Below are 55,421 nucleotides of genomic sequence, written 5' to 3' on the forward strand. Positions count from 1 at the left end.
AAACACCGCGTGCGGGGCGCCGGGGACGGCGTGTCGGTTGGCTGAGTGAAGGCTTGCACCACCTTTTAAAACAAAGGTGCAGGCGGCCGCCGGTGGCGTCCGCCCCGGTGCCCCGCGCGCCCTTCATTGGGCGGATGGGAAATGGCGCAGAACCCCGGCCGCGAGGCGGCGCGGGGCTTTTGGTGTGGGCGTGAGGGCGGCGCTCTTGGGGCCGGGTGCGCCGGGACTCCATCCTTCGAGGCTCGCTGCGCTCGCACCTCAGGATGACGGCGCTCTTTGACATGACGACGCGTCGTCATGCTGAGGTGCCCGGCGGCAGCCGGGCCTCGAAGCACACTGGCACGCTCCATCCCCTCACGCCGTCATGGCCGGACTTGATCCGGCCATCCCCGTCTTCCCGCCCGTGCACCCGGCTTCAAGTCGTGGATCCCCGGGTCAAGCCCGGGGATGACGTGGTTCCATGAGGGAGCCGCCGCGCGGACCGGGCGCGGTGGTTCTATGAGGGAGCCGCCGCGCTGACCGGGCACCGCGTGTGGCTTTGGCTCGACGCGCGGGACGGGGCGGGTCATCGTGGCTTCACATCCGTGGCTCAAGGGAACCGGATGGAATCTCAGGGGAATGGGCATGGCTGGCGGGAATAAGGGGCGCTCGGTTCAGGACTATATCGACGAGACGCCGGTCTGGGCCGACGGTACCACGGTCGGGCGCGTGCCGATGACCGCCATGCAGTGGCGCATCTGGTGGCTGGCCGCCTTCGGCAAGTTCTTCGAGGGCATGGTCGTGTTCATGACCGGCGTGGCGCTGCCGCTGATCTCCGCCGAGTTCGGGCTGGGGGCCACCGAGCATGGCGTCATCGGCGCGGCGAGCCTGGCCGGCATTCTGGTCGGCGCATTGGCGCTGGGCGGGTTGTCCGACACGTTCGGGCGCAAATTCATGTTCGTGGTCGAGATGGTCATCTTCATGATCTTTCTCGTCCTGCTCTCGGTCAGCCCGACCTATCTCTGGCTCGCCGTGTTCCTGTTCGGTGTCGGCGTGGCGCTGGGCTGCGATTACCCGACCGCCCATTTGATCATCTCGGAGAGCATTCCCAGCGCCAATCGCGGCCGGCTGGTTCTGGCCGCCTTCGGCTTTCAGGCGCTCGGCGCGCTGGCCGGGACCGCCGTGGGTTACGTGGTGCTGGTCAATGATCCGAGCGTCACCGCGTGGCGGCTGATGTATGCGGCGGTGATCCTGCCGGCGGCGCTGGTCACGGTGGCGCGGTTCTACGTCACGGAATCGGCGCCCTGGCTGTTCGCCCGCGGGCGGGCGAGCGACGCGGCGCGCGAGACAGCGCGGCTGCTGCATCGCCACCCGACCTATCCGCACCATGTGGCGCTGAAGCCCTGTCCCACCGGGGAGGGCGCGCAGGGCCGTGCCGGCTCGCGCTGGCGCGACCTGTTCGGCAAGCGCAACCGGCGCGCTACCATCCTCGCCTCGGTGCCCTGGTTCATGCAGGATCTGAGCACCTATGGCATCGGTCTGTTCACCCCGACCATTCTCGCCGCAGCCTTTGGTCACGGCGCGGCGGTGAGCCACGACGTCACCGATATTGTTGCCGGGCAGGTTCTGGCGGCGGAAGGCGCGGCGCTGATCGACACGCTGCTGATCGCCGGCGTCGTGGCGGCGGTGATGCTGGCCGATCGGGTCGGGCGCATCCCCTTGCAGATACTCGGCTTTGTCGGCTGCGCGGCTGGGCTGATGCTGGCGGCGCTGTCGAGCTATTACGCGGATCCGACTCGCACGCTGCTGATCTTTGCCGGCTTCATGCTGTTCAATTTCATGACCAATATGGGCCCGAACGCGCAGACCTACCTGCTCGCCGGCGAGGTCTTCCCCACCGCCGTGCGCGGCAAGGGCGCGGGATTTGCCGCCGCGGTCGGCAAGATCGGCGCGGTGCTGACCGCTTTCCTGTTTCCGATCCTGCTCGCCGATCTCGGCACCACGGCGCTGCTGATCGGGCTGGCCGGCACCGCCCTCATCGGCGCCACCGTGACCTGGATGTTCCGGGTGGAGACGACCGGCGTCGATCTGGAGCGTATGCACCAGCACGATCTCGACACCGTGCTCGACAGCGCCGCCGGGGAGGGCCGCGAGGCGGCATGAGCCCTCGCGCCCTGATGCGCAACAAAAAGGCGCGGCTTTCGCCGCGCCTTTGAAGCTTGAGAGGTCCGAAGGACGTTCTCAGAAATCCATGCCGCCCATGCCGCCGCCCGAGAAGTCGGCCTTGGCCGACTTCGTTCTTGCGTCTTGCCGGGCGGCCTCGGGGACTGTCCTCAGAAGTCCATGCCGCCCATGCCGCCGCCCGGCATGGCCGGGGCCGCGGCGCCGCCCTTCTTGGGCAGGTCGGCGATCATGGCTTCGGTGGTGATCAGCAGCGAGGCCACGGAGGCCGCGTTCTGGATCGCCGAGCGCAGCACCTTGGCCGGGTCGATGACGCCCGCCTTGTACATGTCGACATACTCGCCGGTCTGGGCATTGAAGCCGTAGGCGTAGCTGTCCTTCTCCAGGATGCGGCCGACGATCAGCGAGCCGTCCTCGCCGGCATTGCTGGCGATCTGACGGGCCGGGGCCTGGATCGCCTTGCGGACGATGTCGACGCCGGTCTTCTGGTCGGGATTTGCGGTCACGACGGCATCGAGCGACTTGATCGCGCGCAGCAGGGCGACGCCGCCGCCCGGCAGGATGCCTTCTTCAACGGCCGCGCGGGTGGCGTGCAGCGCGTCGTCCACGCGGTCCTTCTTCTCCTTGACCTCGACCTCGGTCGCGCCGCCGACGCGGATCACCGCGACGCCGCCGGCGAGCTTGGCCAGACGCTCCTGGAGCTTCTCGCGGTCATAGTCCGAGGAGGTCTCCTCGATCTGCGCCTTGATCTGCGCGATGCGGCCCTCGATGTCGCCCTTGGCACCATAGCCGTCGACGATCGTGGTGTTCTCCTTCTCGATCACGACCTTCTTGGCGCGGCCGAGCATGGCGAGCGTCACGGTGTCGAGCTTGATGCCGAGATCGTCGGAGATGGCGGTGCCGCCGGTCAGGACGGCGATGTCCTGCAGCATGGCCTTGCGGCGATCACCGAAGCCGGGAGCCTTGACGGCCGCGACCTTGAGGCCGCCGCGCAGCTTGTTGACGACGAGCGTGGCCAGAGCCTCGCCTTCGATGTCCTCGGCGATGATCAGCAGCGGCTTGGAGGTCTGCACCACGGCTTCGAGAACCGGGAGCAGCTCCTGCAGGCCCGAGAGCTTCTTCTCGTGGATGAGGATGTAGGGATCCTCGAATTCCACGCGCATCTTCTCGGCGTTGGTGATGAAGTAGGGGGAGAGATAGCCACGGTCGAACTGCATGCCTTCGACCACGTCGAGCTCGGTCTCGGCGGTCTTGGCTTCCTCGACGGTGATCACGCCCTCATTGCCGACCTTCTGCATGGCTTCGGCGAGGAACTTGCCGATGTCCGAATCGCCATTGGCGGAAATGGTGCCGACTTGGGCGATCTCCTCGTTCGAGGTGACCTTCTTGGCGTTCTTCTTGAGGTCGGCGACGATTGCCTCGACGGCGAGGTCGATGCCGCGCTTGAGGTCCATCGGGTTCATGCCGGCGGCGACGGACTTGGCGCCCTCGCGGACGATGGCCTGGGCCAGAACGGTGGCGGTGGTGGTGCCGTCGCCGGCGAGGTCGTTCGACTTCGAGGCCACTTCGCGCACCATCTGCGCGCCCATGTTCTCGAAACGATCCTCGAGCTCGATCTCCTTGGCGACGGTGACGCCGTCCTTGGTGATGCGCGGCGCGCCGAAGGACTTTTCGATCACCACATTGCGGCCCTTGGGGCCGAGGGTGACCTTGACGGCATTGGCGAGGATGTCGACGCCGCGCAGCATCTTATCGCGCGCGTCGCCCGCAAACTTAACTTCCTTGGCAGACATGTCTTTTAACTCCGGTGAGGCGTTGCGACTTGCGTCGGGCGAGAAGGCGTCACGCCGCCTTCTTGGCGGAGGCGCTGTCGTCGATCACGCCGAGGACGTCGGATTCCTTCATGATCAGGTAGTCGACGCCGTCGATCTTGACCTCGGTGCCGGACCACTTGCCGAACAGCACGCGGTCACCGGCCTTGACGTCGAGCGGGACGAGCTTGCCGGCTTCGTCGCGGGCACCCGGACCCACCGCGACCACTTCGCCCTGCGAGGGCTTTTCCTTGGCGGTGTCGGGAATGATGATGCCGCCCGCGGTCTTGGTTTCCGCATCGACGCGCTTGACCACGACACGGTCATGCAGGGGACGGAACTTCATCGGTTCTCTCCAGAAAAGCTTGAACGATCATCTGGTGTCACGGCAGCGCGCCGGCCGATGACGGCTCCGATCACGCTGCCGCGAGGACATCTAGGGGGCGGGGGGGAGGGGCGCAAGGGTTCGAGGCGAAAAAACTAGCAGTCGAGCGAAGTGAGTGCCAGGGGCGCCGCCGCGCGCGTGTCAGCACTCCGACATATATGCTGCCAACGCCTTGATATTGAACATCAAATGTCTTTTTTGGACTTGTTCACGCAAGCGTCATGCGCTCACAATGGAGTCGTCAGCGAAAGGAGGTCCCGCATGGTCCATCATGAAGCGGCGTCGCCCGGCAGGCGTGAAGCATCCGCGGATTTCGTCCGGCAGATCGCCGGTTACGGGCTCACCACGGCCGAGATACTCTACCGCATGCCGGACCATCCGGCGCTGCTGCAGAGCTATCTCTGGCAGCATTACGACCTCTATCCCCATTTTCCCGAGCTGAACCGCTTCCTCGATTTCTGGAAGCGCGAGCTTGAGGGGCCGCTGCACTCGGTGACGGTGGCGCATTCGCGGCTCATCAAGCCGGCGGAGCTGCGCAGTGTCAGCGGGATGTTCCAGTTGCACTGAGACACCCCGCCCGCCGGGGCCGCCGCCGCTTACCGGGCGAGGAAGTTGAACGGTTTGCTGGGGCGAGGCGGGCCGACGTCTGCCGGACAGGATGGGGTGGTCTTGAGGTTCAGGCGGGCGGGCGTGGCCCGGGAGCGCGGCCGGGCTCGGCCATATCCATGCGGCAAAATCGAAGTCTTTCGGTCGGCTGATATAGATGCGCCGGGTCGGTCGCGAGAGCGCGGCGAGCGGCACGGCCGGGGGATTTGGCACGGGTGCCCTCTCCTTGCCGCTTTCGCCGTGCTATGAGGACGGCGCAAACGGGTGCCGTGGTGGTGTCCCAAGGCATGAATGAAGGCACCGGGCCGCCCGCCGTGGATCACCGCTCGCCCCGCACCTCGGAGTTGCTCTCCGCCCTCGTGACCGCCCATTCGGCGGAACGGATCGGCGTGGGCGAGATCGTTCACGCGCTGCGCAACCGCGCCTTCGGCCTGTCCATCCTGCTGCTCGGCCTGCCCAACTGCCTGCCCATGCCGCCTGGCATTCCGGTGATCTGTGGCGTGCTGCTGTGCCTCGTCGGGGCACAGATGCTGGTCGGGCGCGACGAGCTGTGGCTGCCGCGCTGGCTCGCCGCCCGCACCTTATCGCGCACGCTGCTGGAGAAGATCGTCCACGGCGCGCTGAAATGGATCCGCCGCTTCGAGGGCTATTCGCGCCCGCGGCTGGCCTATTTCTCCAGCGCCGCCGCGCGTCTTGTGCTGGGCGGGGTGGTGGTTGTGCTCGGCCTGCTGCTGATGCTGCCGATCCCGATCTTCGGCAATCTGCCGCCGGGCATCGCCCTGTGCATTCTCGGCCTCGGCCTCGTCGAGCGGGACGGGGCCTTCATCGCCGCCGGCCTCGTCGCCAGCCTCATCAGCCTCGGCGTGATGGGTCTGTTAAGCTGGCTGCTCTTTCAGGGCGCGCTGGCCGTCATCTGACCACCAGCGCGCAGAGCGGCTCGACCCGGCGCGCCGTCCGGGGTGTGCGGCGGGCGTCAGGCTTCTGCTGTTTCCGCCTCCTGATCAGACGTCGCCGAGACATTGGAGTCGATGTAGAGCGTCACCGCCGCCCAACTCGGCTTGACGTCGATCTTGCCGTCCGTGCCCCAGCCGCCATTGTCCTGACTGACCGTGAGCGACAGCGACTTGTCGAGACTGACCAACTGGAAGGCGTTGCTGCCGGTCTGGGTCGCCGTTGCCGTGAAGCTCTGCGATTGCGCCGCGAAGGTGCCGGTGAGCTGGAAGGAGGCGAGGAAGTTCGCGCCAGACGGGGTAACCGAAATGTTGAACGTTCCCGACCCGACCCAGGCATTGTAGTTGCCCTTCGCCATGAGAACGGAGGGGGTGAAGGTGACCACCGTGCCATTTCCGATGGTGGGGTTGAACGGCGCGATGATGCCGATGATGCAGGGCTGGTTGATGTTGGTGCCGGTCTTGAACGGATTCTTGGTCGGGTTGACGATGGTGAAGTCGACCATGGATGCCTCCCATATCGATTGACCCAGGGCGGTCGGGCTGCCGGCCCCGATCCGCCACGGCACGGCGGCGGGCGCCCGCCGCGTAGGTCGGCAGGGTCCTGTCGCATCGTCAAAGTGGCATCGAGACGCCGTCTATACAACCATAGCGAGCATGCAAGTCAATGCGAAACCCGCTCCGTCCTTACACGGCGCGGGTTTCGACGGGCGGTGTCAGCCTCGACCGACGAAGGGGGCGTTGGTGGCCATGATGGTCATGGTCAGCACATTCGCGTCGAGCGGCAGGCTGGCCATGTAGGCGACGGCGCGGCCGGCGTGGACGGGGTCGAAGGTCGGCTCGACCATGATCTGGCCGTTGGCCTGCAGGATGCCGGTCTTCATCTTCACCGCCATGTCGGTATCGGCATTGCCGATGTCGATCTGCCCGCAGGCGATGTTATGGGCCCGCCCTTCCAGCGCCACCTGCTTGGTCAGGCCGGTGACGGCATGCTTGGTCGCCGTATAGGGGCCGGTGAACGGGCGCGGGGCATGCGCCGAGATCGAGCCATTATTGATGATGCGCCCACCCTTGGGGCTTTGCGTCTTCATCAGCCTTATGGCGGCCTGCGTGCACAGGAACACGCCGGTGAGGTTCACATTCACCACGCGCTGCCAATCTTCCAGAGGGATGTCCTCGATCGGCATCCCCGGCGACCAGCCGCCGGCATTGTTGAACAGCACGTCCAGCCGACCGAAGCGGCGTGCGATCTCGTCGAACAGTGCGGCGACCGAGGCGGCGTCCGCCACATCCGATGTCACCACGTGAGCCCTGGCGCCGATCTCTTCGGCCACCGCCTGGAGCGGTTCGGCGCGGCGGCCGGTGAGCACGACGTCGAAGCCATCCGCCGCGAGGGCGAGGGCGGCGGCCTTGCCGATACCGGTGCCTGCGCCGGTGACGAGAGCGATGCGCGATGGTGTCATGTTGTTTTTCCTCCCCAGACGGTGACGATGAACCAGCGGCTCACTGGCGGCAAGATGACGATGCTACCTTCCGGGAACTCCTGTCAGCCCATGGCGTTATCAGGGCGACAGACAGTCGAGCGCGGTGAAAAGACAAGCGCCGCAAGAAATCACTGAGAGAGGAGAACGGTCATGCCCGCCATTCTGATGTGGCTCATCGGTATTCCGATTCCGCTTATCATCCTGCTTTATTTTCTCTTCTGACAAGAAGAGACGAACTCTGCGTCTGACAAGTCAGGCGCGAAGCGAGGGTCGCACATCTCAGATGCGCGGCCCTTCGCGCTTGTCATGGCGTGGGGAAAGTCTTCTGATCGATATGACCAGAAAAGGTGATTAAGCTCTTTTGCTGCCATCCAGCGCAGCGAAGGGCTCAATCCTATCGTTTGAACACAATCTCCATGCGAACGAGACTGCGCTGTACTCCAATATAACCTAGCGCGTGCGTCCATAGGGCGGGCGGGGGATCGACGTGTGGGCGGCCCGCAGCGCCGCCGACCACCGCTCGCGCAGATCATGGAAATAGGGCTCGCCCGGCTCGATGCGATAATTCAGCTCGGACTCACCGCCATCGCGACGCGCGACGAGAATGTCGATCGGCATACCGACGCCGAGGTTTGACCGCATGGTCGAATCCATTGAGATCAGGCCGGATTTCAGCGCGTCGTAGAGATCGGTGTCGAAGGTAATGGAACGGTCCAGCACCGGCTTGCCATATTTGTGCTCGCCGATCTGCAGGAAGGGCGTGTCGCTGCTGCATTCGATGAAATTGCCGGCGGCGTAGATCATGAACAGCCGCAGTCGGCCGCCATTCACCTGACCGCCAAACAGGAACGAGACATCGAAGCGGATGTCCGACTGCTTCAGCCCCTCGCCATAGAGGCGATGGACATGGCGGATGGCGCGGCCGACCAGTTGGGTCGCGCGGAACATGCTGCTGGCCCCGGTCAGCGTGTCCTTCTTGCCGGTCTCGGGGTTGTCCAGCCCCTCCATCAGCGTGCTGATGACCGCCTGCGAGATCGAGAGGTTGCCGGCCGTGGCGAGCGCCATGACATGGCGGCCCGGCTCCTCGAAAACGTGGAGTTTGCGGAAGGTCGAGATGTTGTCGAGCCCGGCATTGGTCCGGGTATCGGCGATCATGACGAGCCCGTCACGCACCAGAAGACCGCAGCAATAGGTCATGGAAGGCACTTCCCCCTGGTCGCATCCCCGCGGGACGCGGCTATCCACCCGCGCCCTTATAGCGGGGCGCTTTCGCGGCCGGCAACCTCAGCCCTGAATTTGCCGGCTCGACTGGTCGACATTGAGGGCGACGGAGAGGTTCTCCTCGCCGCCGCCATAACGGTTGCCGCGGACCGGCGCGGCGCCGAGGTAATCAAGACCGACGGCGAGGCGCACATAGGCTTCCGTCGGGCACTGGCGGTTGGTGGGGTCGAAGCCGACCCAGCCAAGGCCCTCGATATGGGCTTCCGCCCAGCCATGGCCGGCTTGCAGGCTGGCGCCCTGCAGGGGCTTTTGGCTCTGGCTCTGGCTTTGTCCCTGTCCCTGGCCTTGCGACGGGGCCTGCCCGTCGCTGACGATGTAGCCACTGGCATAGCGCGCGGGTATGCCGAGATGGCGCGCCCCGGCAATGAAGATGTGGGCATAGTCCTGGCAGACGCCGCGCTTCAGCGCGAAGGACTGCTTGGCGGTGGTCGTCACCTGCGTCGGCTCGGGATCGAAGGTCATCACCCCGGCGATCGCCTCCATCAGCGCGTGCAGCTTCTCGATGCGGTCGCCGACCCCGATCACCGCCTCCTCGCAGAAGCCGCGAAGCGTCGGGTCCGGGGCGGTGAGATCGGTCTCGCGCATGAACAGGGAGGGCGGGAACCGCTCCTTGACGCCGCGCACCACGCCGGCCGTGTCCTGCGTCTCCACCTCGCCGTCCACAATGACGCGGAGCTGCGCGATCGGCCCTTCGACGGCGAAGGTGTGGGTCAGGTTGCCGAAGGCGTCCTCATGGGCGCGCAGCCGGCAGCTCTCGGACACGTCGATCCGCCAGGACACGACATATTGCCCGTCATGGTTGCGGGGCGTGAGGCGCAGCGTCTGGATCGCGCCATTGGCTGGCGGATCATAGGTGTAGAGGGTGGTGTGGTTCACATGGATACGCATGACGCAGGCGCGGCCTCAAGGGTCCGATCAGTTCGGGTTCAGAGCAGATATTGTTCGGCAACGGTGCTGCCGAGACGGTTATTCTCGACGACGAAATCGTCGATGTACTCGTGTAGTCCGGTCTGGAAGACGTCGTCGATCCGGCTATTGCCCAGCCGGGTGAGGGTGGAGCGGGCAAGGCGCTGGGCCGAGCCCTGCCGGCCATAATAGGCGGCAATATCGTCGAGATAGCGCGTGATGTTCTGATAGCAACTGGTCAGCGAGCGTGGCATCTGCGCGTTGAGGATCAAGAGATCCGCCACCAGCCAGGGCTTCACGCTCTCGCGATAGACCCAGTGGAAGGAGGTCAGCGCCGACACCGAACGCAGGATCGAGGTCCACTGGAAATAGTCGAGCGGCCCGCCGACATGCTCGGAGTCCGGCAGCAGCACGTGATATTTGACGTCGAGGATGCGGGCCGTGTTGTCGGCGCGCTCGACATACATGCCGACACGCGAGAACCAGAAGGCGTCGTTGCGCAGCATGGTGCGGTAGGCCGCGCCGTCGAAGCGCAGTGAGGTTTCCTTGACGAAGGACAGGAAGCGGGCGAGTTCCTCGCGCGTCATGCTCTTGGTCGAGTAACGCTTCAGCTCCAGCCAGGCCGAGTTGATCGTCTCCCACATCTCGATGGTGAGCGCGGTACGCACCGAACGCGCATTGGTGCGGGCGATCTCGAAGCAGTTGCGGATGGAGGAGGGGTTCTCCGGCGCGAAGGCGAGAAAGGAGATGACGTTCTGCTCGGTCGCGTCGTCGCCATGGACCTGCTTGAACAGCTCGGCGCAGCCGGCGGTGAGCAGCGCGGAGCGCCACTCATTGGTCGAGCCGCCATAGGCCGCCGGAAGCTGGGCCAGGCGCTGCGTCACGTCGAGGATGCGGGCGAGGCAATCCGCGCGCTCCATGTAGCGGGCGAGCCAGTAGAGATTGTCTGCAGTGCGAGAGAGCATGGGAACCCGCGTTCTATTTCGCGTTACGCCAGGCGAGCGTCGCAACGCCCGCCCCGATCAGGAGAGTGCCGCCGATCCGATTGATGGCGGCGACGATGCGCGGCGTGCCGATGGCGCCGCGCAGCCGGCCCGCGATCAGCGCGTAGCCGAAGGCATTGGTGGCGGCGAGCACGAGGAAGGTGGTCTCGAAGATCGCCATCTGGGTGAGGAAGTCCCCGGCGGGATCGAGGAACTGCGGCAGGAAGGCAACGAAGAAGGTGATGCTCTTGGGGTTGAGCGCGGTGACGATCCAGGCGTGCAGCAGCATACCGGTAGGCGATCCCGCACTTGTTGCTTCGCTCACCAGCGGGGTGGAGCCGGCGCGCCAGAGCTTGATGCCGAGCCAGATGAGGTAGAGCGCGCCGACCCATTTCAGCACGGTGAACAGCGCCGCAGAGGTGGCAAGCAGCGCGCCGAGGCCGAGCATGGACAGCGTCATGGCGGTGAAGTCGCCGAGCGCGACGCCGGTGGCCACGGGAAGCGCCACCTTGCGGCCCTGACCAAGCGCATAGGACACGACAAGCAGGATGGTCGGGCCGGGAATGACCAGAAGGACGGCGGAGGCGGCGACAAAGGCCAGCCAGGTTTCGATCGACATCTGTCTCTGCGCTCCCACCCTGCATCATCCCGGTCGCACCGAAGCGAAGAGCCGGGATCGTTCACCAATTCTGCAGACGATCCCGGATCGGCCTGCGGCTTTCCGGGATGACGATCCGACCGCAGCCCCTCAACTCTCCTCCAGCACCCAGGTATCCTTGGTTCCACCGCCCTGGCTCGAATTCACCACCAGCGAGCCCTCTTGCAGCGCCACGCGGGTGAGGCCGCCCGGCACGATGCGGGTGCGGTCCGAGCCGGTGAGCACGAAGGGTCGCAGATCGACATGGCGCGGGGCGATGCCTTCCTCCACGAAGGTCGGGCAGGTGGACAGCGCCAGCGTCGGCTGGGCGATGAAATTGGTCGGGTCCTGCTTCAGCTTGGCGCGGAACAGCTCGATCTGCGCCTTGTCCGCGCGCGGGCCGATGAGCATCCCATACCCGCCGGAGCCGTGGACTTCCTTCACCACCAGCTCGTTCAGATGGTCGAGCACATAGCTGAGATGATCGGCCTCGCGGCAGCGCCAGGTTGGCACGTTCTTCAGCAGCGGCTCCTCGCCGAGATAGAAGCGGATGATCTCCGGCATGTAGCTGTAGACCGCCTTGTCGTCGGCGACGCCGGTGCCAACCGCGTTGGTCAGCGTGACATTGCCGGCGTTGTAGGCGCTCATCAGGCCGGGCACGCCGAGCGAGCTGTCCGGCCGGAAGGCGAGGGGATCGAGAAAATCGTCGTCAAGGCGACGATAGATCACGTCCACCCGGCGCGGGCCCTCGGTGGTGCGCATATAGACCACGTCGTTGCGCACGAAGAGATCGCGCCCTTCCACCAGTTCCACGCCCAGCTTGTCGGCGAGGAAGGAGTGCTCGTAATAGGCCGAATTGAAGATGCCGGGCGTCAGCACCACGACCACGGGATCGCTGGTTGCCGTGGTCGGGGCGAGCGATTTGAGCGTGGCGAGCAGTTCGTCCGTGTAGTTCTCGACCGGGGCGACGCGGTTCTCCGCGAACAGCTCCGGGAACAGCCGCATCATGATCTCGCGGTTCTCCAGCATATAGGAGACGCCCGAGGGGGTGCGCGCATTGTCTTCCAGCACGTAGAAGGTCTCGGAGTCCACGCGCACCACGTCGATGCCGGCAATGTGGACATAGAGGTCGTGCGGGACCTTCTGACCGTTCATTTCCGGGCGGAAGACGGGGTTCTGATAGACGAGATCCTCCGGCACGATGCCGGCCCGCAGGATGTCCCGCTTGGAATAGACATCCTTGATGTAGAGGTTCAGCGCCTTGGTGCGCTGTTCCAGCCCCTTGGAGAGCCGGCCCCATTCACCATTGGTGAGGATGCGCGGGATGATGTCGAACGGGATCAGCCTTTCCTGCGCATCGCTGTCGCCATAGACGGCGAACGTGATGCCGATGCGCCGGAAGATGAACTCGGCCTCCTTGCGTCGGTAATCGAGCACGTCAGGCGGAACATCCTTCAGCCAGCGTGCGAGGGTGGTGTAGGCGGCACGGATCGAGCCGTCCGCATTTGTCATCTCGTCGAAAGCGACGCTCATAGGTGCAAATTCACTCCCCAACTTCTGGAAGTTAGCTACAAACGTCGTGCCAGCGAAAGAGGCGGAACAAACCGGACGGCGAATATCGCCGTAGAATGTGCTGAATGCCTAAATTGCGGGCGGTGCGCCGCCTTTCGGGGCGGGTGCTGCGTTCATTTGCGGCGTTTCTAGGCGCCTTTGCGGAAAGCGGGAGTAGAATCGAATGGTCGGGCAAGCTGAAGCGGTGACGGCGGGGCTGCTGGTGATCGGCGACGAGATCCTCTCGGGGCGCACCAAGGACCGCAACATCGGCTATATCGCCGAGTATCTCACCGCTGTCGGTATCGACCTCGCCGAGGTGCGTGTCGTTCCCGATATCGAGGACGAGATCGTCGCCGCGCTCAACGCCCTGCGGACCCGCTACACCTATGTCTTCACCACCGGCGGCATCGGGCCGACGCATGACGACATCACCGCCGACGCTGTGGCCAAGGCCTTCGATGTCTCGATCGATGTCGATCCGCGAGCGCGGGCGATGCTGCTGGAGCGCATAGCCGAGGCCGATCTCAACGAGGCGCGGCTGCGCATGGCGCGCATTCCCGCCGGCGCCGAACTGGTGGCGAACCCGGTCTCCAAGGCGCCGGGCTTCTGGATCGGCAATGTCATCGTCATGGCCGGCGTGCCGACCATCATGCAAGCCATGCTCGACGAGGTGGCGCCCAAGCTCAGGACCGGCGTGCGCATGCTCTCCGAGACGGTGACCGCCAATGCCAAGGAAGGCGATATTGGCGGGCCGCTCAAGGCCGTGGCCGAGATCCATACGGATGTGAGCATCGGCAGCTATCCCTTCATGGGCGAGGATGGTCGGCCCAACACCAACCTCGTGCTGCGCTCGCGCGACCCGGCACGCCTTGCCGCCGCCGTCGCCGCCGTGCGGATGATGGTCGCCGAAGTCCACGCGGCGCGCGGCACTGTGGGAGCCTAAGCCGGGGAATTCTGCCCGGTGCTACTGGAGAAGCCGCGACGCTCCAGCTAATGCTCTGCCAATTGCACACGCAGCCGGGATCAATGCCTCGATGTCCGACGACCGCCAGAACAAGGCCTTTCCCGTTTCCTGGGACCAGTTCCATCGCGATGCGCGCGCGCTCGCCTGGCGTCTGGCCGGGGCGGGGCCGTTCGTCGGCATCGTCTGCATCACGCGCGGCGGGCTGGTGCCGGCTGCCATCGTGGCGCGCGAACTGGGGATCCGGCTGATCGAGACGGTCTGCATCGCCAGCTACCACGACTACAAGAACCAGGGCGAAACCGAGGTCATCAAGCCCATCGCCGACATCGTCACCGCCGCGGCAGGGCCGGGCGGGCAGGGGCTCCTCGTCATCGACGATCTGGTTGATACCGGCTCCACCGCCAAGGTGGTGCGCGAGATGCTGCCCAGGGCGCATTTTGCCACCGTCTATGCAAAGCCGGCGGGACGGCCGATCATCGACACCTTCATCACGGAAGTGAGCCAGGACACCTGGATTTATTTTCCGTGGGATATGGGTCTCAGCTTCCAGCCGCCGATCCGCGACGGCGTTGCCTGAGACCGCAAGGAGACGCGCATGGCCGGGCCAGACGAGATCAACCAGGGCGACGAGAGCGACGAGGCCTATGACGCGGCGTTCGAGACGCATCGCGCCGCGCTCTATGAGCAGCTTCTGACCTATGCCGACGAGCACGATCTGAGCGACGGCTTCATCGCCGACCTCGTCTCCGATCTTGGGCTGTCGCTGCGCATGGTGGCCTACGCCGCCGAGACCGAGAAGCCCTCGGTCGGCGGGCTGCGGCTCGACCTTGATCGCTATGCCCGTGAACTGGGCGAGGCCGTGCGCGACGCCAAGAAGTACGCCGCCGATTTCATCGCCGAAGCCAAGGCCACCCGCGAGCGGGAAGAGGCGGACGGCGACGAGGAGGGCGACAGTGCCGAGGGCGAAGGCGAGAGCCGGCAGTGACGGCATCGCGGTAAGGATCGCCAGAGTGCCGCGCTTGGGCTATGCCGATCAGCGCGGCACTCCCCTTAAGGAAAGCTACCGATGACTCCGGCGATCATTTCCACCATCCTGCGGGCTTCCGTCACCGCTTTCATCGCTCGTCTCCTGCTGGTGTTCATGTTTCTCGGCAGCGCCGTCTCCAAGCTTGCCGATTTCACCGGCGCCCAGGCCGAGATGGCCCATTTCGGCCTGAATCCGCCCTGGCTGTTTGCGGCGCTCACCATCATCACCCAGCTCGGCGGCGGCCTGCTCATCCTTGCCAACCGTGCGACCTGGCTTGGCGCCGGGGCGCTGGCCGTCTTCACCGCCCTCACCATTCCGATCGCGCATCATTTCTGGACCATGGAAGGTCCGATGGCGCAGATCGAATTCTATTTCGTCATGGAGCATCTGTCGGTCCTCGGCGGCATGCTGCTCGTCGCCATTCTGGCGGAGCGCACACGCGCCACCTGACCGCCTCTTCTCAACGGGAACCACGATGAACACCGCCGTGCGCACGATCGACCCCAACAGCGATGCCGCCATTGCCGCCGGCATCGAGCCGCGCCCGATCGAGGAGATCAGCGGCCGGCTCGGCGTGCCACTCGAGGCGCTCTACCGCTACGGGCCGTACAAGGCGAAGATCGACCTCGGCTTTGCCGGGCAGGCCGCGGCGAAGGCGGATGGCCGGCTGATCCTGGTGACGGCGATCAACCCGACCCCGGCTGGCGAGGGCAAGACCACCACCACGATCGGCCTCGGCGATGCCCTTTCCCGCATCGGCAAGAGCGTCGCCATTGCGCTGCGCGAGCCGAGTCTGGGCCCTGTGTTCGGTTCCAAGGGAGGCGCGACCGGCGGCGGTCACGCCCAGATCGTGCCGATGCAGGACATCAACCTGCATTTCACCGGTGACTTCCACGCCATCACCGCCGCGCATAACCTGCTGGCGGCGGCGATCGACAATCACATCTATTGGGGCAATGCCCTCGACATCGACGCCCGCCGCATCAACTGGCGGCGCGTGGTCGATCTCAACGACCGGGCGCTGCGCAGCGTCATCGTCGGTCTTGGCGGGCCGGGCAATGGCTTTCCCCGCGAGGATGGCTTCGATATCACCGTCGCCTCCGAGGTGATGGCGATCTTCTGCCTCGCCCGCTCGCTAGAGGATCTTGAGGAGCGGCTTGGGCGCATGGTGGTGGCGCAGAACCGCGCCCGCCAGCCGATCACGGCCGCCCACCTCAAGGTGACCGGTGCGATGACCGCGCTGCTGCGCGACGCCTTCCAGCCCAATCTCGTGCAGACGCTGGAGGGCACGCCCGCCCTCGTTCATGGCGGGCCCTTCGCCAACATCGCCCATGGCTGCAATTCGGTGATAGCCACCCGTGCCGCGCTGGGCCTTGCCGATTATGTGGTGACGGAGGCCGGCTTCGGTGCCGACCTCGGTGCCGAGAAGTTCCTCGACATCAAGTGCCGCCAGGCCGGGCTTACCCCGCGCGCGGTGGTGATCGTCGCGACCGTGCGTGCGTTGAAGATGCATGGCGGCGTCGCCCAGAAGGATCTCGGGCCGGAGAATGTGGAAGCCGTCGCGCGCGGCACCGGCAATCTCGTGCGCCATATCGAGAACATGAAGGCGTTCGGCTTGCCGGCAGTGGTTGCCATCAACCGCTTCACCAGCGACACGTCCGCTGAGATCGCCGCCATTGAGGCCGCCTGCGCGGCGGTCGGCGCGAGCGTGCATCTGTGCGCGCACTGGGCCGAGGGGTCGGCCGGCGCCGTCGCGCTGGCCGAGGAGGTTGTTCGCCTCGCGGACGGCACCTCTCATTTCCAGACGCTCTATGACAACGATCTTTCGCTTGCCGGAAAGATCGAGACCATCGCCACGCGCATCTACCGCGCCGGCTCGGTCGCCATCGAACCGGGCGCGTTGAAAAAGCTCGGCGAGTTCGAGGCCATGGGCTATGGCGGCCTGCCGGTGTGCATGGCCAAGACGCCGTACAGCTTCTCCGCCGATCCCAGCCGGCGCGGCACGCCGGAGGGCTTCGTCCTGCCGATCCGCGAGGTCCGCCTTTCCGCCGGCGCCGGCTTCGTGGTGGCGCTGGCCGGCGAGGTAATGACCATGCCCGGCTTGCCCTCACATCCGGCGGCGGAAAACATCTTCGTCGACGACACGGGCTTCATCGGCGGGGTGTTTTAGGCTTGCAGGGGCACGTGCCCTTGCGGCGCACGGCACGGCATGGAACACACGGCCCCGCCAGCGTGGGCCGGAGCGGGCGTGGCGAAACTGGTAGACGCGACGGACTTAAAATCCGTTTCTTCACAGAGTGCCGGTTCGAGCCCGGCCGCCCGCACCAGCCACCTGCGGCTGATTGGATCAAGCTTCCCGCTTGTGTTGCGCTGTGCCGGGGTAGGTGTCGGCTTTCGGCTGGGTGGGCGATGCGGTATCTTTGTCATCGCAGGCCGGGCCGCCATGAGACGAATCGGGATCGATGAGTTCAATCGACACAAGCATCTATGGTCGCGGGGTCGGTCGGCCGGTACCTGCCCGCCCACAGGGCGCGGCTCGGCGCAGATGGCCCCTGCCCTGGTGGACATCACCTTGGGGGATGCTGCTTTTCATCGTCCTGCCGATCTATCTGGCGGCCTGCTATTACAACGCGACCGTCTCTTACAATGTCGGGCAGCCGATCGACTTCGTCGATCGAGAGGCCGTTCTCATCGGTCTTTTCAGCATTGTTGTCTTCGCGCTGGGCTGCGGATTCGGAAGCTATGTCGGCTTCGCGTCCGGGCGAAGTGGCCCATTGGTGGATGGATTCACTGATACCCTGAGCGTGCGATATTTTCGGATGTTGCGCGTCTGTGGCTATCTTTCGATTTTGGCCTATGCGCTGTTCCTCGGCTCGCTGCTGACCCGCATGGACCTCATCGCGGCGATGCTTGCCGGCACCCGTGGCGCTTCGGCTCAATTGCATGAGGCTCTGGGGCGCATTCCGGGAATTACGTCTTTTATTCAGATTGGTTACGTTTTCTTCGCGCTGCTGGCGGGGCGGTCATTCTTCACCCGAAAACCGATTCCGTTCGACATTCTGGTGTTCGCCCTTGCAATTTTCCTTCTGACACTGGCGCGGTCGATTTTTGCCTCCGAGCGCCTCGCGCTGCTTGAGGTTCTCGCGGCCATTGCCGTTCTGCCGCTGAGTTTCTATTGGCGCCCCTCGCTGCTGCGTCTGCTCATTCCATTCATCGGTGTAGTTTTCGTTTTCGTATTTTTCTCTATCGCCGAATATTTTCGGAGTTGGCAGTACTATCAGAATTTTTATAATTCGTTTTACGACTTCATGATTGAGCGTTTTATCGGGTATTTTTCGACATCAGTAAATAATGGTGCTGGTGTCCATGCTCTAAATATAGAATTAACCTGGAGCCAGGCGTTTGCTTGGCTTTATAAATTTCCCATTATTGGAAATAAAATTTTTGGTGATGTTGCCGACAATTGGGGCTTGTATTTAACGCTTTACGGAACGTTGGAGTTCAATAATCCCGGCGGCATGTTCGTGGCGGTGAACGAGTTTGGGTTTTTCTTCGGTACGCTGCTCAATTTTGCCTTTGGCATGTTCGTTGGAGGCGCCTATGCGTCGTTCGCGAAGCGCAACCCCTATGGGGTCGTTCTCTATCCCTGCCTTCTGCTGGGGGTGAGCGATTTTGTCCGTATCTTCTATTTTGGCGGTGCGCGGCTTTTTCCGATTTTCATGTTCGCCGTGTTGATTGCCTATTATCTGAATCGGCCCGGGAGGCCCGCCATACATGCTTCCCCACAACGTTTCGGTGGAGGCCTCGCGGTCCAGCGCGACGCCTGATTTTTGACTTTCATGACAGGCGCGACGGGGCCATTGGTCGAGCCACGCAGCCTGTCTGGCACTTGCCTGGTCCCCATCCTGCATGTCTCCGCATAAAAGTGTGGGACCGCCGGTCCCGAGACGCGCTCTTCTCCTGCGCCTACAGGATTGTTCATGCCCAAGCTAACCATCGTATCGACCCACGTTTATTCGGGGCTCGGCAGGAAGGCGAGCATACACTTCCTGGCCGATGCCTATGCCCGGCGCGGCTACGCGGTCAGCTTTGTCTCAGTCGGTCGTGGGCCACTCCATCGCGTGCGCAACAAGGCGTACCGGACCATTCGCGCGACCGTTGGCGTCAATCAGTGGCGATCCTATGGGGGGGTGTCGGCCATCCTGACGGAACAGGCGCTGGAGATCATCAACCTGCGCAAGAAGCCGCTGAACGAGCTCTGGGGCCGGATTATCCAGATGAGCGGCTGCCGCATTGCCGCGCCGGCCCGGCAGGCTGTCATTGATGCGGATATCCTGATTATCGACAGCGGGGTCTCGCTGCTCTTTGCCGACGCGGTGCGGGCGCTCAATCCACACGCGCCCTTGGTGTTCAATGCCGCGGACATCATGGCCTGCATCGGGGCCCACCCTCTGCTGACGCAGCTCGAGCAACGCCTGGCGCTGAATGCCGATGTGACGCGCATACCAAGTCCGCTGATGCAGTCTCTGTTGCCGGCTGGAGCGCGCTGCCTCGTCGCCCCGCACGGGCTGGACAAAAGCGTCTTCGACGCGTGCCGTCAGTCGCCCTACAAGGACGGGACGATCAATATCGTTTCGGTCGGCAACACGCTTCACGATGCGGCGTCCTTCGACCTGTTCGCCGGCGCGCTTGAAGGCAACGTAATCCTGCATTGTTTCGGCGGATCGGTGTCAGCCGTCACCAGCCCGAACGTGATTTATTATGGCGAACGGCCTTTCGCCGAGATCATTCCCTATCTGAAATTCGCTGACGCCGGCCTCGCTGCTTACCGCGTGAGCGCGTCGACGGCCTACATGGCCGATTCAAGCCTGAAGATGATCCAGTACCGTTATTGCGGGTTGCCAGCCTTTGTTCCCAACACCATCCGCTGGAGTTATGAGGGCGTCATCACCTACACACCCGGCGACCGTGAGAGTATCGGCCGGGCGCTCATGCTGCTCCTTCACGAGAAGCGTGGCCGCAAGATCGAAGGCGCGCCGGTGCTCTCTTGGGACGATGTGGCTGGCATGATTCTGGCAGAACTCGATCGCTCGGCGGGACGCCGGCTCAGCGCCTGAGGGGGCAGGGCTGGCAAACCGCTAGCCTTGCGCCGCATGAATCAGGCGATGAAGGGTTGTCGTCATCTGGATATGGGATTGTGCGTTCGCGGCTCGACGTGCATCCACGTGCGGAGACGCGCTGCACAGGATTCCACTGCTGCGCGACACCTTACTAGATACCTCTTCGCCGTCCCGTCTTGTGAGATGTCCAACTGATGCTCGTGTCGATAAATGGCCGGTTCCTTGATCGACCGATCACCGGCGTTGAGCGCTATGGCTGGGAGATCATGCGCGCGCTCGATGGTCTCGTCACGTCCGGCCATCCTGATACGCGGGGCTTCGATTTCCGCATCCTACGGCCGAAAGGTGGTGCGCCCATCGATTTTCTGGAGGGCATCCGGCAGGAGTTTGGCGGGCGGGGGCATGGACATGCATGGGAGCAACTGTTTCTCCCGTTTCTGGCGCGCAAGGGGCTGCTGCTCAATCTTTGCAACTTCACCCCCCTGCTGAATGGGCGTTCCGTCACCGTGGTCCACGATGCTCATGTGTGGCTGATTCCGGACAATTTCTCCCTGCCGTTTCGGGCCTTCTACAAGGTGATGCTGCCGCTCTCGATCCGACGCAGTGCGCGCTGGATCACCATTTCACGGTTTTCGGAGAGCGAACTCCTGCGCTTTCGCGCGGCTCATCGCTCTGCCGATCGGATCGTCGGCAATAGCGGCGAGCATATATTACGCTCCGCCGATACGGCGACGGCGGCGGGCGGTGCGGAGGAGGCTCCCTTCGTGCTCGCGCTCGGCAGCCAGTCCCGCAACAAGAACTTCGCGCTGGTCCGCCGGATCGCACCGCGTCTTGCGGAGTTGGGCATTTGCGTCCGTGTGGTCGGCGGCACCAATGCCAGCGTTTTCTCCGGCGGCTCTGCCGAGCCGGAGAGCGGGACGGGCCTCGTGTGGCTTGGCCGTGTCAATGATGAGCAGCTTGCAGATCTTTACAGCAGGGCCGCCTGTTTCCTGTTCCCCTCGCTGTTCGAAGGCTTCGGCATTCCGCCTCTGGAGGCAATGATGCTCGGCTGTCCAGTGGTGGCTTCAAATCGCACGGCGCTGCCGGAAGTTCTGGGTGAATCCGCCGTGCTGCTCGATCCGCATGCCGATGACGCATGGGTAGAGGCGGTCGCTGAGATTGTCCGTGATCCGGTCAAGCGGCAAGCCTTGGTGGCGGCCGGCCACGAACAGGCGACACGCTATTCCTGGACCCAGTCCGCCCTCGGCATTCTGGCGAGTCTCAAGGAGGTGCAGAATGCTTGATATGGCGCGACAAACGACGATTAAAAACGCTGAGACGCGTCAGGGGCTGCGTGTCCTGCATGTCTGCGAGAGCCTGCCCGGCGGGCCCGCGAGCTATCTCAACGAGATCATTCCGTATCAGCGTGCCATATATGGCGCGGGCAATATCGCCGTCGTGGTTCCCGAAGGCCAGAAGCAGGCGCTCACCGAGATTGGCGGCCTTCCAGCCTATACTTACGCACGTGAGGGCCGCTCACCGCGCGATCTCACCCGCCTTTTCATCACGCTGCGAAACGCATGCCGCGACTTCCAGCCAAATCTGGTGCATCTGCATGGCACCTTTGCCGGTCTTGTCGGCCGACTGCTGAAGGTTACCGGTGGCACGCGGGCGCCGATCCTCTACTGCGCCCATGGATGGGCGGTGGACCCGGATCGTCCTTCGCGGGCACGGGTCTTTTTCGGCTGCATCGAATACATGCTGTCTTATGTAACAACCCGCATTATCAATATTTCGCCTCATGAGGAGGTGTTTCTGCGTCGTTGGGGCATTGGCGGCAGACGCTGTACGCTGATCGTCTCCGGCATCGCTGACCTTGCCGAGCCGCCCGCTCTGGTGGAACCGAGTGAGGTGGCCGGGGGGCCGCTCCAGCTTCTGTTCATCGGCCGTACGGACCCGCAGAAAGGCTTTGATCTCCTGAGTGCTGAATTCGACCGTGCCCCGGACGTCGATTTTCAACTGCGTGTCGCTGGCTCCAGTGTGGTCAGCCGCAGTCATGGCACGCCCGGACAGGACGATCCGCGCGTGAGCTTTCTTGGCTGGGTCGACCGTGACAGCCTGCCGGCCCTGCTGGATGCCAGCGATGCGCTGATTATGCCCTCGCGCTGGGAGGGGCTGCCGCTTGCCGCGCTGGAGGCACTGCGCTCCGGCAAGGCGCTGATCACCAGCCATCGCGGACCCTTCCCCTTCCTGGTGAAGGACGGCCTCAACGGTGTGATGATGAATATAGACGAGCCGGGCTTCTTCGCCCGCGCGATGCGCGGTATCGACCGCCCCGCGCTGCGCCGCATGGGCCGGCAGGCGCGGGCGGATTTCGAGGCGAAGTACCGCAGCGAGCGCATGAACAAGGAACTTGCGGCGCTGTATGATGAGGTGGTGGGCGCAGGCGTGATGGGGACGCGTCCAGCCTGATGCTTGACTGCCACCAGAGATTGCCGGGAGCGGGTCTACCTGACCATCGCTCAGATCATGAATTTTTCAGTTACGCCGGCTCATTGGAATAGAGATAATTGAATGTTCAATTCCGTCCAATATTTAAGAGCTATCGCGGCCCTTGCGGTTGTCCTGTATCACGAGGCAACCGTCATGAACACAAAGACAAACGTCGGCATATTTTTACTTGGTGAGTATGGTGTCGATCTATTCTTTGTTATCAGTGGCTTCATAATGGTTGTAACCACGCAGCGGCGCGAGGCGGAGCCGCTGAAGTTCTTTGGTAAGCGTCTGAAACGCGTCGTGCCAATGTATTGGATCGCAACCTTCTGCGTCGTGCTGGGGCTTCTGATTCTACCCAATGCCTTCAAATCGACGGTGCTCGACATCCCAACTCTCGTGATGTCGCTTCTTTTCATCCCGCATTATCACCCTGTTGTATCGCACCAGATTTGGCCGGTGCTCATCCAGGGCTGGACACTCAATTATGAGATGATCTTCTACTGCATCTTCGCACTGTCGCTGGTCATATCGCATCGCTATCGTGTTCTTTCTGTTAGCCTCATCATCCTGACACTCGTGACACTCGGTCATCTTGTTCACCCCACCAGCGCCATCGGCCGTACGGTGACCGGTAGTCTGTCACTCGAATTCATCTGGGGGGCGCTCATCGGTTATGTGATGACAGAGAAGCGCGCCTATCTTGGTCACCTCCTTCTTGGGCTGCTGGCGGTGAACGCCGTCTGCCAGGGGGTATCCATCGCGATGGGCGAGTTCAACCGCGCGATCAATGTCGGACTGCTGGCCGCCCTGGCGATGGCGACGCTGCTGTGGGTCGAGGAGCGCCATAAGATCTTCACCAACAGGGTGATGCTCTATCTCGCGGACGCCTCCTATTCGATCTATCTGTTCCACGCCTTCGGTTTGGGGGCCGTGCGCTTCGCCGCTGCCAAGCTCGGCCTTGATGTATCCCAGCCCTTGTGGGACGGCGTGACGCTTGTCCTTGGCTTTGCTGCCGGCGTGCTCCCGGGCGCGGTCATCCACTATGTGATCGAGCGGCCGATCATGAAGTTCAGGTTCTCGTCCATACTTCCCAAGCGCCGCGCGCCGCCTCTCCGCCCGGACCAGCCGCCTGTTTCCTGAACCGGGCCGCGCCTTATTTTCGGCCCCTGTGACTGGGGAGGATGGGCAAGGATTTGTCCCGTCGCCGCGACGGGGCGGTCTGGCAGGGTAGGCGAGGGGGGCAGGTATGAAGAAGCTGGTGGGCGTTGTCCTGTTGTTGCTTGCGCTCGTGCCCCAGGCCTCTGCCGCGGACATGGCGCCTTGCCCCTCGAACGACTTCGCGTGCATCCGCGGTCAACTCGCCACGGCATTCGAGCGGAGCCTTGACGCGATTCCGACGGAGATGGTCAGGCTTGACGACGTCTATGATCCCGAGGCCGGACGCGATTTCTCCGCTGCGATCAAGGCGATCCAGGAGGCGCATCCGACTGGCGCTGTGGTCGTCCTTGGCAAGCATCGGTATCTTCAAGACCGCGTGGCTCCGGTGAACAGGCCGAATATTCTGATCTATGGGCCGGAGGCGGAAATCCACGCGACTGATCCGCTCGCGCAACTCATCAATGTTTCCGGCGCCCATAGCGCCATTTACGGTGCGCAACTATCAGGCGTCAGCCGACAGCGTGGCCAAAAACTGACCATGGTGCGGCTCGTCCTCAGCGGAGAGGGCAATGGCGTCGCTGCGGCGAAGGTCGTTGATTCCGGCGCGGCGGGCATCGCCGCCGTCGGCGCCCGTCACTTTCGCATCACGGACAATCTCGTGCGCGATACCAAGGCAGATGGCATCCACGTCACGCAGGGCAGCCGGGGAGGCCTGATCGCGCGCAATGTCGTGGAGAATTCCGGTGACGACCTGATTGCGGTGGTTTCCTACGACAATGGTAAGCGCCTCGTGCAGGACGTGCTCGTCACGGACAATGTAGGCGTCGGCAATCGCTGGGGACGGGGCATCACCGTGATTGGCGGTCGTGATGTGACAATCACCGGCAATGTCATTGAGGGCGTGGCGGCCGGTGCCTCGATCCGGATTGCTCAGGAGCGGGTCTATGGCACCTACGGCGTGCGCAACATTCTCGTCGAGCGCAACACGCTGGTGAACACGCAGACCCGCACCCGGCCTCTGCATACGCCCGGCTACACGCCGCAAGGGGCCATCGATCTGTATGCCGATGAGGGTGCCGAGCGTTCGGAAACATCCGGGATCTATGGGGTAACGATCCGCGACAATCTCATTGTCGGCAGCCGCGTCGGCGGCGTGACCGTCAGCGGCGTCGATATGGGCAACGTCATTATCGAGGATAACAACTTCGTCTCCGTCGAGCCGGATTATGTGTTCGTGCTCCGCGGGGAGGATGCCTGCGCCACCGACTGCCGCGTCGCCGGCAATCGGCTCAACGGTCAGAAGCTGCCGGATGCGAAGGCAGACGGCAAGGTCTGGCCGGCATCGGGAAGCTCTCAGCCAGCGCCCTGACTGGAGTTGAGCGCCGTCAGCTCGCCCGCTTGCCGGGGTGCTGGAGTGTCTGATGCACGCGCCAGGCGTCCTCGATCATCTGGGAGAGCGTGGAGCGCGCCGGCTGCCAGCCGAGATCGCGCGCAGCGGCCACGCTGCCGGATACCAGCCGCGCGGCATCGCCGCCCCGCCGTGGCCCGATCTCCGTGCGGATCTGGCTGGCGGTTACCTCCTGCGCCTCGGCGATCACCTCGCGAACCGAGAAGCCCCGGCTGCTGCCGAGGCAGAACACGCGGTTGCCTTTGCCGGCCTCCAGCCAGTGCACCCCCGCCACATGGGCGTCGACGAGATCGCTCACATGGACATAGTCGCGGATGCAGGTGCCGTCGGGCGTGGGGTAATCGGTACCGAAAATGGTGACCTTGTCGCGCTCGCCGCTCGCCACGTCGAGCAGGATGGGGATGAGATGGGTTTCGGGGGTATGGAACTCGCCGATCTCTCCCTCTGGGTCGGCGCCGGCGACGTTGAAATAGCGGAAAATCACACTGTTCAGGCCATAGGTGGCGCCGAAATCGCTGATCATGTCCTCAATGGCGCGCTTGGACGCACCATAGGCGTTGATCGGGCGCTGTGGCGTCGCCTCATCAAGCAGCACGCCGTCCTGATCGCCATAGGTGGCACAGGTTGAGGAGAAGACGATGTCGCGGCAGCTATGGTCGGCCATGGCCTGAAGTAGGGTGACAGCCCCGCCGATATTCGCACTCCAATATTTGCCGGGATCGCGCACCGCTTCGCCGACCTGGCTGAGCGCGGCGAAATGCATAACCGCCTTTGGTTTCCACCGATCGAACACGTCATCGAGCCGGGCGCGGTCGCGCAGGTCGCCCTTTTCAAAGGGGCCGAATTTGACGACCTCGGCCCAGCCGGTCTCGAGATTGTCGAAAGTGATCGGAGTGTAGCCGGCGCGCTGAAGCGCCTTGCAAGCGTGGGAGCCGATATAGCCGGCGCCGCCGGTGACTAGGATATTGTTGTTCATTCGGCTTGTCGCTGTTCCCACCCATCACGCTTGCTGACCGCCCCGCAACGTCCGGCATCGCTCCGGCCGGGGCGCGGGGAGGATGGGCGATTCGCGCGGGTGCCGCGTTGGCACAGAATAGAGCGCGGCCCCGGCCGGCGGTAGCCGGCTGGGGCTGTACTGGATCAGCGTGGCCAGCCCGCCATCAGCGCGGTGATCACTGCCTGGCGCGGGCTGCGTTGGTCGAGCGGCAAGGCGGGGGCGCTGGTGCTGTTGTCCCAGGGATTGGCTGGATCGCGCCCCGTGCCGACCGCGACGCTGTAGAGGCCGAAGCCATCCTGATCCCAGTAGTAATTGGGGAAGCCGCAGGCGATGGGGCCACCATACCAAGTGTAGATGTTTGGCATGGCGAAGGGGCCGCCACCGTCGCTGCCCGCTGGGATATCCGGCGCCGTCGCGTCCGGGCAGCTGGCATTGGGAGCGATGGAGTAGGACGACTGGTTCCACCATTCATCGCAGAACTCAAAGTAGCAGACCCCGGCGCAGACCGCCTGCTGATAGGCCTGCGGGATCATGGTCGCGACCACGGTAGCGGTGCGCCCTTCGGTGGTGGCGTCGGAATAGATGCCGGTCGGGTCGAGCGCGTCGGGTCGGCTGGTCGCGGGGAAACCATATTCGCTGAGCAGCACCGGCTTCAGCGCCGCGCCAGTGAGCGTGGCATAGCCGGTCGGGTAGGAGGTGGTGCCGCCGAATACCGGGGCCAGCGTCTGCGGCTGGTAGCTGTTCACGCCCCAGAAATCGATGTCCGGGCATTGGGCCATGTAGCTCTGGCAGTTCTGGCAGATGCCGGGGTCGTCGTGATTGGCGATGCCGACCAGCTTGGTGGGGGCGAGTTGCTTCACCAAAGCGGCGATGGCCTGCACCTGCCCCCACCAGTACTGCGCATTGGCGGTGGGGCCATAGGTATCGACCGCACCATTATCGACCTCATTGGCCACGGTGAAACCCATCACCGCCGGGTGGTCCGCCATCTGGCTCACCGTGGCGATGATATTGTTCTTCCACCAGCTGGCGTCCGGGTCCGGTGTCTGGCCGAGGCAGAAAAGCTGGATCGGCAGGGGCAGGCCGACCAGTACATAGAGCCCGGCCGCCTCGCAGGCGTCGAGGAAATTGGTGTGGGTGTAAATCTGGCTGCTGAGCGGATTGGTGTTTTGGTAGGCGATCATCGAATAGACGCGGATCACATTGATGCCCAGCGCCTGGAGCATCGGCAGATCCTGCGACCAGGTGCCCTGCCAGCTGGTGGTGCCGGGATAGGAATCCCAGAAGAAGTCACCGATCGCCGCGAAATTGTCGGAACTGCCGATCGGGCAGGGGGAATAGCAGATGCCCTTCACCGCAAAGGGCAGGGGCGTTCCCAGATTGACCTGGCGGATGAAAGTGGCGGCCGGGCCGCCCGTGGTCTGGGTGATGCGGGTGGACCAGATACTGCTCGGCGCTCCTGACATGAATGCCTCCCATGCCCCGCATTGTTCCATTCCAGGGCGGAATGGCCGGCGGGTGTGGTGGCATGGTACGTCAACTCGTGGATGAATGCTGCCCCATGGTAATCTGGACCCGATGGTGCCGGATGTTGCCCCGGTCGGGCGGTCGAATGCCCAGGCATTCGGGAGCTTTTGACCGATAGGTGCAACCTTGTGCTTGCCGGGTTGCACCTGTATGCTCTTGGCCATTCATTTTGACGCGAGGAGAGCCGGGCCATGTCTGCCACAACCATGGGCGTGAAGATCGACGAGGAGCTTCGGGCCCGGTTGAAGGCGGCGGCGGAGCGGCAGGGATGCACGCCTCATGCCCTTGTGAAACAGGCGATCATGCACGCGGTCGGTCGGGTGGAACTCGGTCTTCCGCCCCAGGCGGAGGAAGGGGGCGGCGACGCGGAGGCGGGGGTATCTCTTGAGGGGGTCGAGAGCCCGTTCCTGCCCTTCGCGCGCTCGATCCGGCCGCAGGGTGTGCTGCGGGCGCGGATCACCAATGCCTACCGGATGCCCGAGACCGAGGCGGTGCCGCTGCTGATCGGCGCGGCCGATCTGCCGGCCCCGCGCGCCGAGGCGGCAAGGGCCCGCGCGCAGGGACTGGTCGAGGCGCTCAGGGCGAAGGGTCAGAAGGGCCCGGTGGAAGGGTTGATCCACGAATATTCGCTCTCCAGCCAGGAGGGCGTCGCGCTCATGTGCCTGGCCGAGGCGCTGCTGCGCATTCCCGACCGGGCGACGCGGGACGCGCTGATCCGCGATAAGATCGGCCGCGGCGACTGGCAGTCCCATCTCGGACATAGCCCCTCGCTGTTCGTCAATGCGGCGACCTGGGGGCTGGTGCTCACCGGCAAGCTGACCACCACGTCGAGTGAGATTGGCCTGACTGGCGCTCTCACCAAACTCATCGGTCGCGGCGGTGAACCCGTCATCCGCAAGGGCGTCGATGTCGCCATGCGGATGATGGGCGAGCAGTTTGTCACCGGCCAGACCATCTCCGAGGCGCTGGCCAATTCCCGCCGCATGGAGGCGAAGGGCTTCCGCTATTCCTTCGACATGCTGGGCGAGGCGGCCACCACCGAGGCCGATGCGCAGCGTTACCTCGCCGATTACGAGCAGGCGATCCATGCCATCGGCAAGGCCTCGGCCGGGCGCGGCATCTATGAGGGGCCGGGCATCTCGATCAAGCTGTCGGCCCTGCATCCGCGCTACAGCCGCGCGCAATATGGGCGCGTTATCAGCGAGTTACTGCCGCGTGTTAAAACGTTGGCGAAGCTCGCGCGGCACTATGACATCGGCCTCAATATCGACGCAGAGGAAGCCGACCGGCTTGAAATCTCGCTCGACCTGCTGGAGGCACTGTGTTTCGATGAAGGCTTAAGTGGCTGGAACGGCATCGGTTTTGTCGTTCAGGCGTATCAGAAGCGCTGCCCTTATGTGATCGATTACCTGATCGACCTCGCGCGCCGCTCGAACCACCGCATCATGGTGCGGCTGGTGAAGGGCGCCTATTGGGACAGCGAGATCAAGCGCGCGCAAATGGACGGGCTGGAAGGCTTTCCGGTCTATACGCGCAAGATCCACACCGACATTTCCTATCTCGCCTGCGCCCGCAAGCTGCTGGCGGCACCCGACGCGGTGTTCCCGCAATTTGCCACCCACAACGCCCAGACGCTCTCCACCGTGATGGAAATGGCGGGCGCTAACTACTATGCCGGACAATATGAATTTCAGTGTCTTCACGGCATGGGCGAGCCGCTTTACGAGGAAGTGGTGGGCCGCGAGAAGCTGGGCCGGCCGTGCCGCGTCTATGCTCCCGTCGGCACGCATGAGACGCTGCTCGCCTATCTGGTGCGCCGGCTGCTGGAGAACGGCGCCAACTCCTCTTTCGTCAATCGCATCGCCGATGAGAGCGTGCCGGTCGAGGAACTGACCGAGAGCCCGGTCGAGGGCGCCCGGCGGATCGAGCCGCTTGGCGCGCCGCATCCGCGCATCGCCGCCCCCGTCGATCTGTTCGGGCCGGCACGCCGCAATTCGGCGGGGCTGGACCTGTCCAATGAGCAGCGCCTCGCCTCGCTCGCCGCCGCGCTGCTGGCCGGTAGTGCCGCCCCGGCGCGGGCGGTGCCGCTGCTGGGCGACGGGCCGGCTGCCGGTATCGCGCACGCCGTCACCAACCCTGCGGATCGGCGCGATGAGGTGGGCACGGTCGAGGAGGCGACGCCTGCCCTGGCGAGCCGCGCCATGGAGATCGCGCAGGCCAGCGCCCCGATCTGGCAGTCGACCCCGCCGGCCGAGCGTGCCGCCTGCCTGATGCGCGCGGCCGAGATCATGGAGGCGCGGCTGCCGGCGCTGATCGGTCTCATTGTGCGGGAGGCCGGAAAATCCTTCGCCAATGCTATTGGTGAAGTGCGCGAAGCCGTTGATTTTCTGCGCTATTATGGCGCCGAGGTGCGCGAGCGTTTCGCCGCCGAAACCCATCGCCCGCTCGGCCCGGTGGTCTGCATCAGCCCGTGGAATTTCCCGCTCGCCATCTTCACAGGGCAGGTGGCCGCCGCGCTGGCCGCCGGCAATGCGGTGGTGGCCAAGCCCGCCGAGGAAACGCCGCTCATTGCCGCCGCCGCCGTCGAGATCCTGCGCGAGGCCGGGGTGCCGGCGGGTGCGGTGCAGCTTGTACCGGGCGCGGGGGACATTGGCGCGGCGCTGGTCGGGGATGCGCGCACGCGCGGCGTGATGTTCACCGGCTCGACCGATGTGGCGCGGCTGATCCAGCGCCAGCTTGCCGAGCGGCTGAGCCCGGAGGGTCGCACCATTCCGCTGATCGCCGAGACCGGCGGGCAGAACGCGATGATCGTCGATTCCTCGGCGCTGGCCGAGCAGGTGGTGGCGGATGTGCTGGCCTCCGCCTTCGATTCCGCCGGCCAACGCTGCTCGGCGCTGCGCGTCCTCTGCCTTCAGGAGGACGTCGCCGATCGGGTTCTGGAGATGCTGCGCGGCGCCCTGCGGGAACTCGTGGTCGGCAATCCCGTGCATCTGGCGACCGATATCGGGCCGGTCATCACCCCTGAGGCCAAGGCGATGATCGAGGCCCATGTCGAACGGATGCGCAAGGCAGGTCACCGCGTCGAGCAGACCGCGCTTTCCGAGGCGACCGGGCAGGGCAGCTTTGTGCCGCCCACCCTCATCGAGATCGACAGCATCGCCGCGCTCACGCGCGAAGTGTTCGGCCCGGTGCTGCATGTGGTGCGCTACCGCCGCGACGAACTCGACCGGCTGATCGCGGATATCAACGCCACCGGCTATGGGCTGACCTTCGGCCTGCACACCCGCATTGACGAGACCATCGCCCATGTCAGCCGCCGCATCGAGGCCGGCAATCTCTATGTGAACCGCAACATCATCGGCGCCGTCGTCGGCGTCCAGCCCTTTGGCGGGCATGGGCTTTCCGGCACAGGACCGAAGGCCGGCGGACCGCTTTATCTCGGCCGATTGCTGGCGACGCGCCCGGCCATGCCCGCGCTGTCCGGCTATGCCCCCGAGGCGGCGCGGCTCTGGACCGACTTCGTGAACGAGCCCGCGACGCGCGAGCATTGCGGCGTCGTGCTCGCCGCCTCCCCCTGCGGCGCCGCTGTCGAGCTGGCGGGGCCTGTGGGCGAGCGCAACCTCTATGAGCTGGCGCCGCGCGGCACCGTGCTGTGCCTCGCCGCGACCGAACGGGGGCTCGATGTGCAGATCGCCAGCGCCCTCGCCACCGGCAACAAGGTGCTGCTGCAGGGCAGCTCCATGCCCGCCCTGCCGGCGGGGATCGAGGATCGGTTCATCATCGTCGAGACCATCGAGGGGGTAGATTTTGATGCCGTGCTGTTCGAGGGAGATGGTGACGCATTGGCGCGGCTGAACCAGCTCGTCGCCACGCGCGAGGGCCCGATCGTTCTGGTGCATGGGCTCGATCCCGATGCTCTGGCACGCGGCGAGTGCTATCCGCTCGACCTGCTGATGCTGGAACGTTCGATCAGCACCAACACGGCGGCGGCGGGCGGCAATGCCAGTCTGATGAGCATCGGCTGAGGCATGCGTTCACGGGCGCTGACCTTGGGTCACGCCTTGCGCGCCGTCCGGGCGCGCCTAAGTGAGGGAGATGTCCCAGCTCTCCGATATCCCCCTCTCCGTACTCGACCTCTCCTTTGTCGCCGAAGGCGGCACGGGGCCGCAGGCGCTGCACGGCACGCTCGATCTGGCCCGCCATGTCGATACGCTCGGCTATGATCGGTTCTGGGTCGCCGAACATCACAATCTGCCATCCGTCGCCTCCGGCGCGCCGGATGTGATGGCCGGGCAGATCCTCGCCGCGACCTCGCGCATCCGCGTCGGCTCGGGCGGTGTGATGCTGCCCAACCACGCCCCGCTGATGGTGGCCGAGCGTTTCAAGGTGCTGGAGGCGCTCTATCCCGACCGGGTCGATCTCGGCCTCGGCCGGGCGCCGGGCACTGACCAGATCACCTCCCACGCGCTGCGCCGGCGGCAGGATATCGATCCGGGCGACGATTTCCTCGACCGGCTGAAGGAACTGATGCTGTGGGACACCGGCCAATGGCCGGCCGATCATCCCTACCGCACCATTCAGGTCATGCCGGTCGATGTGCGCCTGCCGCCGATCTGGCTGCTCGGCTCGTCCGGCTACAGCGCGCGCCTGGCGGCGCAGATCGGGGTGGGCTTCGCCTTCGCCCATCACTTCGCCCAGCATGACGTGCTCGACGCCATGCTGAGCTACCGTGCCGGTTTCCAGCCTTCGGAGCGGTTGGCGGCGCCGCATGCCATCCTTGCGCTGTCGGTGGTGTGCGCGCCGACCGATGAGGAGGCCGAATGGCTGGCCGGCAGCGTCGATCTCGCCCATCTGCGCCGCGCGCGGGGCGATTACCGGCCGATCCCGAGCGCCGAGGCGGCCGCCGCCTTTCCCTATAGCGAGGCGGACCGTGTCTTCATCCGCCGCAATCGCGAGAAAGTGCTGGTGGGTGGCCCGGACCGGGTGGCGGAAGGCTTGCAGCGTTATCTTGATACCACCCAGGCGGATGAGCTGATGATCACCACGCCCATTCCCGATCTCGCCGCCAAGAAACGCTCCTACACGCTGGTCAAGGCGCTGCAGGCGGCGGCTGTCGCCGCCTAGGTGGAGGCCGGCTGTGTTGTGGCCGGCTCGGCAGTGGCGCGGGCTGGCCGCGTCACCAGCCAGATGCCCAGCGCGATGGGGGCGATGCCGAGGAAATCGAGCGGCGGCACGGCCTCATTCAGCAGCAGCCAGCCGAACAGCAGGCCGAGCGGCGGCATGAGGAAGTGCAGGCTGGAGGCCGCCGTCGCGCTGGAGCGGGTGAGCAGATAGAACCACAGCCCATAGCCGCCGATCGACACGGCGACGACCAGAAAGGCAAGGCCGCCGAACAGGTTGGCGGTGAAGCGGATATCACCGAGGCTTTCGGTCGCCAGTGCGATGGGCACCAAAATGAGCCCGCCGGACAGGCACTGAATGGCATTGCCGGTCCATACGCCGCCGCGCGGCGCGAAATATTTGAACGCCAGCGTGCCGGCGGAGAGGGCGAGCATGCCGCAGGCGATGAGCATCGTGCCGGTCAGCGTCTCATGCGCGCCGGCAAGGCGGGAGCGCAGCACGATGACGACGCCGACAAGGCCGAGCGCGATGCCCGCCCATTTCAGCCCGGTCATCCGCTCGCCCAGCACCGGCCCGGCGAACAGCGCCACCACCAGCGGCAGGCAGCTGGTGAGCACGGCAGTATAGGCCGAGGAGGTGAAGGTCAGTGCGGTCCAGTTCAGCCCGAGATAGACCGCATTGTTGAGCAGGCCGATGAAGATCAGCGCCGCCACGTCGCGCCGGCGCATTTTCGGGCGCCCATCCACCAGCCAGGCCAGCGCCAGCATGATGATACCGGCGAGGACGAGGCGGGTGGCCAGAAGGGTGAGCGGCGGGCAGTCGGCCAGCGCCATCTTCGCGCCGGCAAAAGCCGAGGACCACAGCACGCAGAACACCGCGACCAGCAGCGGCAAGGGCAGGAAAGTGCGCGTGGGGGCGGCGAGGGATGGGGGCGCGGCGGGCATGGGCGGGTCTCCTTCAGGCGGGGGCGACCCTAGTGACGCGCCGTCAGATCGGGAAACGAGATGTTTTCATGGGTGTCATGAGAAAGCGCGATCTCACCCGCCGTCACGGCCGCCAGCCATAGATCCAGCGGTAACGCTCCAGCACCGCCTTGCCGGAGCGGGCGCGCATCACCAGATCGCGGGCGATCCGCGCCGGGCCACTGAGGTGATAGATCCGGTCCATGCCGCGCGCGGCGCTCTGCACCCGCGCGGTGCGCGGCCGGCGCAGCGCCTCGTAGCGGCGCAGGCTCGCGGGAATGTCGGTGCCCGTCTTGAGGCAGGCGGCCAGCACCACCGCGTCCTCGATCGCCTGCGCCGCGCCCTGCGCGAGGAAGGGGCACATGGCATGGGCGGCGTCGCCCAGCAGCGTCACCGGGCCGGCGCCCCAGACGGCGAGCGGATCGAGATCGAACAGCGCCCAGCGCAGCCAGCCCGGCGGCGCGGTAAGCAGCGTGTGCGCGTCATCGCACCAGCCGCGGTAATGGGCGAGCAGCTCCTGTGGCGCGGCGGGCACGCCCCAGCCATGGGTCTGGCGTTCATCCGGCGTGATGGCGACCAGATTGATCGCCGCGCCGGCCTTCACCGGATAGGACACGAGATGCGCGCCGGGCCCGAGCCAGAGCCGCGTTACCGGGTCGGAAAGCCGCGCCGGCAGGGCGGCGGCGGGGATGGTGGCGCGCCAGGCGGCGCGATGGCGGAAGGAGGGGGCGACGCCGGGATGCAGCCGCCCACGCACGGACGAGCGCAGCCCGTCGGCGCCGACCAGCGCGCAGGCATGGACCGATTCACTGTCGTCGCCATGCTCGGCCTGCACGGCAATGCCATTGGGCAGCGCGGTGAAGCCGTCAATGCGGCGTCCGAGGCGGATCTCGATGGCGGGATGTTCACGGGCGGCCTCCGCCAGCGCCTGTTGAAGATCGGCGCGGTGGATGACGAGGAATGGCCCGTCGAAGCGGGCTTCCGCCGCCGCGCCCATCGGGGCGCTGGTGAGCGTGCGCCCGCTGCGTCCGTCGATCACGGCAAAGCCGGTCGGGACCACGGCGCGGGCGCGCACGCGCTCATAGACGCCGAGCGATTGCAGGCATCGCGTGGCATTGGCGGCGAGCTGGACGCCCGCCCCGACCTCCTCGATCGCGCCGGCGCGTTCCAGCACGGTGACGCGGAAACCGGCCTTTGCCAGGGCGAGGGCGGCGGTGAGGCCGCCTATGCCGGCGCCGGCGACGACGATGCTGCGAGGCGCCACGTCATGCAGGTCCCATTAGACGGCGTCAGGCCGCGGCCGGCGTCTCGTAGAGGGCGCCCGGCGGGGTCGATTCGGTGCCGTGCAGATGGTGGTCGTATTTGTAGAGGGTCGAGCAATAGGGGCAGATGATCTCGACATCCGAGCCCATGTCGAGGAACACATGGGGGTGGTCATAGGGCGGGTGGGCACCGACGCACATGAATTCCTTGGCGCCGATGGAGATGCTCGGCACGCCCGCCGAATTGTGGAAGTGGGGAACGACGTGGCCCGCCATGATAGACATCCGCTCTCGTGATGAGGTCGGGCGGAACATAGCCGCTGCCGGCGCCCGGTCCAAGGGGGAAGCGCGCGTGATGCCCGCCTCGCCGCCACGATATGATAAACCCTTGTGGATCAAGCACTCCCTGCCTTCGCCACATTGCTGGGCGATGACCATGCGGCAATCCCGCGCGTGCCGCCCCATATCCATGTGATGCGCCGTTTCCTTGCCGCCGCCGCTTTCCTGCTCGCCTTTGCCGGGGCCGCCCATTGGGTGCTGCCCGCCGGGCGGCTGGCCTATGGGCTGATCGCCGCCGGGGATGATTCCGCGCGCATCGCTGATCTCCAGCTCGCCGGTGTGCTGGACGCAGCCCGCGCCGAGAGCGAGATCGCGGCGGCGCTGGCGGTCGATGATGGCGAGATGGCGCAGAGCTTCCTCGATCTCGCCGATGCGAGGGGTGTTAAAATACCTGTCGAGACCCGCGCGCGGGTGCTGCTGGCCAATAATGCGGGGGCCCAGGCGGCGCGCGGGGCGGGCAATTTCGGCCATGGTTTCGTGACCGGTGAGGTGGACGATGAGGCCAGTCTGGCCGGCTCTGTCGCGGGCGATCTAACGGTCTGGGGCGATGTGCGCGACCTCGGCCGGCAGGCGATCCACTGGGCGCGGGGCGAGCCGGTGGACGAATTCATGGTTGCACTGGCCGGCGTGGGTATCGTCGCCACGGGTGCAACCTATGCCGCGTTCGGGGCGCCACTCACCCTGCGCGCCGGCCTCAGCGTGGTGAAGGGCGCGCGCCGCGTCGGGGCCCTCGGCGGGCGTTTCGCTGGCCATCTGGTCGATGCGGCCCGTAGCGGGCGCCGGGTGCAGGCGGTGGGCGCGGTGGCCGATCTGGGGCGTGCCTCGACCAAGGCGGGCACGCGCGCCGCCTTTGCCGGTCTCACCCATGTCGACGATGCCGCCGGGGCCGCGCGCCTCGCCCGGCTTGCCGACGTCAAGGGCGGGAAGACGCTGGCCATCGTCAAGCTGCTCGGGCGCGGGGCGCTGTTCGTGACCGAAGCACTGGCCAAGCTCGCCTTCTGGACCATCGCCGCCCTCATCAACGTGATCGGCCTCGTCGCCTCCTTCAATGCGATGGGGGTGGCAATGGTTCGCCCGCTGTGGAGGCGCCGTTCGGGGTTTCTGCCGGCGTGAGCGGCGCGCGGGCGGGGCGTGTGTGGCGGGTGCTTGCGTGGCGGGTGCTTGCGTGGCGGGTGCTTGTCGGGCCTTGCCCCACTCACTAGGTTGCGCGCTCCCCGCGACGGAGCCCACGACCCATGCCGACTTTCCATCATGACGGTGTCGACTTCGCCTATCTCGACGAGGGGCAGGGCGAGCCGATCCTGCTCATTCATGGCTTCGCCTCGACCAAGGAAATCAACTGGGTCGGGCCCGGTTGGGTGGCGGCTCTCACGGGTGCCGGAAGGCGGGTGATCGCGTTCGACAATCGCGGCCATGGCGCTTCCGGCAAGGTCTATGAAAGCGCGGCCTATGACCCGGCGGTGATGGCCGGGGATGCGCTGGCGCTGCTCGACCATCTCGCCATCCCGCGCGCGGATGTGATGGGCTATTCGATGGGCGGGCGTATCGGTGCGTGCCTCGCCCTTTCCGCACCCGAGCGTGTGCGCGCGCTCATTCTGGGCGGCATCGGCATTCATCTGGTGGAAGGGGCGGGGCTGCCGGTGACGGTGGCCGAGGCGCTGCTGGCGCCGAGCCTCGATGAGGTGACCGACCCGGTCGGGCGCACCTTCCGCGCCTTTGCCGAGCAGACCGGCAGCGACCGGCAGGCGCTCGCCGCCTGCATCTATGGCTCGCGTCGCACGTTGACCCGCGAGGAGGTGGGGCGGATCAGTGTCCCCACGCTGATCGCCATCGGCACGCGCGACGAGGTCTCCGGCGCCGGGGCGCCGCTGGCCGCGCTGATCCCCGACGCGCGGGCGGTCGACATTCCCGGCCGCGATCACATGCGCGCGGTGGGCGACAAGGCCTATAAGGAGGCGGTGCTGGCCTTTCTGGCCGAGCATGGCTGAGGCGTCCGCGCGACCGCCTCTGGACAGCGTAGGCTCGCCGACCCACCTGTGCTAAAACAGGCCAAAATCAGGGAGCCGGCGCCCCGGACACGGGCGGCGCCGAGGGAAGAAGCCAATGGCGCAGAACTCACTTCACCGCGTGGAGTTGCATGGCCGGACGCTGGACAAGGTCGACCCTGTCTGGTCGCGGATCCGCGCCGAGGCCGAGGAGATCACCGCCCGCGAGCCGGCCCTGGCCAGCTTCGTGTTCTCCACCGTTCTCTACCATCACTCGCTGGAGCGGGCGGTGGCGCACCGCATCTCGCAGCGGCTCGATCATGCGGATGTGCCGGGCGAACTGATCCGTCAGGCGTTCGATGACGCGGTGGCCGATGATCCCGGTCTCGGCGTTGCCATCCGCGCCGATATTCTCGCCGTCTGCGACCGCGACCCGGCGACCGAGCGGGCCATCGAGCCGCTGCTCTATTACAAGGGTTTCCACGCCATCCAGACCCACCGTCTGGCGCACTGGCTGCTGAAAAGCGGGCGCAAGGATTTCGCGCTCTATCTGCAGAGCCGGGCCTCGGTGGTGTTTCAGGTCGACATCAACCCGGCGGCCCCGTTCGGGCGCGGCATCTTCTTCGACCATGCCACCGGGATCGTGGTCGGCGAGACGGCGGTGATCGAGGACAATGTGTCGATCCTTCAGGGCGTGACGCTCGGCGGGACCGGCAAGGAACATGGCGACCGCCACCCGAAAATCCGCCGCGGCGTGCTGATCGGCGCCGGCGCCAAGGTGCTCGGCAATATCGAGGTGGGCCATTGCGCCCGCATCGCCGCCGGCTCGGTGGTGCTCAAGCCCGTGCCGGCCAAGACCACGGTGGCCGGCGTGCCGGCCCGCGTAGTCGGGGAAGCGGGCTGTGCCGAGCCCTCGCGCACCATGAACCAGATCCTCGATCCCTCCTCCGGCGAGGCGATCTGACCCTTCCGGCGGGGCGGCACGCAAACGCGGTACGCAAACGACGTATCGGAAGCGACGTAGCGGAAGTAGCGTCGGAAGCGGCTTGCAGGAAGCTGCGGATCGGCTCCGCGCCGGGTTGCGCCCCGGCGCCCGGCATGGCAAGCCTGCCGCCCAACCCACCCATCGCGGAGCACGGATTTTGGAAAAGAAAGATTTCGAGCGCGTCCAGACCTATATGCGGCGCCTGTTCAGCAACACCCAGATCCGCGTCGTCGGGCGTCCGAAGAAGAAGGACTCGGCTGAAGTCTATATGGGTGACGAGTTCATCGGCGTCCTGTTCGAGGACAAGGAAGACGGCGAACTCTCCTATAACTTCCAGATGGCGATCCTCGACACCGACCTCGAGGACTGAGACCGGGGACACACGCTGATGCCGGTCTATGCGCTGGACGGGGTGGTGCCGGATCTTCCGGCGCCCGGCCGTTACTGGATTGCTCCGACGGCCGAGCTGATCGGCAATGTGGCGCTTGGAGACGAGGCGAGCCTGTGGTTCGGCTCGGTCATCCGCGGCGACAATGAACGCATCACCATCGGCGACCGGGTGAACATTCAGGAGCTGTGCCTGCTCCACACCGACCCCGGCTTCCCGATGACCATCGGCGCGGACTGCACGATCGGCCACAAAGCGACGCTGCATGGCTGCACCATCGGGCCGAACAGCCTGATCGGCATGGGCGCCACCCTGCTCAACGGCGCCCGGATCGGGCGCAATTGTCTGGTCGGCGCCGGCGCGCTGGTGACCGAGGGCAAGGAATTTCCCGACAATTCGCTGATCGTCGGGGCGCCCGCCAAGGCAATCCGCACCCTCGACGAGGCCATGGCCGCGCGCATTCACGGCACGGCGGCGCATTATGTGCGCAACTGGCGGCGCTTTGCCGAAGGTCTGGCGCGGGTCGACTAACGGGGACGGCCCCCGCTTCGCCCAATTTTCCTGTCCAGCCTGGCGTGCGGGCACGCTCGCCCGTCGCCGCCGGAGATCCCGCATGGACGCGATCCGAACCGAACGGCTGGTCCTGCGGAACTTCTGGCCCGAGGATGGCCCGGACCTGCTGGCCTATCTGCGGGAGCCGGGGGCCAGCTGCTATCTCTCCCTCAAGCTGGACGATCTGGCGGCCGCCGAGGCCGAGGCGGCCAAGCGCGCCGGCAGCGACGAGACCATTGCCGTCTGCCTCGCCGCAACCGGCCGGGTGATCGGCGATGTGTTCGCCATGCCGGAGCCGCCCGACACCTATGCCGTCGGCTGGAACTTCAACGCGGATGTCGGTGGGGCGGGCTTGGCCACCGAGGCCGCGCGGGCGCTGTTCGATCATCTGTTCACAGCCAAGCAGGCGCGGCGTCTCTATGCCTATGTCGAGGAGGACAACACCCCCTCGCGGCGCCTGTGCGAAAGGCTCGGCATGCGCGCGGAGGGGCTGTTCCGGGAGTTCATCTCCTTCCGCGAGGATGAGCACGGCCGACCGGTTTTCGAGAACACGCTGCAATACGCGCTGCTGCGCAAGGAGTGGCAGGGGCCGGCGCGGGCCGGTTGACCACCCGCGCCGCTCGCCTCAGTTCTGGCCGACCGTGGCGGGCGCCAGCACGTCGCCCAGCGAGACCCAGCGGTCCGGGAAGCCCTGCGCCTGCCGCTTGACGAAGCGATAGCCGGTTTCGTGCCAGAGCAGGATGGCGGCTTCCTGATTGTCCAGCACCAGATCGCCCCGGTCGCTGACCACGGTGAGCACCGAATGGCCGTCGCCCTGATGGTCGCGCACCACGGTGATGAGCAGCGTCTCGGCCGGCCAGCCGGCCTCGATCAGCCGGCGGCGCTTGAGCAGGACATAATCCTCGCAGTCGCCATAGCCGTCCTGCGGGTAGGTCCAGTGCTCGATCTCGCCATAGTGCTCGATGTCGGTGAGCGGCTGGATGGCGGCGTTCACCTCGTCATTGATGCGGCGCAGCTGGGCGAAATTCGCCTCGGTCAGCGCCACCTTGCCGCCGCGCCCATTGCCATTGCCGCAATCGGCGGGCTGCTCCGCGCAGAAGCGGGCATAGCCGATCGGCGTGGCGGTGTTGGCGCCGGTCATCATGTTCGAGCCGGGGGCGCTGCGCATCGCCAGATGCACATCGCCGACCCGCTCGCTCGCCTGCGCCGGGGAGGTGCCCCACACGCCCGCTATCGCCGCTATCACGACCGCTGCCGCCGCCGCGAGACGGGCTCGTTCGAGCCTCTTGTTCATCGCGTACCTCATTCCTGTCTATGGAAGACATCATGACAGCGATGTTTTTATTCTCGTCTAAGCGACGTCGAAGATTCACGACTACCTTGGATAGAGGTCGTTAACACCTGTTTCTCTTGCCATTAACCATTGATATTGGCAGGCTGTTCATCACGCGAATTAAGCCGGCCGCAACCCGGCGCCGCTAGAGCACGCGCCGACGCGCTTGCGCGACAAGCGCGTCGGACAACGCGTTCTCTATCTTGGAGTTGGAGGGCGATTGACCGATCAGATTGATTCAATCTGACCGGATCGCGCTCCGGCGCGCTCGATTCTTTGATCAGGCGCGCGCTGCGGGCGCTTGCCGGGCCGCGTGGCGGCGCCTATGTCATCGGCGTGCTTGACCCATCCCAGATTGCCACCCAACGCCGCCAGCCCATCCTCAACGTGCCGACGGTGATCACCGTCCTGGCGGCGGTGATGCTGGCCATCCAGCTCGTGCGCGACTGGGTCGACCCGGATACGGGCATCGAGATCCTCGCTCTGTTCGCCTTCATCCCGGCGCGGTTCGATCCTTCGATCCTCGCCGAGGGCGTGCTGCCGGGCGGAACGGGCGCGGATGTGTGGACCTTCGTCACCTATGCCTTCCTGCATGGCGGCTGGAGCCATGTCGGGCTGAACCTGCTGTGGATGCTGGCCTTCGGCAGCCCGGTGGCGCGCCGCTTCGGCACGCTGCGCTTCCTGGCGTTCTTCGTCGTCACGGTGGCGGCGGGGGCGGGGCTGCACCTTGTGACACATGAGGGCGAGCTGGTGCCGATGATCGGCGCCTCGGCGGCGGTGTCGGGCTGCATGGCGGCGGCGATCCGCTTCATGTTCGCTTCCGAAGGCCATGTGCGCTGGCAGCCGGACATGATGAGCGCCTCGGTGCGCTATCCCGCCCCGCCGCTCACCGTGGTGCTGCGGGACCGGCGGGTGATCGGCTTCGTCGGCGTGTGGTTCCTCATCAATATCGGCTTCGGCCTTCTCGGCCCGGCCGGGCTCACCGATGGCAGCATCGCCTGGGAAGCGCATATTGGCGGCTTCCTGGTCGGCCTTTTGATGTTCCCGCTATTCGATCCGGTGCGCCATTACCCCGACGAGCCCAGGCTCTCCGGGCGTTATCGGGGCTGATTTCCCCGCCTCCAGCAAGCCTCTTGCCTCCCGCAGCGTTAGGGTCGATCATTTCCGGCTCAGGCCACGCTCAAGCGCGGCTCTAACGAGCGACCGGCGGGCGAGCCGACCGGTTGCCGATGTGGGAAGGAGGCATGCCATGACGGTGCGTTCGATTCTGGACGAGAAGGGTTACGACGTGCAGACCATCGGCCCCGACGCGACCTTGCGCGAGGCGGTGGAGGCGCTGGCCGACAAGCGCATCGGCGCGATCGTGGTGACCGATGCCGAGCGCCGGGTGGTCGGCATCCTCTCCGAGCGCGACTGCGTGCGGGTGATCGGCCTCGACGGTCCGGGACGGCTCGACGATGCCGTCTCGACGGTGATGACCTCCAAGGTCGTGACCGCCGACGGCAACGAGACCGTGCATCAGGTGATGGAGCACATGACCGCCGGCCGCTTCCGCCATCTGCCGGTGGTGCAGGGCGGCAAGCTGCTCGGCATCATCTCGATCGGTGACGTGGTGAAGCATCGCCTGGCGGAGATGGAGCGCGAGAGCCACGCCATGCGCGAATACATCATGTCCACCTGACCGAACGGCGCTCCCGGCCGAGAGCCGGGAGCGTGACGATGTCCGGCACGGAGATCAGAAGCGCGGCGTGTCGGTCTTCTTCGGCGTGCCATAGACCTGCGCGGGGTCGAACAGCTTGCCCCCGTCATTGACGGTGAGCGTCAGCTCCGGGGTCGGCGCGGTGCCGAGCGGCACGGAACGGAAGAAGCAGGAGCGGTGCCCGGTATGGCAGGCCGCGCCGGTGCCGCCCATCCGCACGCGCATCACCACCGCGTCCTGATCGCAATCGACGCGCAGCTCGACCAGCTTCTGGAGATGGCCGCTCTCCTCGCCCTTCTTCCACAGCCTGCCGCGCGAGCGGCTGAAATAATGCGCCTCGCCGGTCTCGATGGTGAGGGCCAGCGCCTGTGCATTCATGTGTGCGACCATGAGCACGGTGCCGTCATCGGCATCGACGGCCACCGCCGTGATCAGCCCGTCCGCGTCGAATTTCGGCGACAGGCGCTCGCCTTCCTCGATCTCGGCCTTGCTGCCGGGGGCCGCGAAGGCCGGGGAAACGGTCTCAGCCACGCATGCCCCGCAAGAGGCTCATGAAGCGCACCTGCTCCTGCGGGTCGTCGCGGAAGATGCCGGTGAACTGGGTGGTGACGGTGGAGGCGCCCTGCTTGCGCACGCCGCGCATAGCCATGCACATGTGCTCGGCCTCGATCAGTATGGCAACGCCGCGCGGCTTCAGCGCCTCGTCCATGGCGGTGATGATCTGCGAGGTGAGGTGCTCCTGCGTCTGCAGGCGGCGGGCGAACAGATCGACGATGCGGGCGATCTTCGACAGGCCGACCACGCGCTCGACTGGGAAATAGGCGACATGCGCCTTGCCGATGAAGGGCACCATGTGGTGCTCGCAATGCGAGTGGAATTCGATGTCGCGCACCAGAACCATGTCGTCGAAATTGCCGATCTCGCCGAAGGTGCGGTCGAGGATGGCGTCGGAATCCGCGCGGTAGCCGCTGTAGAGTTCCTCATAGGCGCGCACCACGCGCTTGGGGGTATCGAGCAGCCCTTCGCGGGTCGGGTCGTCGCCCGCCCAGGCGATGAGCGTGCGCACCGCCGCTTCCGCTTCCTCGCGGCTGGGACGGCGCTGCTCGGCGGCGGCGCTCTCGTTCTGCGCGCTGCGCATCAGCGACTTCAGCACGGCATCCATGACGAACTCCGTTCGACGGCGCATTTACGACCGGGCGCCGAGGTGTCACCGGTAACTGTCGACATACGTGCCATCACCAATCGCGGATCAGCGCAGTACCATGATCTTAGCGGCCTCGCGAGGGTGCCGGAAGCGACATCCGGTTGCTTTCGCGGGCGGTTGCTTTCGCTCACAGCCACCCGATCCTATATAGGGTGGCAAGGGTGGCCTGCAACGCAGCCGCGGCACGCGACGCGATGGACGGACAAGCATGCTGAACGAGGTCTATAATCGCCGCATCCTTGAACTGGCAGCCGATATACCACGCCTCGGGCGGCTGGCGGCGCCGGATGCGACGGCAACCGCGCATTCCCGACTTTGCGGCTCCACCGTGACGGTGGATCTCGCTATCAAGGACGGAGTGGTGACGGATTTCGCCCATGATGTGCGGGCCTGCGCGCTCGGCCAGGCGTCGTCCTCGGTGATGGGGGCGCTGGCGGTCGGCTCGACCCCGGCCGAGCTGCGCGCCGTGCGCGAGGCGGTGCGGCGGATGCTGAAGGAGAACGGTCCCGCCCCGGAAGGGCGCTGGGCCGAACTCGCCGTGCTGGAGCCGGTGCGCGACTACAAGGCGCGCCATGCCTCGACCCTGCTGACCTTCGACGCCGTGGTCGACGCGCTCGAAAAGATCGAGGCGAAGGCGACCGCGGCGGAGTAGGGGCGACGGTGGCTCCCAATGTCGTCATCCCGGACGGCCGCAGGCCGATCCGGGATCGTGGGCAGAACGGCGAGCGATCCCGGCTCTGCGGCTACGCCTCCGGCCGGGATGACGTTCTCTCTTCGGGACGACGAGAGGTGTCCGCCTCAGCGTTCGGTGAAGAAGGTGAACAGCACCTCGTCATTCTCGCCGGTGAGGCAGAGGAAGCGGTTGGCGGTGTCGGAGCGATCGCGTTGGATATAGGCCTCGCCCATGATGATGCCCTTGACCTTCGTGTCGCCGAGCTTGGATTCGGCCTGCGCGATGGTGAGGCCGTCGATCTCGATATAGATGTCCTCGATCGAGGGGGAACGCTGCTTCAGCTTGGCCAGGGCGTCGGCCTTGCAGGCGGCGACGCGCTGCATGTCGGGATCGACATCGGGCTGATTGGCCGCCGCGGGATCGGGCTGCGTGCCGCCGTCGGGGCCGGGCGGAGCGGCCGGCGCCGGGTGGGGCGCAACGGCGGCCGGCGGGTTGTGCGCGGCTGGAGGCTCCTGGGCGAGAGCGGGAAAGGCAAGGGCGGCTACCAGAATCGCCGCGAGAGTGAAGGACGCCGTCTTCCGCATGAAATGAACCTTCTGACCGCTTGTGCGTCGGCAACGCGCGGGAGTCCCGGCGGTTCCTCGTTAGGGGTGCGTGTCGATGAATAAGAGCGCGCGCGGCGTCATTTCCCGCCTGCCGCGCCTCGCGCTGCGGCTGCCCATCCTCCTCTACCGCTATACCTTCTCCGCCTTCATGGGCCGGCAATGCCGCTATCTGCCGACCTGCTCGGAATTTGCCGAGGAGGCGATCGACCGGCATGGCGCCTGGGTCGGCGGCTGGATGGCGGCCGGGCGGGTCTGCCGCTGCAACCCGTGGGGCGGGTCGGGCTTCGAGTGCGTGCCGGCCGAATTGCCCGCGAAAGCCGCGTGGTATATGCCGTGGCGCTACGCGCGCACGCCCGAAAAGCAAGAGGGCCCGCGCGACACCTGACCAACAAGCCTACCTGCGTGGTTCGCAGGAGTGGGCGGGAGAAAATCCGATGTCTGATAATCTCGCGAGCCAGAACGTTGCCGGCGGGCCGGCAACTGTGCACCTCACCTTTCCCGATGGCGCCGTCCGAGCCTATGCCTCCGGCACCACCGGCACCGAGGTCGCCGCCTCCATCGCCAAGTCGCTGGCCAAGAAGTCGCTGGCGATGAAGCTCGACGGCGTGCTGAGCGACCTGTCCGACCCCATCACATCAGACGCGAAATTCGAGATCGTCACCCGCGAGAGCCCCGAGGCGCTGGAACTGATCCGCCACGACGCCGCCCATGTGCTGGCGGAAGCCGTGCAGGCGCTGTGGCCGGGCACCCAGGTGACCATCGGCCCGGTGATCGAGAACGGCTTCTATTACGACTTCTTCCGCAACGAGCCCTTCACCCCGGAGGATTTCGGCGCGATCGAGAAGAAGATGCGCGAGATCATCGCCCGCGACGCGCCCTTCACCAAGGAGGAGTGGGACCGCGAGACGACCAAGCGCGTCTTCGCCGAGAAGGGCGAGGCGTTCAAGGTCGAGCTGGTGGACGCGATCCCGGCCGACCAGTCGATCAAGATCTACAAGCAGGGCACCTGGTTCGACCTGTGCCGCGGCCCGCACATGCCGAGCGTCGGCAAGGTGGGCGACGCTTTCAAGCTGATGAAGGTGGCCGGGGCCTATTGGCGCGGCGACAGCAACAACCAGATGCTGACCCGCATCTATGCCACCGCCTGGCGCAATCGCGAAGAGCTCGACGCCTATATCCTCCAGCTGGAGGAAGCCGAGAAGCGCGACCATCGCCGGCTCGGGCGGGAGATGGACCTGTTCCACTTCCAGGAGGAGGGGCCGGGCGTCGTGTTCTGGCACCCCAAGGGCTGGAACCTGTTCCAGAACCTCGTCGCCTATATGCGCCGGCGCCTTGCCGCCGACTATGCCGAGGTCAACGCCCCGCAGGTGCTCGACAAGTCGCTGTGGGAGACCTCCGGCCATTGGGGCTGGTACAAGGACAACATGTTCAAGGTGCAGCCGGCCGGCGACACCGAGGACAATGATCGCGTCTATGCGCTCAAACCCATGAACTGCCCCGGCCATGTACAGATCTTCAAGCACGGCCTGAAGTCCTATCGCGACCTGCCGATGCGCCTCGCCGAATTCGGCGCGGTGCATCGCTACGAGCCGTCGGGCGCGCTGCACGGCCTGATGCGCGTGCGCGGTTTCACCCAGGACGACGCCCACATCTTCTGCACCGAGGAGCAGATGGCGGCGGAGTGCCTGAAGATCAACGAGCTGATCCTCTCCACCTATGCCGATTTCGGCTTCGAGGAGATCGTCGTGAAGCTCTCCACGCGCCCCGAGAAGCGCGTCGGCTCGGACGCGGTGTGGGATCACGCCGAGGATGTGATGGGCCGGGTGCTGACCCAGATCGAGGCGGAGTCCGGCGGCAAGATCAAGACCGGCATCCTGCCGGGCGAGGGCGCCTTCTACGGCCCGAAATTCGAGTACACGCTGCGCGACGCGATCGGGCGCGAATGGCAGTGCGGCACGACGCAGGTCGATTTCAACCTGCCGGAACGCTTCGGCGCCTTCTATGTCGATGCCGACGGCACCAAGAAGACGCCGGTAATGATCCACCGCGCCATTTGCGGCTCGATGGAGCGTTTCACCGGCATCCTGATCGAGCACCATGCCGGGCATTTCCCGCTCTGGCTGGCGCCGGTGCAGGCGGTGGTGGCGACCATCACCTCCGAGGGCGACGACTACGCCCGCGAGATCGTCGCGCTGGCGAAGAAGCGCGGCCTGCGCGTCGAGCTCGACCTGCGCAACGAGAAGATCAACTACAAGGTGCGCGAGCACTCGCTGGCTAAGGTGCCGGCGCTGGTGGTGGTCGGCCGCAAGGAGGCCGCCGAGCGCACCGTCTCGATCCGCCGCCTCGGCTCGCCGAACCAGACCGCGATGACGCTGGACGAGGCGCTGGCCTCGCTGGTGGCGGAGGCGAGCCCGCCGGACCTGCTGCGCGACTGAGCGGCAAACCGCTCCGCCCTGCGCCGTCAGACCTTGAAAGCCCGGAGCGCGATCTCCGGGCTTTTTATTGGCGCGGTGCGGGCGCCTTCATCCGCAAGGGCCGGTGCGGTTGTGAAGCCGGGGGCGCGTCTGTAGCGTCGTTCGGATACAGGTCACGCTGATTCTTGGTGATTATTGGGGGCGGTCATCATCGTCCCCGGCCTGTCGCGATGTTTCATTCTCCGTCGCGGCCCGGAGACGGTCGTTCTTTTCGGCATTGGCCCATCGGGCCGCAGGAGGAACGTCATGAAGACCGTCAGCTTATTCTGTGCGGTGGCTGGACTCGCCGCCACGGGTACGATCACGCAGGCGCAGGTGGTCAACAAGGCCCCCGCAGCGCCCGTCACCGTCACCTCGCTTGTGCCCGACAGCGCGTTCTTCATCGGCGCCGGCGGCAGTATCAACTCCACCCGTTTCACCGACCAGACCCTCTATGCGCAGGGTGTTTCCACGATCTACCAGAATGGGGTGGAGGTGGGATCCGGCTGGGCCGGCGGGCCGATGAGCCCCGGCTTCGACACCTCGAACGATCTCGCCGGGGCGGCGCAACTGGGCTATTTCCAGCATATTGCCGGTACCAATTGGCTGTGGGGCGCCAAGTTCACCTATAATTACGTCGGCGGCGACGCGCAGATCCAGCCTGTGGTCGTGCCGCAGGTCGGGGCGTTCACCGGCGCCTCGCCATCGACCTTCACCGGCAATGTCGTCGCCCGCTCCTACAGCACCAGCATCGACAACCAGTTCGGGCTGGTGCCGTTTATCGGCCGCTCCTTCGATTGGGGGTTCCTGTATCTGGGCGCCGGGCCGACCTTGTCGCGGGTGAACTACACGTTCAACGATGTCGTCGGTCTCGCCGACATCAATGGCGTGCACTACGACATCACCGGACGATCAGACAGCTATTCGGCCTCCGACTGGGCGTGGGGCGGCGAGATCATCGTCGGCGCCACCTACTTCCTCACCGCGAACTGGTTCGTCGATTTCAGCTACAGCTATGCGATGACGGAAACCGTCAGCCTGTCCTATGCGGGGCCATTCTCCACTTCGGCCCGCGGCGGCTTCGAGGATACCGGCATATTGAGCGGCACCTTCTCCGGGGCGACGACGACCCAGGCGTTCACGGTGTCCATCAACCGGGCCTTCTGATCATCTCCCTCAGCCCCCTCCCTCCCGCGTCAGCTCGCCGGTTTCTTCGGCGGCGGCGCGGTCGGCAAGGGCGGGGGCGGATAGGGCCCGGTGTCGCGGCGCAGGCTGGGATTGGCGGTGGCGCCGGGCACATTGAGCCGGCGCTGCTGAGGGGTCCAATAGGACGGGCCCTGCATCAGGTTCTGGCTGTTCGGCTTCACCGAGTCCGGGCGCTGCGGCATGTAGCGGTTTCCCTGGCTGGTCGATGTCTGGGCGGCGGCAGGCAGGCTCGACACCAGCAGCACGGCGAGGATGATAGCCACGCGGGCGCCCAAAAATCTTTGCATCGGATCCACCTCGTCTCCCGTCCTATCTAGGCAGCCGCGCGCCCTATTGCCATGCCGCTGCGTCCGCGGGACGCTATTGTGACGTGGAGAGGCCCGTCCCTGACCCAGCGTGAGGCGGCTTCGGGCGTTGCTAAGTCCGTGCTTTGCGTGGATATTCCGCGCGGCTTCATGGAGCGGGGACAGGCGGGCCAATGGCAGACCCGAACGCGGCGATTCTGGTGGTTGATGACGTCGCCGAGAACCGCGACCTGCTGATCCGCCGGCTCAAACGCTACGGCTTCAGCCGCATCGACGAGGCGGCGAACGGCCATGAGGCGCTCGCCGCCATCGCCAAGACGCCCTATGACCTCGTGCTGCTCGACATCATGATGCCGGAGCTGGACGGTTTCGGCGTGCTGGATGCGTTGCGCGCGGACGGCACCATCCATGATCTGCCGGTGATCGTCGTCTCCGCGCTCAACGAGATCGACCCGGTGGTGCGCTGCATCGAGCTGGGCGCGGATGATTTCATCTTCAAGCCGTTCAACCCGACGCTGCTGCGCGCGCGGGTGATGACCACGCTGGAGAAGAAGGCTCTGCGCGACCGCACCCGCGACGAGCTGCGCCGCAAGCAGCTTGAGCTGAACGAGGCGCGCACGCTCCAGCTCGCCCTCGTGCCGCCGCCCTTCGAGGGCGAGGTGGCCGGCCGCGCCATTGCCATCGACGCGCTGCTGGAGCCGGCCAAGGAAGTGGGCGGCGATCTGGTCGACTATTTCACGGTCGGCGAGGATCTTATGGTCCTGGTGATCGGCGACGTGTCCGACAAGGGCGCGGCCGCCGCGCTGATGATGGCCCGCACCCACGCCATGTGCCGCTCGCTGGCGTCGCGGCCGGATGCGCCGGCGCTGTTTGGCGATCCCGCGCGGGCGGTCTCCATGGTCAATGACGCGCTCGCCCGTGGCAATGCCGGCTGCATGTTCGTGACCTTCCTGCTGGCGGTGCTGCACGCGCCAAGCGGCCAGCTTGCCTATGTCCGCGCCGGCCATGTCGCGCCCTTCCTGCGCGGCGCGGATGGCGAGGTGACCCGGCTGAACGGATTTGGCGGTCCGGCGCTCGGCATCATGGAAGAATTCCCCTACCGCTCGGCCAGCGCCACGCTGGCGCCGGGCGACCGGTTGCTGGTGGTGACGGACGGCTTCACCGAAGCGCAGAATGCCGGCGAGACATTGTATGGCGAGGAGCGGCTGAGCGCCCTGTTCGCCGCACTCGGTGCGGAGAAGGCGAGCCCGCTGCACCGTCTGGTCCGCGATGTGCGCGCCTTCGAGGAGGGGCTGCCGGCCTTTGACGACATGGCGGCGATCCTGCTGACGCTGATGCCGGACACGGACAAGCCTTAAGAACACGGCGCGAGGGGAGGGACACATGGACAAGCCCACGGAGAACGCCGCCGGCGGTACGCTGGCCGACGAGGGACTGGACGGGCGCGAGGCGACCCTGCTGCGGGCGACGCTGGAGAACATGTCCCAGGGCGTCGCCATGTATGATGGCGAGCACCGTCTGGTGACGTGGAACAAGCTGTTCCGCGAATATCTCGACATGCCCGACGAGTTCCTGACCTCCGAGCACACTTTCGCCGACTACATTCGCTATCTCGGCGCGCGCGGCGAGTTCGGCGAGGTCGATATCGAGGTGGCGCTGGCCCAGCGCATCAAGCAGCTCGACCATCCCCATTCCTTCGAGCGCGTGCGCCCGGACGGCACCTATCTCGAAGTGCGGCGCGACCCGGTGCCGGGCGGCGGCTTCATCGCCATCTATACCGACATCACCGAGCGCAAGCTCGCCGAGATGAAGCTGCGCGAGGATGAGGAACAGTTGCGGGCCATCGACGCGGCCGCGCCGGTCGGCCTCGTCATCATGGACATCAAGACCCATGTGGTGCGCCATACCAATGGCTGTTTCGGCCGCCTCATCGGGCGCGATGCCGCCACCATCATCGACCGGCCGATCGCCGCGCTGGTGGGCGACACCGAACAGACCGCGCGGCTGATCGACATTCTGCTCAGCCCCTCCACCGAGCGGCAGGAATTCAGCCTGCCCCGCGCCGACGGCACGCCGATCTTCACCATCGTCTCGCATGAGCATCTGGAGTTCCGCGGCGCGCCGGCGATCATCGCCACCTTCGTCGACATCAGCGACCGCGTGCGCATGGAGCACCAGCTGCGCGAGGCCAAGGAGGCCGCGGAATCGGCCAGCCGCGTGAAGTCCGCCTTCCTCGCCAATATGAGCCATGAGCTGCGCACCCCGCTCAACGCCATCATTGGCTACAGCGAGATCCTCTCCGAGGATGCCGCCGATGAGGGCAACACCGCCATGGTGGCCGACCTCGACAAGATCCAGGCCGCTGGCAAGCACCTGCTCGGGCTGATCAACGACATTCTCGACCTGTCGAAGATCGAGGCCGGGCGGATGGATGTCTATCTGGAACAGGTCTTCCTCTCCCGCATGGTGGAGGAGGTGAAGACCATCGTCAGCCCGATGATGGCGAAGAACGAGAACCGCTTCGTCATCGACAGCCCGATCGACATCGGCTCGCTGCGCACCGATGTGACCAAGCTCAAGCAGAGCCTGATCAACCTGCTCAGCAACGCCGCCAAATTCACCAAGAATGGCGAAGTGGTGCTGCGCCTCGTCCGCGACCAGAGCGCGGCCGGCGAGGTGGTGCGCTTCGAGGTGTCCGATAGCGGCATCGGCATGAGCGAGGAGCAGATGGGGCGGCTGTTCCAGGCCTTCACCCAGGCCGACAGCTCGACCACCCGCAATTTCGGCGGCACCGGGCTCGGGCTCACCATCACCAAGCATTTCGCCGCCATGCTCGGCGGCACTATCAGCGTGAGGAGCGAGCCGGGCATCGGCTCCACCTTTACCATCGAATTGCCGGCCGAGACCAAGGCCGCGTTGGATAGCGTGGCGGCGCCCGAGATCGCCGATCCCGGCGCGCCGGCGGAGCCCGGCGCCATCACCGTGCTAGTGGTCGATGACGACCCGGCGGTGCATGAGGTGCTGGCGGCGACGCTCGGCAAGGAAGGCTATGTGCTGCGCCATGCGCGCGACGGCATCGAGGCGCTGAACATCATGCGCCGCGAGCCGCCGGACATCGTGACGCTCGATGTGATGATGCCGAAGATCGACGGCTGGTCGGTGCTCGGCATCATGAAATCCGAGCCGGCGCTGGAGCATATTCCGGTCATCATGCTCACCATCGTCGACGACCGGAACCTTGGCTATTCGCTCGGTGCCTCCGAATACATGACCAAGCCGATCGACCGGCAGCGGCTGATCGCCCTGATCCATAAATTCGCGCCGGGTGCGGAGGAGGGGCTGGTCCTCGTGATCGACGACGATCCGCATGTGCGCGCCATGGTGCGCTCGACCATCGAGGATGTCGGCCTGCATGTGGCGGAGGCCGCCAATGGCAAGGCCGCCATTGAGTGGCTCGATGCCCATCACCTGCCGGCGCTGGTGCTGCTCGACCTGATGATGCCGGAGATGGACGGCTTCGAGTTCCTGACCCGTGTGCGGACCGATGCCCGCTTTGCCGATCTGCCGATCGTGGTGCTCACCGCCAAGGAACTGACCAGCGAGGAACGTGAGTTCCTCGCCCGCAACACGCTGCTCATTCTCAACAAGAGCGCCCAGCCCATCGGCACGCTCGGCTCGGCGCTGGCGAGCATCGCCAGCCACCGGAACGGGTGAGGAGGGGACATGCCGAAGATTTTGCTGGTCGAAGACAATGAGATGAATCGCGACATGCTGAGCCGGCGCCTCGCGCGCAACGGCTTCGAGGTCGTGGTCGCGGTCAACGGGCAGGAGGGGGTCGACCTGGCCCTCGCCCAGCAGCCGGACCTCATTTTGATGGATATGAGCCTGCCGATCCTCGATGGCTGGGAGGCGACGCGGCGGGTCAAGGCCGACCCGGCGACCGCCGCCATTCCCGTCATCGCGCTCACCGCCCATGCCATGGCGCAGGACCGCGAGGAGGCGCTGGCGGCCGGATGCGACGACTTCGACACCAAGCCGGTGGAGTTGCCGCGGCTGATGGGCAAGATCAACGCGCTGCTCGGGCTCGGCGGATGAACGCCATGGATCGGACCGGCGCGCGGCCGCGGGGCGGAGCCTGAGGCATGGGACCGATCGGCTTTCTGCTGAGCGGGCTCGGCCTGTTCTTCATCGGCGTGCGCGGCCTCTCGGCCAATCTGGTGCCCCTGATCGGGCGCCGGGCGCGTGCCGCCTTCGCTCATGCGCTCAAGGGGTCGGCGAGTTCGGCGATCAGCGGCATGATCGCCGGCATGGTGACGCAGAGCTCCACCGCCGTCTCCTGGATCATCGTCTCCTTCGTGCGCGGCGGCGTGCTGCCTGACGGCCCCGCGCTGATGGCGCCGACCTGGGCCAATGTCGGCACCGCGCTGCTGCCGCTGATCGTGGCCATCGACACGGCGACGCCGGCGGCGATCGTGATCGGCCTGGTCGGCTTCGCGACCTATTTCAAGCTGGCGCGCGGCGACCGCATGCGCAACGCGCTGGAAGCGGCGCTCGGCGGCGCGCTGCTGCTGTTCGGCATGCATCTGGTCTCCATCGCGGTGGGGCCGATGCGCGAAAGCCTGATGGGCAATCCGCTATGGGCGATCGCCCTCGGCAATCCGTGGCTCCTGGCCGGGATCGGAGCCGCCTTTGCCTTTGCCGCGCAATCCTCCTCGGTGGCGGCGGCGATCGCGGTGGCGGCGGTCAGCGGCGGGCTGCTGGACATCTCGGCGGCGCTGCCGCTGCTGGCCGGCGCGAATTTCGCCAGCTCCTTTAACAACATGCTGATGATTCCCGGCGAGGCGACCTCCGGCCGGATCGTCTTCGCGCTGCAGGCGGTGCAGAAGATCGCCGGCTCGGTGCTGCTGGCCCTGCTTTGCCTCGGCGCGTCCCAATATCCCGATCATGTGAGCGGGATATTGGGAATGGCCGGGGAAGAGGCCGGGGCGCAGGTCGCCATCGTCTTCCTGCTGACGCAGATCGGCGGGGCCTTCATCACCAATCTGGTCGAGCTGCCGACCCGGCGCCTGCTCCTGCACCTGCTGCCGGCCAATCCGGCGGAGACGCTGGCCCAGCCCGTCTTCCTGCTGCGCGCCGCGTCCGCCGATCCGGCGACCGCGCTCGACCTGTCGCTGCGCGAACTGGCCCGGCTGACCGCGCGCCTGCCGCTGATGCTCGATCATGTGCGCGACGATGCCGACACTTCGACGCCGCCGGCGGCGACGCTCAAAATTGCCGGCCAGTCGCTCGCCGGCACCATAAAGGCGTATCTCGCCACGCTGCTGGATGGCGCGCTGACCCGCGAGCAGGTGGCGAGCGCGCTGCTGATCGATGAGGGGGCAAGCGATGTCGGCGCCCTGCATGAGGCCCTGGCGGAGTTCGCCGAGGCCGCGCGCGAGGCGCAGGGCATCGACACCGCGCAGCGTCTGATCGAGGCGCTGCATGCCATCCTGTACGCCGTCGCCGACCATGGCGAGAGTCTCGGCACGGAGGATGCGTCGCTGGTTCTGGGCCTGCTCGGCCACCGCGACCATCTGATGGAAGAACTGCGCCAGCGCCTGTCCGCCCAATACGAAATCGCCCCGGCGGCGCAGAACGCGCTGTTCCGCATGACCATGCTGTTCGAGCGGATCGTGTGGACGGCGCGGCGGCTGGTGAACGACTTCACCCAGGCGCATCGCTCGATCGACGCGAGCTGAGCGCGGTTGCCACCTTGCGCGGCTGGGGGCGGCTCAGGCCGGCGCGGACGACGCCGGTGCCTCACCCAGAGCGAGGCGCAGCGACACCACGTTGCGGCCGTCCTCGCGCTTATAGGCGAAGCTGTCGGCCATCGTGCGCACCAGATGCACCCCCAGCCCGCCGATGCGCCGCTCCTCCAGTGAGCCGGTCAGGTCCGGGGGCGGAGCGTTGAACGGATCGAACGGGTCGCCGTCATCGGTCAGGGTAAGCTCCAGCGCGTCGCCCAAATGGCGCACATGAACGCCGATCTCGCCGGGCCGCCCGTCGCCATAGCCGTAATCGACGGCGTTGTTGACGAACTCGTCGACGGCCAGGGTCAGCCGGTAGGCCGGCTTGGGCGGGATCGCGCAGGTCTCGGTGAAAAACTCCAGCGCGGCGACCAGCTTCTCCATCTGCGAGAGCTGGTTCGGCAAGCGAAGGTCGATCTCCCGGATGATCATTGCCTGCCTGCCCTGATTCTTCCGTTAGGGAAGATGGCTCACGCGAAGGAAGCGAGGGCCGCGCCGCGGTCCGGGTGAATCGGAATCAGCGTGGTGAAGCCGCTGACGTCGAACACCTCGTGCACCTGCGGGACGAGGCTGCAAATGGCGAGCGCCACGCCATGGCTGCGGGCGAGCTTGGTCGCCTTCAGCACGACGCGCAGGCCGGCCGAGCTGATATAGGTGAGCTCGGCGAAATCCAGCAGGATCGCGTTGTTGCCGGCCGGGATCTCGGCCAGAAAATCATCCAGCTTGTGCGAGGAACTGCTGTCGAGCCGCCCCTTCACGGTGGTGATGATGACATCCTGCTCGATGAAGCGATCGATCTGCATAGGCGTGATAATCCCGTCCGGTCACCAGCGGGCAGCGCCATGGGGCGCCGCGTCCGGCGATTGAGCTAGCCACAAAGAACCAGGCTGCGCAAGCCTGAGTGGTATTTAGAAACCTCTGATCAATGCTCGAAACGCAGGGTCAGCGCCTGCCGCTCGCCGCGCTTGCCCAGCACCAGCTTGTCCGCCCGCTTGCTCAGCATGTAGCCGACGAAACGCGCGACCGCCTTTGCGTCGCCGAGCAGGTCCTCGGGGGAGGGGCGCAGCGTGGGTATCTCGATCGCCTCGCCCGTGTAGAGCAGCGAGACATCGAAATTGGTCTCGTCGAAA

54 protein-coding genes and 1 tRNA gene (1 of these 55 running past the window's edge) are annotated in these 55,421 nt (G+C 65.8%); 33 read left to right on the plus strand and 22 right to left on the minus strand.

The window, feature by feature from the left end; all coding sequences use genetic code 11:
• Positions 1-624 precede the first annotated feature (624 nt).
• Positions 625-2,142, plus strand: coding sequence for an MFS transporter (locus tag KIP89_RS03075; RefSeq protein WP_250152173.1), 1,518 nt, complete (start codon positions 625-627; stop codon positions 2,140-2,142).
• Between the two features lie 170 nt (positions 2,143-2,312).
• Here the strand turns inward: KIP89_RS03075 and groL are convergent, their stop codons facing one another.
• A complete protein-coding gene (gene groL, locus KIP89_RS03080; RefSeq protein ID WP_213753953.1) occupies positions 2,313-3,953 on the minus strand; it encodes a chaperonin GroEL in 1,641 nt (546 codons plus the stop codon).
• 49 nt (positions 3,954-4,002) lie between these two features.
• A complete protein-coding gene (gene groES, locus KIP89_RS03085) occupies positions 4,003-4,317 on the minus strand; it encodes a co-chaperone GroES (RefSeq protein ID WP_213753954.1) in 315 nt (104 codons plus the stop codon).
• Positions 4,318-4,617: 300 nt separating this feature from the next.
• Here groES and KIP89_RS03090 point away from each other — a divergent pair, with 300 nt between their 5' ends.
• A complete protein-coding gene (locus KIP89_RS03090; protein ID WP_213753955.1) occupies positions 4,618-4,923 on the plus strand; it encodes an usg protein in 306 nt (101 codons plus the stop codon).
• Positions 4,924-5,249: 326 nt separating this feature from the next.
• Positions 5,250-5,879 carry an exopolysaccharide biosynthesis protein gene (locus tag KIP89_RS03095; RefSeq protein WP_250152174.1) on the plus strand — a complete coding sequence of 210 codons (630 nt, stop codon included), beginning with the start codon at positions 5,250-5,252 and terminating at the stop codon, positions 5,877-5,879.
• Positions 5,880-5,935: 56 nt separating this feature from the next.
• On the opposite strand, the gene KIP89_RS03100 is transcribed toward KIP89_RS03095, so the two are convergent.
• From KIP89_RS03100 to KIP89_RS03130, 7 genes are all read right to left on the minus strand, one after another.
• Positions 5,936-6,418 (minus strand): hypothetical protein, encoded by a 483-nt coding sequence (locus KIP89_RS03100; RefSeq protein ID WP_213753956.1) that lies wholly within the window; start codon positions 6,416-6,418, stop codon positions 5,936-5,938.
• Between the two features lie 210 nt (positions 6,419-6,628).
• Positions 6,629-7,375, minus strand: coding sequence for an SDR family oxidoreductase (locus KIP89_RS03105; protein WP_213753957.1), 747 nt, complete (start codon positions 7,373-7,375; stop codon positions 6,629-6,631).
• Between the two features lie 471 nt (positions 7,376-7,846).
• A complete protein-coding gene (locus tag KIP89_RS03110) occupies positions 7,847-8,593 on the minus strand; it encodes a proteasome-type protease (RefSeq protein WP_213753958.1) in 747 nt (248 codons plus the stop codon).
• Positions 8,594-8,680: 87 nt separating this feature from the next.
• Positions 8,681-9,565, minus strand: a complete 885-nt coding sequence (locus tag KIP89_RS03115) for a transglutaminase family protein (protein WP_213753959.1) — start codon at positions 9,563-9,565, stop codon at positions 8,681-8,683.
• A 38-nt stretch (positions 9,566-9,603) separates the two neighbouring features.
• Positions 9,604-10,548, minus strand: a complete 945-nt coding sequence (locus KIP89_RS03120) for an alpha-E domain-containing protein (RefSeq protein WP_213753960.1) — start codon at positions 10,546-10,548, stop codon at positions 9,604-9,606.
• A 13-nt stretch (positions 10,549-10,561) separates the two neighbouring features.
• Positions 10,562-11,185: a LysE family translocator gene (locus tag KIP89_RS03125; protein WP_213753961.1), complete on the minus strand. Its 624-nt coding sequence runs from the start codon at positions 11,183-11,185 to the stop codon at positions 10,562-10,564.
• Between the two features lie 129 nt (positions 11,186-11,314).
• Positions 11,315-12,736: a circularly permuted type 2 ATP-grasp protein gene (locus KIP89_RS03130; RefSeq protein WP_213753962.1), complete on the minus strand. Its 1,422-nt coding sequence runs from the start codon at positions 12,734-12,736 to the stop codon at positions 11,315-11,317.
• Between the two features lie 202 nt (positions 12,737-12,938).
• Here KIP89_RS03130 and KIP89_RS03135 point away from each other — a divergent pair, with 202 nt between their 5' ends.
• From KIP89_RS03135 to KIP89_RS03190, 12 genes are all read left to right on the plus strand, one after another.
• Positions 12,939-13,700, plus strand: a complete 762-nt coding sequence (locus KIP89_RS03135; protein WP_213753963.1) for a competence/damage-inducible protein A — start codon at positions 12,939-12,941, stop codon at positions 13,698-13,700.
• Positions 13,701-13,791: 91 nt separating this feature from the next.
• Positions 13,792-14,298 carry a xanthine phosphoribosyltransferase gene (gene gpt, locus KIP89_RS03140; RefSeq protein WP_213753964.1) on the plus strand — a complete coding sequence of 169 codons (507 nt, stop codon included), beginning with the start codon at positions 13,792-13,794 and terminating at the stop codon, positions 14,296-14,298.
• Positions 14,299-14,316: 18 nt separating this feature from the next.
• Positions 14,317-14,706 (plus strand): hypothetical protein, encoded by a 390-nt coding sequence (locus tag KIP89_RS03145; RefSeq protein WP_213753965.1) that lies wholly within the window; start codon positions 14,317-14,319, stop codon positions 14,704-14,706.
• A gap of 81 nt (positions 14,707-14,787) precedes the next feature.
• Complete coding sequence (locus tag KIP89_RS03150) at positions 14,788-15,198, plus strand: DoxX family protein (RefSeq protein ID WP_213753966.1); 411 nt, start codon at positions 14,788-14,790, stop codon at positions 15,196-15,198.
• 25 nt (positions 15,199-15,223) lie between these two features.
• Complete coding sequence (locus KIP89_RS03155; protein WP_213753967.1) at positions 15,224-16,918, plus strand: formate--tetrahydrofolate ligase; 1,695 nt, start codon at positions 15,224-15,226, stop codon at positions 16,916-16,918.
• A 72-nt stretch (positions 16,919-16,990) separates the two neighbouring features.
• A tRNA-Leu gene (locus KIP89_RS03160) sits at positions 16,991-17,075 on the plus strand.
• Between the two features lie 135 nt (positions 17,076-17,210).
• Positions 17,211-18,575: an O-antigen polymerase gene (locus KIP89_RS03165; RefSeq protein ID WP_213753968.1), complete on the plus strand. Its 1,365-nt coding sequence runs from the start codon at positions 17,211-17,213 to the stop codon at positions 18,573-18,575.
• Between the two features lie 153 nt (positions 18,576-18,728).
• Complete coding sequence (locus KIP89_RS03170; protein ID WP_213753969.1) at positions 18,729-19,865, plus strand: GumK N-terminal domain-containing glycosyltransferase; 1,137 nt, start codon at positions 18,729-18,731, stop codon at positions 19,863-19,865.
• A 197-nt stretch (positions 19,866-20,062) separates the two neighbouring features.
• On the plus strand, positions 20,063-21,151 hold the full coding sequence (locus tag KIP89_RS03175) for a glycosyltransferase family 4 protein (protein WP_213753970.1): 1,089 nt from the start codon (positions 20,063-20,065) through the stop codon (positions 21,149-21,151).
• Entirely contained in the window at positions 21,144-22,319 is a 1,176-nt protein-coding gene (locus KIP89_RS03180; RefSeq protein ID WP_213753971.1) for a glycosyltransferase family 4 protein, read from the plus strand. The genes KIP89_RS03175 and KIP89_RS03180 overlap by 8 nt, the downstream gene beginning before the upstream one ends.
• A 102-nt stretch (positions 22,320-22,421) precedes the next feature.
• Positions 22,422-23,483, plus strand: coding sequence for an acyltransferase family protein (locus KIP89_RS03185; protein WP_213753972.1), 1,062 nt, complete (start codon positions 22,422-22,424; stop codon positions 23,481-23,483).
• A 106-nt stretch (positions 23,484-23,589) separates the two neighbouring features.
• Positions 23,590-24,870, plus strand: a complete 1,281-nt coding sequence (locus KIP89_RS03190; RefSeq protein ID WP_213753973.1) for a right-handed parallel beta-helix repeat-containing protein — start codon at positions 23,590-23,592, stop codon at positions 24,868-24,870.
• 16 nt (positions 24,871-24,886) lie between these two features.
• Here KIP89_RS03190 and galE read toward each other — a convergent pair whose 3' ends face one another.
• On the minus strand, positions 24,887-25,885 hold the full coding sequence (gene galE, locus KIP89_RS03195) for a UDP-glucose 4-epimerase GalE (protein WP_213753974.1): 999 nt from the start codon (positions 25,883-25,885) through the stop codon (positions 24,887-24,889).
• Between the two features lie 164 nt (positions 25,886-26,049).
• Positions 26,050-27,372 (minus strand): glycoside hydrolase family protein, encoded by a 1,323-nt coding sequence (locus tag KIP89_RS03200; protein WP_213753975.1) that lies wholly within the window; start codon positions 27,370-27,372, stop codon positions 26,050-26,052.
• 252 nt (positions 27,373-27,624) lie between these two features.
• Here KIP89_RS03200 and putA point away from each other — a divergent pair, with 252 nt between their 5' ends.
• Positions 27,625-31,458: a trifunctional transcriptional regulator/proline dehydrogenase/L-glutamate gamma-semialdehyde dehydrogenase gene (putA, locus tag KIP89_RS03205; protein ID WP_213753976.1), complete on the plus strand. Its 3,834-nt coding sequence runs from the start codon at positions 27,625-27,627 to the stop codon at positions 31,456-31,458.
• 70 nt (positions 31,459-31,528) lie between these two features.
• Complete coding sequence (locus KIP89_RS03210; protein WP_213753977.1) at positions 31,529-32,557, plus strand: LLM class flavin-dependent oxidoreductase; 1,029 nt, start codon at positions 31,529-31,531, stop codon at positions 32,555-32,557.
• Here KIP89_RS03210 and KIP89_RS03215 read toward each other — a convergent pair.
• The 3 genes from KIP89_RS03215 to KIP89_RS03225 all read right to left on the minus strand — a co-directional run bounded on the left by KIP89_RS03215 (position 32,554) and on the right by KIP89_RS03225 (position 35,054).
• Positions 32,554-33,498, minus strand: coding sequence for a DMT family transporter (locus KIP89_RS03215; RefSeq protein WP_250152175.1), 945 nt, complete (start codon positions 33,496-33,498; stop codon positions 32,554-32,556). The two genes, KIP89_RS03210 and KIP89_RS03215, sit on opposite strands and share 4 nt — an antisense overlap.
• Before the next feature lie 103 nt (positions 33,499-33,601).
• Positions 33,602-34,780, minus strand: a complete 1,179-nt coding sequence (locus KIP89_RS03220; protein WP_213753978.1) for an FAD-dependent monooxygenase — start codon at positions 34,778-34,780, stop codon at positions 33,602-33,604.
• Positions 34,781-34,805: 25 nt separating this feature from the next.
• Positions 34,806-35,054 (minus strand): zinc-finger domain-containing protein, encoded by a 249-nt coding sequence (locus KIP89_RS03225; RefSeq protein WP_213753979.1) that lies wholly within the window; start codon positions 35,052-35,054, stop codon positions 34,806-34,808.
• Between the two features lie 114 nt (positions 35,055-35,168).
• Here KIP89_RS03225 and KIP89_RS03230 point away from each other — a divergent pair, with 114 nt between their 5' ends.
• The 6 genes from KIP89_RS03230 (at position 35,169) to KIP89_RS03255 (ending at position 39,634) form a co-directional block, all read left to right on the plus strand.
• Positions 35,169-36,230 (plus strand): hypothetical protein, encoded by a 1,062-nt coding sequence (locus KIP89_RS03230; protein WP_369807037.1) that lies wholly within the window; start codon positions 35,169-35,171, stop codon positions 36,228-36,230.
• Positions 36,231-36,352: 122 nt separating this feature from the next.
• Positions 36,353-37,105, plus strand: coding sequence for an alpha/beta fold hydrolase (locus KIP89_RS03235; RefSeq protein WP_213753980.1), 753 nt, complete (start codon positions 36,353-36,355; stop codon positions 37,103-37,105).
• A 115-nt stretch (positions 37,106-37,220) separates the two neighbouring features.
• Positions 37,221-38,066, plus strand: coding sequence for a serine O-acetyltransferase (gene cysE / locus KIP89_RS03240; protein WP_213753981.1), 846 nt, complete (start codon positions 37,221-37,223; stop codon positions 38,064-38,066).
• A gap of 178 nt (positions 38,067-38,244) precedes the next feature.
• Entirely contained in the window at positions 38,245-38,457 is a 213-nt protein-coding gene (locus tag KIP89_RS03245; RefSeq protein WP_213753982.1) for a DUF3126 family protein, read from the plus strand.
• 18 nt (positions 38,458-38,475) lie between these two features.
• Positions 38,476-39,006, plus strand: a complete 531-nt coding sequence (locus tag KIP89_RS03250; protein ID WP_213753983.1) for a gamma carbonic anhydrase family protein — start codon at positions 38,476-38,478, stop codon at positions 39,004-39,006.
• A gap of 82 nt (positions 39,007-39,088) precedes the next feature.
• On the plus strand, positions 39,089-39,634 hold the full coding sequence (locus KIP89_RS03255; protein WP_213753984.1) for a GNAT family N-acetyltransferase: 546 nt from the start codon (positions 39,089-39,091) through the stop codon (positions 39,632-39,634).
• Between the two features lie 18 nt (positions 39,635-39,652).
• Here KIP89_RS03255 and KIP89_RS03260 read toward each other — a convergent pair whose 3' ends face one another.
• Positions 39,653-40,321: a transglutaminase-like cysteine peptidase gene (locus tag KIP89_RS03260; protein ID WP_213753985.1), complete on the minus strand. Its 669-nt coding sequence runs from the start codon at positions 40,319-40,321 to the stop codon at positions 39,653-39,655.
• Positions 40,322-40,696: 375 nt separating this feature from the next.
• Between KIP89_RS03260 and KIP89_RS03265 the strand changes: the two genes are divergently transcribed.
• Positions 40,697-41,470 carry a rhomboid family intramembrane serine protease gene (locus KIP89_RS03265; protein WP_213754491.1) on the plus strand — a complete coding sequence of 258 codons (774 nt, stop codon included), beginning with the start codon at positions 40,697-40,699 and terminating at the stop codon, positions 41,468-41,470.
• A gap of 139 nt (positions 41,471-41,609) precedes the next feature.
• Complete coding sequence (locus KIP89_RS03270; RefSeq protein ID WP_213753986.1) at positions 41,610-42,041, plus strand: CBS domain-containing protein; 432 nt, start codon at positions 41,610-41,612, stop codon at positions 42,039-42,041.
• A 54-nt stretch (positions 42,042-42,095) separates the two neighbouring features.
• Here KIP89_RS03270 and hisI read toward each other — a convergent pair whose 3' ends face one another.
• Both hisI and folE read right to left on the minus strand, forming a co-directional pair.
• Positions 42,096-42,590, minus strand: a complete 495-nt coding sequence (hisI, locus tag KIP89_RS03275; RefSeq protein ID WP_213753987.1) for a phosphoribosyl-AMP cyclohydrolase — start codon at positions 42,588-42,590, stop codon at positions 42,096-42,098.
• Complete coding sequence (gene folE, locus KIP89_RS03280) at positions 42,583-43,221, minus strand: GTP cyclohydrolase I FolE (protein ID WP_213753988.1); 639 nt, start codon at positions 43,219-43,221, stop codon at positions 42,583-42,585. The genes hisI and folE overlap by 8 nt, the downstream gene beginning before the upstream one ends.
• A 250-nt stretch (positions 43,222-43,471) precedes the next feature.
• Between folE and KIP89_RS03285 the strand changes: the two genes are divergently transcribed.
• Positions 43,472-43,915: an iron-sulfur cluster assembly scaffold protein gene (locus tag KIP89_RS03285; protein WP_213753989.1), complete on the plus strand. Its 444-nt coding sequence runs from the start codon at positions 43,472-43,474 to the stop codon at positions 43,913-43,915.
• A 146-nt stretch (positions 43,916-44,061) separates the two neighbouring features.
• Here the strand turns inward: KIP89_RS03285 and KIP89_RS03290 are convergent, their stop codons facing one another.
• Positions 44,062-44,520: a hypothetical protein gene (locus tag KIP89_RS03290; RefSeq protein ID WP_213753990.1), complete on the minus strand. Its 459-nt coding sequence runs from the start codon at positions 44,518-44,520 to the stop codon at positions 44,062-44,064.
• A gap of 76 nt (positions 44,521-44,596) precedes the next feature.
• On the opposite strand from KIP89_RS03290, the gene yidD reads away from it, so the two are divergent.
• From yidD to KIP89_RS03305, 3 genes are all read left to right on the plus strand, one after another.
• Positions 44,597-44,926, plus strand: a complete 330-nt coding sequence (gene yidD, locus KIP89_RS03295) for a membrane protein insertion efficiency factor YidD (protein WP_213753991.1) — start codon at positions 44,597-44,599, stop codon at positions 44,924-44,926.
• Positions 44,927-44,975: 49 nt separating this feature from the next.
• The gene (thrS, locus tag KIP89_RS03300; RefSeq protein WP_213753992.1) at positions 44,976-46,976 is read left to right on the plus strand and encodes a threonine--tRNA ligase; all 2,001 of its coding nucleotides are present in this window, start codon (positions 44,976-44,978) and stop codon (positions 46,974-46,976) included.
• A gap of 285 nt (positions 46,977-47,261) precedes the next feature.
• Positions 47,262-48,161 carry an outer membrane protein gene (locus KIP89_RS03305; protein ID WP_213753993.1) on the plus strand — a complete coding sequence of 300 codons (900 nt, stop codon included), beginning with the start codon at positions 47,262-47,264 and terminating at the stop codon, positions 48,159-48,161.
• A 29-nt stretch (positions 48,162-48,190) separates the two neighbouring features.
• Here the strand turns inward: KIP89_RS03305 and KIP89_RS03310 are convergent, their stop codons facing one another.
• The gene (locus KIP89_RS03310) at positions 48,191-48,487 is read right to left on the minus strand and encodes a hypothetical protein (protein WP_213753994.1); all 297 of its coding nucleotides are present in this window, start codon (positions 48,485-48,487) and stop codon (positions 48,191-48,193) included.
• A gap of 191 nt (positions 48,488-48,678) precedes the next feature.
• Here KIP89_RS03310 and KIP89_RS03315 point away from each other — a divergent pair, with 191 nt between their 5' ends.
• From KIP89_RS03315 to KIP89_RS03330, 4 genes are read left to right on the plus strand one after another with little or no spacing between them, the layout of a single operon-like run.
• Positions 48,679-49,863 carry a PP2C family protein-serine/threonine phosphatase gene (locus KIP89_RS03315; RefSeq protein ID WP_213753995.1) on the plus strand — a complete coding sequence of 395 codons (1,185 nt, stop codon included), beginning with the start codon at positions 48,679-48,681 and terminating at the stop codon, positions 49,861-49,863.
• A 25-nt stretch (positions 49,864-49,888) separates the two neighbouring features.
• On the plus strand, positions 49,889-52,219 hold the full coding sequence (locus KIP89_RS03320) for a response regulator (protein WP_213753996.1): 2,331 nt from the start codon (positions 49,889-49,891) through the stop codon (positions 52,217-52,219).
• 9 nt (positions 52,220-52,228) lie between these two features.
• Positions 52,229-52,600: a response regulator gene (locus KIP89_RS03325; protein ID WP_213753997.1), complete on the plus strand. Its 372-nt coding sequence runs from the start codon at positions 52,229-52,231 to the stop codon at positions 52,598-52,600.
• A 47-nt stretch (positions 52,601-52,647) separates the two neighbouring features.
• Complete coding sequence (locus KIP89_RS03330; protein ID WP_213753998.1) at positions 52,648-54,243, plus strand: Na/Pi cotransporter family protein; 1,596 nt, start codon at positions 52,648-52,650, stop codon at positions 54,241-54,243.
• Positions 54,244-54,276: 33 nt separating this feature from the next.
• Here the strand turns inward: KIP89_RS03330 and KIP89_RS03335 are convergent, their stop codons facing one another.
• The 3 genes from KIP89_RS03335 to KIP89_RS03345 all read right to left on the minus strand — a co-directional run.
• Entirely contained in the window at positions 54,277-54,723 is a 447-nt protein-coding gene (locus KIP89_RS03335; protein WP_213753999.1) for an ATP-binding protein, read from the minus strand.
• 38 nt (positions 54,724-54,761) lie between these two features.
• Positions 54,762-55,094, minus strand: a complete 333-nt coding sequence (locus KIP89_RS03340) for an STAS domain-containing protein (protein WP_213754000.1) — start codon at positions 55,092-55,094, stop codon at positions 54,762-54,764.
• 119 nt (positions 55,095-55,213) lie between these two features.
• Positions 55,214-55,421 carry the end of a uracil-xanthine permease family protein gene (locus tag KIP89_RS03345; protein WP_213754001.1) on the minus strand. It continues 1,499 nt past the right edge of the window, so only the last 208 of its 1,707 coding nucleotides appear in the window; the start codon falls outside the window, past its right edge; it ends in the stop codon at positions 55,214-55,216.

It is taken from the genome of Ancylobacter radicis, from assembly GCF_018449475.1.
Taxonomy (GTDB): Bacteria; Pseudomonadota; Alphaproteobacteria; order Rhizobiales; family Xanthobacteraceae; genus Ancylobacter; species Ancylobacter radicis.

Excerpts from the sequence above, each read along its gene's own strand:
- KIP89_RS03255 (WP_213753984.1), top strand. The coding sequence starts at position 39,089 with ATGGACGCGATCCGAACCGAACGGCTGGTCCTGCGGAACTTCTGGCCC.
- KIP89_RS03135 (WP_213753963.1), top strand. The coding sequence starts at position 12,939 with ATGGTCGGGCAAGCTGAAGCGGTGACGGCGGGGCTGCTGGTGATCGGC.
- KIP89_RS03305 (WP_213753993.1), top strand. The coding sequence starts at position 47,262 with ATGAAGACCGTCAGCTTATTCTGTGCGGTGGCTGGACTCGCCGCCACG.
- KIP89_RS03285 (WP_213753989.1), top strand. The coding sequence starts at position 43,472 with ATGCTGAACGAGGTCTATAATCGCCGCATCCTTGAACTGGCAGCCGAT.
- KIP89_RS03335 (WP_213753999.1), bottom strand. The coding sequence starts at position 54,723 with ATGATCATCCGGGAGATCGACCTTCGCTTGCCGAACCAGCTCTCGCAG.
- KIP89_RS03145 (WP_213753965.1), top strand. The coding sequence starts at position 14,317 with ATGGCCGGGCCAGACGAGATCAACCAGGGCGACGAGAGCGACGAGGCC.
- KIP89_RS03210 (WP_213753977.1), top strand. The coding sequence starts at position 31,529 with ATGTCCCAGCTCTCCGATATCCCCCTCTCCGTACTCGACCTCTCCTTT.
- putA (WP_213753976.1), top strand. The coding sequence starts at position 27,625 with ATGTCTGCCACAACCATGGGCGTGAAGATCGACGAGGAGCTTCGGGCC.
- KIP89_RS03125 (WP_213753961.1), bottom strand. The coding sequence starts at position 11,185 with ATGTCGATCGAAACCTGGCTGGCCTTTGTCGCCGCCTCCGCCGTCCTT.
- KIP89_RS03175 (WP_213753970.1), top strand. The coding sequence starts at position 20,063 with ATGCTCGTGTCGATAAATGGCCGGTTCCTTGATCGACCGATCACCGGC.
- yidD (WP_213753991.1), top strand. The coding sequence starts at position 44,597 with ATGAATAAGAGCGCGCGCGGCGTCATTTCCCGCCTGCCGCGCCTCGCG.
- thrS (WP_213753992.1), top strand. The coding sequence starts at position 44,976 with ATGTCTGATAATCTCGCGAGCCAGAACGTTGCCGGCGGGCCGGCAACT.
- folE (WP_213753988.1), bottom strand. The coding sequence starts at position 43,221 with ATGGATGCCGTGCTGAAGTCGCTGATGCGCAGCGCGCAGAACGAGAGC.
- gpt (WP_213753964.1), top strand. The coding sequence starts at position 13,792 with ATGTCCGACGACCGCCAGAACAAGGCCTTTCCCGTTTCCTGGGACCAG.
- KIP89_RS03310 (WP_213753994.1), bottom strand. The coding sequence starts at position 48,487 with ATGCAAAGATTTTTGGGCGCCCGCGTGGCTATCATCCTCGCCGTGCTG.
- KIP89_RS03185 (WP_213753972.1), top strand. The coding sequence starts at position 22,422 with ATGTTCAATTCCGTCCAATATTTAAGAGCTATCGCGGCCCTTGCGGTT.
- groES (WP_213753954.1), bottom strand. The coding sequence starts at position 4,317 with ATGAAGTTCCGTCCCCTGCATGACCGTGTCGTGGTCAAGCGCGTCGAT.
- galE (WP_213753974.1), bottom strand. The coding sequence starts at position 25,885 with ATGAACAACAATATCCTAGTCACCGGCGGCGCCGGCTATATCGGCTCC.
- KIP89_RS03215 (WP_250152175.1), bottom strand. The coding sequence starts at position 33,498 with ATGCCCGCCGCGCCCCCATCCCTCGCCGCCCCCACGCGCACTTTCCTG.
- KIP89_RS03180 (WP_213753971.1), top strand. The coding sequence starts at position 21,144 with ATGCTTGATATGGCGCGACAAACGACGATTAAAAACGCTGAGACGCGT.
- KIP89_RS03115 (WP_213753959.1), bottom strand. The coding sequence starts at position 9,565 with ATGCGTATCCATGTGAACCACACCACCCTCTACACCTATGATCCGCCA.
- cysE (WP_213753981.1), top strand. The coding sequence starts at position 37,221 with ATGGCGCAGAACTCACTTCACCGCGTGGAGTTGCATGGCCGGACGCTG.
- KIP89_RS03165 (WP_213753968.1), top strand. The coding sequence starts at position 17,211 with ATGAGTTCAATCGACACAAGCATCTATGGTCGCGGGGTCGGTCGGCCG.
- KIP89_RS03330 (WP_213753998.1), top strand. The coding sequence starts at position 52,648 with ATGGGACCGATCGGCTTTCTGCTGAGCGGGCTCGGCCTGTTCTTCATC.
- KIP89_RS03190 (WP_213753973.1), top strand. The coding sequence starts at position 23,590 with ATGAAGAAGCTGGTGGGCGTTGTCCTGTTGTTGCTTGCGCTCGTGCCC.
- KIP89_RS03315 (WP_213753995.1), top strand. The coding sequence starts at position 48,679 with ATGGCAGACCCGAACGCGGCGATTCTGGTGGTTGATGACGTCGCCGAG.
- KIP89_RS03200 (WP_213753975.1), bottom strand. The coding sequence starts at position 27,372 with ATGTCAGGAGCGCCGAGCAGTATCTGGTCCACCCGCATCACCCAGACC.
- KIP89_RS03340 (WP_213754000.1), bottom strand. The coding sequence starts at position 55,094 with ATGCAGATCGATCGCTTCATCGAGCAGGATGTCATCATCACCACCGTG.
- KIP89_RS03095 (WP_250152174.1), top strand. The coding sequence starts at position 5,250 with ATGAATGAAGGCACCGGGCCGCCCGCCGTGGATCACCGCTCGCCCCGC.
- KIP89_RS03290 (WP_213753990.1), bottom strand. The coding sequence starts at position 44,520 with ATGCGGAAGACGGCGTCCTTCACTCTCGCGGCGATTCTGGTAGCCGCC.
- KIP89_RS03235 (WP_213753980.1), top strand. The coding sequence starts at position 36,353 with ATGCCGACTTTCCATCATGACGGTGTCGACTTCGCCTATCTCGACGAG.
- KIP89_RS03270 (WP_213753986.1), top strand. The coding sequence starts at position 41,610 with ATGACGGTGCGTTCGATTCTGGACGAGAAGGGTTACGACGTGCAGACC.
- KIP89_RS03120 (WP_213753960.1), bottom strand. The coding sequence starts at position 10,548 with ATGCTCTCTCGCACTGCAGACAATCTCTACTGGCTCGCCCGCTACATG.
- KIP89_RS03155 (WP_213753967.1), top strand. The coding sequence starts at position 15,224 with ATGAACACCGCCGTGCGCACGATCGACCCCAACAGCGATGCCGCCATT.
- KIP89_RS03110 (WP_213753958.1), bottom strand. The coding sequence starts at position 8,593 with ATGACCTATTGCTGCGGTCTTCTGGTGCGTGACGGGCTCGTCATGATC.
- KIP89_RS03105 (WP_213753957.1), bottom strand. The coding sequence starts at position 7,375 with ATGACACCATCGCGCATCGCTCTCGTCACCGGCGCAGGCACCGGTATC.
- KIP89_RS03320 (WP_213753996.1), top strand. The coding sequence starts at position 49,889 with ATGGACAAGCCCACGGAGAACGCCGCCGGCGGTACGCTGGCCGACGAG.
- KIP89_RS03130 (WP_213753962.1), bottom strand. The coding sequence starts at position 12,736 with ATGAGCGTCGCTTTCGACGAGATGACAAATGCGGACGGCTCGATCCGT.
- KIP89_RS03075 (WP_250152173.1), top strand. The coding sequence starts at position 625 with ATGGCTGGCGGGAATAAGGGGCGCTCGGTTCAGGACTATATCGACGAG.
- KIP89_RS03325 (WP_213753997.1), top strand. The coding sequence starts at position 52,229 with ATGCCGAAGATTTTGCTGGTCGAAGACAATGAGATGAATCGCGACATG.
- KIP89_RS03250 (WP_213753983.1), top strand. The coding sequence starts at position 38,476 with ATGCCGGTCTATGCGCTGGACGGGGTGGTGCCGGATCTTCCGGCGCCC.
- KIP89_RS03170 (WP_213753969.1), top strand. The coding sequence starts at position 18,729 with ATGCCCAAGCTAACCATCGTATCGACCCACGTTTATTCGGGGCTCGGC.
- KIP89_RS03150 (WP_213753966.1), top strand. The coding sequence starts at position 14,788 with ATGACTCCGGCGATCATTTCCACCATCCTGCGGGCTTCCGTCACCGCT.
- KIP89_RS03260 (WP_213753985.1), bottom strand. The coding sequence starts at position 40,321 with ATGAACAAGAGGCTCGAACGAGCCCGTCTCGCGGCGGCGGCAGCGGTC.
- KIP89_RS03100 (WP_213753956.1), bottom strand. The coding sequence starts at position 6,418 with ATGGTCGACTTCACCATCGTCAACCCGACCAAGAATCCGTTCAAGACC.
- groL (WP_213753953.1), bottom strand. The coding sequence starts at position 3,953 with ATGTCTGCCAAGGAAGTTAAGTTTGCGGGCGACGCGCGCGATAAGATG.
- KIP89_RS03090 (WP_213753955.1), top strand. The coding sequence starts at position 4,618 with ATGGTCCATCATGAAGCGGCGTCGCCCGGCAGGCGTGAAGCATCCGCG.
- KIP89_RS03225 (WP_213753979.1), bottom strand. The coding sequence starts at position 35,054 with ATGGCGGGCCACGTCGTTCCCCACTTCCACAATTCGGCGGGCGTGCCG.